At 72.0% G+C, this 56,245-nt stretch carries 54 protein-coding genes (1 of these 54 cut by a window edge); 32 read left to right on the top strand and 22 right to left on the bottom strand.

What is annotated here, in order from left to right; all coding sequences use genetic code 11:
• The 3 genes from IG54_RS0108405 to IG54_RS0108395 form a co-directional block, all read left to right on the top strand.
• Positions 1-87, top strand: partial view of a DUF4328 domain-containing protein gene (locus tag IG54_RS0108405; protein ID WP_234336063.1) — the 3' end only. Its footprint begins 756 nt before the window's first position; only the last 87 of its 843 coding nucleotides appear in the window; its start codon lies off the left edge, out of view; it ends in the stop codon at positions 85-87.
• A gap of 142 nt (positions 88-229) precedes the next feature.
• The gene (locus IG54_RS0108400; RefSeq protein WP_030779235.1) at positions 230-736 is read left to right on the top strand and encodes a hypothetical protein; all 507 of its coding nucleotides are present in this window, start codon (positions 230-232) and stop codon (positions 734-736) included.
• Between the two features lie 72 nt (positions 737-808).
• Positions 809-1,375 carry a hypothetical protein gene (locus IG54_RS0108395; protein WP_030779232.1) on the top strand — a complete coding sequence of 189 codons (567 nt, stop codon included), beginning with the start codon at positions 809-811 and terminating at the stop codon, positions 1,373-1,375.
• A gap of 91 nt (positions 1,376-1,466) precedes the next feature.
• On the opposite strand, the gene IG54_RS0108390 is transcribed toward IG54_RS0108395, so the two are convergent.
• A complete protein-coding gene (locus IG54_RS0108390; RefSeq protein ID WP_420712232.1) occupies positions 1,467-4,148 on the bottom strand; it encodes an FG-GAP-like repeat-containing protein in 2,682 nt (893 codons plus the stop codon).
• 205 nt (positions 4,149-4,353) lie between these two features.
• Between IG54_RS0108390 and IG54_RS0108385 the strand changes: the two genes are divergently transcribed.
• The 3 genes from IG54_RS0108385 to IG54_RS42480 all read left to right on the top strand — a co-directional run bounded on the left by IG54_RS0108385 (position 4,354) and on the right by IG54_RS42480 (position 6,784).
• Entirely contained in the window at positions 4,354-5,277 is a 924-nt protein-coding gene (locus tag IG54_RS0108385; RefSeq protein WP_158708839.1) for a hypothetical protein, read from the top strand.
• Positions 5,278-5,456: 179 nt separating this feature from the next.
• Positions 5,457-6,083 carry an RNA polymerase sigma factor gene (locus tag IG54_RS0108380; protein ID WP_030779223.1) on the top strand — a complete coding sequence of 209 codons (627 nt, stop codon included), beginning with the start codon at positions 5,457-5,459 and terminating at the stop codon, positions 6,081-6,083.
• Positions 6,080-6,784: a hypothetical protein gene (locus tag IG54_RS42480; protein ID WP_051819358.1), complete on the top strand. Its 705-nt coding sequence runs from the start codon at positions 6,080-6,082 to the stop codon at positions 6,782-6,784. Before IG54_RS0108380 ends, IG54_RS42480 begins: the two co-directional genes overlap by 4 nt.
• A gap of 3 nt (positions 6,785-6,787) precedes the next feature.
• Here IG54_RS42480 and IG54_RS0108370 read toward each other — a convergent pair whose 3' ends face one another.
• Positions 6,788-7,723 (bottom strand): LysR family transcriptional regulator, encoded by a 936-nt coding sequence (locus IG54_RS0108370; protein ID WP_030779217.1) that lies wholly within the window; start codon positions 7,721-7,723, stop codon positions 6,788-6,790.
• A 145-nt stretch (positions 7,724-7,868) separates the two neighbouring features.
• Between IG54_RS0108370 and IG54_RS0108365 the strand changes: the two genes are divergently transcribed.
• From IG54_RS0108365 to IG54_RS0108355, 3 genes are all read left to right on the top strand, one after another.
• The gene (locus IG54_RS0108365; protein WP_051819357.1) at positions 7,869-9,056 is read left to right on the top strand and encodes an FAD-dependent oxidoreductase; all 1,188 of its coding nucleotides are present in this window, start codon (positions 7,869-7,871) and stop codon (positions 9,054-9,056) included.
• 249 nt (positions 9,057-9,305) lie between these two features.
• Positions 9,306-9,971 (top strand): RNA polymerase sigma factor, encoded by a 666-nt coding sequence (locus IG54_RS0108360; protein WP_030779198.1) that lies wholly within the window; start codon positions 9,306-9,308, stop codon positions 9,969-9,971.
• Positions 9,971-11,050: a hypothetical protein gene (locus tag IG54_RS0108355; RefSeq protein WP_051819356.1), complete on the top strand. Its 1,080-nt coding sequence runs from the start codon at positions 9,971-9,973 to the stop codon at positions 11,048-11,050. The genes IG54_RS0108360 and IG54_RS0108355 overlap by 1 nt, the downstream gene beginning before the upstream one ends.
• Positions 11,051-11,262: 212 nt before the next feature.
• Here IG54_RS0108355 and IG54_RS0108350 read toward each other — a convergent pair whose 3' ends face one another.
• A complete protein-coding gene (locus IG54_RS0108350) occupies positions 11,263-12,117 on the bottom strand; it encodes a L,D-transpeptidase family protein (RefSeq protein WP_078593855.1) in 855 nt (284 codons plus the stop codon).
• A 90-nt stretch (positions 12,118-12,207) separates the two neighbouring features.
• Between IG54_RS0108350 and IG54_RS0108345 the strand changes: the two genes are divergently transcribed.
• Positions 12,208-13,788, top strand: coding sequence for an acyl-CoA mutase large subunit family protein (locus tag IG54_RS0108345; RefSeq protein WP_030779191.1), 1,581 nt, complete (start codon positions 12,208-12,210; stop codon positions 13,786-13,788).
• Positions 13,789-13,853: 65 nt separating this feature from the next.
• Here IG54_RS0108345 and IG54_RS0108340 read toward each other — a convergent pair whose 3' ends face one another.
• The 3 genes from IG54_RS0108340 to IG54_RS0108330 all read right to left on the bottom strand — a co-directional run bounded on the left by IG54_RS0108340 (position 13,854) and on the right by IG54_RS0108330 (position 16,781).
• Positions 13,854-14,324: a MarR family winged helix-turn-helix transcriptional regulator gene (locus IG54_RS0108340; protein ID WP_030779188.1), complete on the bottom strand. Its 471-nt coding sequence runs from the start codon at positions 14,322-14,324 to the stop codon at positions 13,854-13,856.
• 85 nt (positions 14,325-14,409) lie between these two features.
• Entirely contained in the window at positions 14,410-15,804 is a 1,395-nt protein-coding gene (locus IG54_RS0108335) for a polysialyltransferase family glycosyltransferase (RefSeq protein ID WP_051819355.1), read from the bottom strand.
• Positions 15,804-16,781: a glycosyltransferase family 2 protein gene (locus IG54_RS0108330; RefSeq protein WP_030779182.1), complete on the bottom strand. Its 978-nt coding sequence runs from the start codon at positions 16,779-16,781 to the stop codon at positions 15,804-15,806. The genes IG54_RS0108335 and IG54_RS0108330 overlap by 1 nt, the downstream gene beginning before the upstream one ends.
• A 198-nt stretch (positions 16,782-16,979) precedes the next feature.
• Between IG54_RS0108330 and IG54_RS0108325 the strand changes: the two genes are divergently transcribed.
• The 4 genes from IG54_RS0108325 to IG54_RS0108310 are packed head-to-tail and all read left to right on the top strand — an operon-like array spanning position 16,980 to position 21,795.
• Complete coding sequence (locus IG54_RS0108325; protein ID WP_030779179.1) at positions 16,980-18,332, top strand: DUF6716 putative glycosyltransferase; 1,353 nt, start codon at positions 16,980-16,982, stop codon at positions 18,330-18,332.
• A 32-nt stretch (positions 18,333-18,364) separates the two neighbouring features.
• Positions 18,365-19,669 carry an N-acylneuraminate cytidylyltransferase gene (locus tag IG54_RS0108320; protein WP_030779175.1) on the top strand — a complete coding sequence of 435 codons (1,305 nt, stop codon included), beginning with the start codon at positions 18,365-18,367 and terminating at the stop codon, positions 19,667-19,669.
• 14 nt (positions 19,670-19,683) lie between these two features.
• The gene (locus IG54_RS0108315; protein ID WP_030779172.1) at positions 19,684-20,634 is read left to right on the top strand and encodes an N-acetylneuraminate synthase family protein; all 951 of its coding nucleotides are present in this window, start codon (positions 19,684-19,686) and stop codon (positions 20,632-20,634) included.
• Between the two features lie 36 nt (positions 20,635-20,670).
• Positions 20,671-21,795, top strand: a complete 1,125-nt coding sequence (locus tag IG54_RS0108310) for a hypothetical protein (RefSeq protein ID WP_051819354.1) — start codon at positions 20,671-20,673, stop codon at positions 21,793-21,795.
• A gap of 9 nt (positions 21,796-21,804) precedes the next feature.
• On the opposite strand, the gene IG54_RS0108305 is transcribed toward IG54_RS0108310, so the two are convergent.
• Both IG54_RS0108305 and IG54_RS0108300 read right to left on the bottom strand, forming a co-directional pair.
• The gene (locus IG54_RS0108305) at positions 21,805-22,251 is read right to left on the bottom strand and encodes a protein-tyrosine phosphatase family protein (RefSeq protein WP_030779166.1); all 447 of its coding nucleotides are present in this window, start codon (positions 22,249-22,251) and stop codon (positions 21,805-21,807) included.
• Complete coding sequence (locus IG54_RS0108300; RefSeq protein ID WP_051819353.1) at positions 22,248-23,702, bottom strand: MFS transporter; 1,455 nt, start codon at positions 23,700-23,702, stop codon at positions 22,248-22,250. Before IG54_RS0108300 ends, IG54_RS0108305 begins: the two co-directional genes overlap by 4 nt.
• Before the next feature lie 138 nt (positions 23,703-23,840).
• On the opposite strand from IG54_RS0108300, the gene IG54_RS43440 reads away from it, so the two are divergent.
• From IG54_RS43440 to IG54_RS0108240, 12 genes are all read left to right on the top strand, one after another.
• A complete protein-coding gene (locus IG54_RS43440) occupies positions 23,841-24,731 on the top strand; it encodes a LysR family transcriptional regulator (RefSeq protein ID WP_267883633.1) in 891 nt (296 codons plus the stop codon).
• Between the two features lie 210 nt (positions 24,732-24,941).
• Positions 24,942-25,463 carry a hypothetical protein gene (locus IG54_RS0108290; protein ID WP_030779158.1) on the top strand — a complete coding sequence of 174 codons (522 nt, stop codon included), beginning with the start codon at positions 24,942-24,944 and terminating at the stop codon, positions 25,461-25,463.
• A 119-nt stretch (positions 25,464-25,582) separates the two neighbouring features.
• A complete protein-coding gene (locus tag IG54_RS0108285) occupies positions 25,583-26,848 on the top strand; it encodes a M20 family metallopeptidase (protein WP_420712231.1) in 1,266 nt (421 codons plus the stop codon).
• 151 nt (positions 26,849-26,999) lie between these two features.
• Positions 27,000-28,085, top strand: a complete 1,086-nt coding sequence (locus IG54_RS0108280) for a BMP family lipoprotein (protein ID WP_030779152.1) — start codon at positions 27,000-27,002, stop codon at positions 28,083-28,085.
• A 264-nt stretch (positions 28,086-28,349) separates the two neighbouring features.
• Positions 28,350-29,402, top strand: coding sequence for a BMP family lipoprotein (locus IG54_RS0108275; protein WP_030779149.1), 1,053 nt, complete (start codon positions 28,350-28,352; stop codon positions 29,400-29,402).
• Between the two features lie 204 nt (positions 29,403-29,606).
• Complete coding sequence (locus tag IG54_RS0108270; protein ID WP_420712234.1) at positions 29,607-31,196, top strand: ABC transporter ATP-binding protein; 1,590 nt, start codon at positions 29,607-29,609, stop codon at positions 31,194-31,196.
• Positions 31,193-32,341 (top strand): ABC transporter permease, encoded by a 1,149-nt coding sequence (locus IG54_RS0108265; protein WP_030779139.1) that lies wholly within the window; start codon positions 31,193-31,195, stop codon positions 32,339-32,341. The genes IG54_RS0108270 and IG54_RS0108265 overlap by 4 nt, the downstream gene beginning before the upstream one ends.
• Positions 32,338-33,600, top strand: a complete 1,263-nt coding sequence (locus tag IG54_RS0108260; RefSeq protein ID WP_030779137.1) for an ABC transporter permease — start codon at positions 32,338-32,340, stop codon at positions 33,598-33,600. Before IG54_RS0108265 ends, IG54_RS0108260 begins: the two co-directional genes overlap by 4 nt.
• A complete protein-coding gene (locus IG54_RS0108255; protein WP_030779135.1) occupies positions 33,597-33,998 on the top strand; it encodes a cytidine deaminase in 402 nt (133 codons plus the stop codon). Before IG54_RS0108260 ends, IG54_RS0108255 begins: the two co-directional genes overlap by 4 nt.
• A gap of 120 nt (positions 33,999-34,118) precedes the next feature.
• Positions 34,119-35,396, top strand: coding sequence for a thymidine phosphorylase (locus IG54_RS0108250; RefSeq protein WP_030779133.1), 1,278 nt, complete (start codon positions 34,119-34,121; stop codon positions 35,394-35,396).
• 163 nt (positions 35,397-35,559) lie between these two features.
• Positions 35,560-36,144 carry a Uma2 family endonuclease gene (locus IG54_RS0108245; RefSeq protein ID WP_030779131.1) on the top strand — a complete coding sequence of 195 codons (585 nt, stop codon included), beginning with the start codon at positions 35,560-35,562 and terminating at the stop codon, positions 36,142-36,144.
• Between the two features lie 66 nt (positions 36,145-36,210).
• The gene (locus IG54_RS0108240; protein ID WP_234336062.1) at positions 36,211-36,591 is read left to right on the top strand and encodes an STAS domain-containing protein; all 381 of its coding nucleotides are present in this window, start codon (positions 36,211-36,213) and stop codon (positions 36,589-36,591) included.
• Here the strand turns inward: IG54_RS0108240 and IG54_RS0108235 are convergent.
• Together IG54_RS0108235 and IG54_RS0108230 are read right to left on the bottom strand one after the other, a co-directional pair.
• The gene (locus IG54_RS0108235; RefSeq protein ID WP_030779127.1) at positions 36,502-37,485 is read right to left on the bottom strand and encodes a sigma-70 family RNA polymerase sigma factor; all 984 of its coding nucleotides are present in this window, start codon (positions 37,483-37,485) and stop codon (positions 36,502-36,504) included. The two genes, IG54_RS0108240 and IG54_RS0108235, sit on opposite strands and share 90 nt — an antisense overlap.
• Before the next feature lie 172 nt (positions 37,486-37,657).
• The gene (locus tag IG54_RS0108230) at positions 37,658-38,944 is read right to left on the bottom strand and encodes an MFS transporter (protein WP_030779125.1); all 1,287 of its coding nucleotides are present in this window, start codon (positions 38,942-38,944) and stop codon (positions 37,658-37,660) included.
• 62 nt (positions 38,945-39,006) lie between these two features.
• On the opposite strand from IG54_RS0108230, the gene IG54_RS0108225 reads away from it, so the two are divergent.
• A complete protein-coding gene (locus IG54_RS0108225; protein WP_030779122.1) occupies positions 39,007-39,984 on the top strand; it encodes a LysR family transcriptional regulator in 978 nt (325 codons plus the stop codon).
• 48 nt (positions 39,985-40,032) lie between these two features.
• Here IG54_RS0108225 and IG54_RS0108220 read toward each other — a convergent pair whose 3' ends face one another.
• Positions 40,033-40,797 carry an alpha/beta hydrolase gene (locus IG54_RS0108220; protein WP_030779119.1) on the bottom strand — a complete coding sequence of 255 codons (765 nt, stop codon included), beginning with the start codon at positions 40,795-40,797 and terminating at the stop codon, positions 40,033-40,035.
• 102 nt (positions 40,798-40,899) lie between these two features.
• Here IG54_RS0108220 and IG54_RS0108215 point away from each other — a divergent pair, with 102 nt between their 5' ends.
• Positions 40,900-42,069, top strand: coding sequence for an adenosine deaminase (locus IG54_RS0108215; protein WP_030779114.1), 1,170 nt, complete (start codon positions 40,900-40,902; stop codon positions 42,067-42,069).
• Positions 42,070-42,219: 150 nt separating this feature from the next.
• The gene (locus IG54_RS0108210; protein ID WP_030779111.1) at positions 42,220-42,627 is read left to right on the top strand and encodes a hypothetical protein; all 408 of its coding nucleotides are present in this window, start codon (positions 42,220-42,222) and stop codon (positions 42,625-42,627) included.
• Positions 42,628-42,685: 58 nt separating this feature from the next.
• Here IG54_RS0108210 and IG54_RS0108205 read toward each other — a convergent pair whose 3' ends face one another.
• The 5 genes from IG54_RS0108205 to afsQ1 form a co-directional block, all read right to left on the bottom strand.
• Positions 42,686-42,886, bottom strand: a complete 201-nt coding sequence (locus IG54_RS0108205) for a PspC domain-containing protein (RefSeq protein WP_030779108.1) — start codon at positions 42,884-42,886, stop codon at positions 42,686-42,688.
• A gap of 90 nt (positions 42,887-42,976) precedes the next feature.
• Complete coding sequence (locus IG54_RS0108200; RefSeq protein ID WP_030779106.1) at positions 42,977-43,525, bottom strand: VanZ family protein; 549 nt, start codon at positions 43,523-43,525, stop codon at positions 42,977-42,979.
• 54 nt (positions 43,526-43,579) lie between these two features.
• Positions 43,580-44,182 (bottom strand): hypothetical protein, encoded by a 603-nt coding sequence (locus tag IG54_RS0108195; protein WP_199809510.1) that lies wholly within the window; start codon positions 44,180-44,182, stop codon positions 43,580-43,582.
• Positions 44,179-45,768, bottom strand: a complete 1,590-nt coding sequence (locus IG54_RS0108190; RefSeq protein WP_030779100.1) for a sensor histidine kinase — start codon at positions 45,766-45,768, stop codon at positions 44,179-44,181. Before IG54_RS0108190 ends, IG54_RS0108195 begins: the two co-directional genes overlap by 4 nt.
• Positions 45,765-46,442: a two-component system response regulator AfsQ1 gene (gene afsQ1, locus IG54_RS0108185; protein WP_030779097.1), complete on the bottom strand. Its 678-nt coding sequence runs from the start codon at positions 46,440-46,442 to the stop codon at positions 45,765-45,767. Before afsQ1 ends, IG54_RS0108190 begins: the two co-directional genes overlap by 4 nt.
• A gap of 213 nt (positions 46,443-46,655) precedes the next feature.
• On the opposite strand from afsQ1, the gene IG54_RS0108180 reads away from it, so the two are divergent.
• Positions 46,656-47,396 (top strand): SigE family RNA polymerase sigma factor, encoded by a 741-nt coding sequence (locus IG54_RS0108180; RefSeq protein WP_078593851.1) that lies wholly within the window; start codon positions 46,656-46,658, stop codon positions 47,394-47,396.
• Between the two features lie 151 nt (positions 47,397-47,547).
• Here the strand turns inward: IG54_RS0108180 and IG54_RS0108175 are convergent, their stop codons facing one another.
• Complete coding sequence (locus IG54_RS0108175) at positions 47,548-48,177, bottom strand: uridine kinase family protein (RefSeq protein WP_030779091.1); 630 nt, start codon at positions 48,175-48,177, stop codon at positions 47,548-47,550.
• A gap of 140 nt (positions 48,178-48,317) precedes the next feature.
• On the opposite strand from IG54_RS0108175, the gene IG54_RS0108170 reads away from it, so the two are divergent.
• Positions 48,318-48,716: a hypothetical protein gene (locus IG54_RS0108170; protein ID WP_030779088.1), complete on the top strand. Its 399-nt coding sequence runs from the start codon at positions 48,318-48,320 to the stop codon at positions 48,714-48,716.
• Positions 48,717-48,788: 72 nt separating this feature from the next.
• Here IG54_RS0108170 and IG54_RS0108165 read toward each other — a convergent pair whose 3' ends face one another.
• The 3 genes from IG54_RS0108165 to deoC are packed head-to-tail and all read right to left on the bottom strand — an operon-like array spanning position 48,789 to position 52,045.
• Positions 48,789-49,673 (bottom strand): aldehyde dehydrogenase family protein, encoded by an 885-nt coding sequence (locus IG54_RS0108165; protein ID WP_030779085.1) that lies wholly within the window; start codon positions 49,671-49,673, stop codon positions 48,789-48,791.
• A complete protein-coding gene (locus IG54_RS0108160; RefSeq protein ID WP_030779083.1) occupies positions 49,666-51,102 on the bottom strand; it encodes an aldehyde dehydrogenase family protein in 1,437 nt (478 codons plus the stop codon). The genes IG54_RS0108165 and IG54_RS0108160 overlap by 8 nt, the downstream gene beginning before the upstream one ends.
• A 4-nt stretch (positions 51,103-51,106) precedes the next feature.
• Positions 51,107-52,045, bottom strand: coding sequence for a deoxyribose-phosphate aldolase (gene deoC, locus IG54_RS0108155; RefSeq protein WP_030779081.1), 939 nt, complete (start codon positions 52,043-52,045; stop codon positions 51,107-51,109).
• 112 nt (positions 52,046-52,157) lie between these two features.
• Here deoC and IG54_RS0108150 point away from each other — a divergent pair, with 112 nt between their 5' ends.
• Positions 52,158-52,814: a PH domain-containing protein gene (locus IG54_RS0108150; RefSeq protein WP_030779079.1), complete on the top strand. Its 657-nt coding sequence runs from the start codon at positions 52,158-52,160 to the stop codon at positions 52,812-52,814.
• A 15-nt stretch (positions 52,815-52,829) separates the two neighbouring features.
• Here IG54_RS0108150 and IG54_RS0108145 read toward each other — a convergent pair whose 3' ends face one another.
• Together IG54_RS0108145 and IG54_RS0108140 are read right to left on the bottom strand one after the other, a co-directional pair.
• Positions 52,830-54,020 (bottom strand): glycosyltransferase family 39 protein, encoded by a 1,191-nt coding sequence (locus IG54_RS0108145; protein WP_030779076.1) that lies wholly within the window; start codon positions 54,018-54,020, stop codon positions 52,830-52,832.
• A gap of 167 nt (positions 54,021-54,187) precedes the next feature.
• Positions 54,188-55,831, bottom strand: coding sequence for a phospho-sugar mutase (locus IG54_RS0108140; RefSeq protein ID WP_030779073.1), 1,644 nt, complete (start codon positions 55,829-55,831; stop codon positions 54,188-54,190).
• Positions 55,832-56,245 lie beyond the last annotated feature (414 nt).

Raw genomic sequence — 56,245 nt, 5'->3', positions numbered from 1 at the left:
CTCCGGATCACGCGCATGCAGGACCTCAAGGTCCGGTCCGGCCCGCCCCTGGCGCCGCCGGTGCCGGGGCCTGCCACCACCGCGTGATTTCGCCCTTCCTGTGGCCAACCCGCTCGACTCTGTGGTGTATTCGGCCGGGAGCGGGGAGAACCGCTGCCGGAACGGGCAGAACGGCTTGAACGTCGTACGGAGCACAGCGGTCGTACGGAGCACAGCGGGGGGACGCGCGATGGGGTACTGGGGCTATTACGTCGTCGGCAGGAGCGAGCGGCCGCTCGCGGAGTTCCCGGCGGTCGCGGGCGTGCGGGACGACCTTGCCCTCCTCGACCGGCGGGCCGACGGCTGGCAGGTGTGGGAGGTGCCGGGCGGCGAGGGCGCCCGGGACGTGGGGAACATGAACACGCTGGCCCTGGAGACGGGCGCGCCCGCCCTCTTCGGATACGTGATGGACAGCGACTGCGTGGTCATCGAGGCGGCGGCGCCCGAGAGCGGGGCGTGGACGACGTGCCTGGCGCGGCGCGCGATGGCCGCGTACCTCGGCGACGGCGGGCTGACCGTGGAGGACTACTTCCTGGAGCCGCGCGATGCCGCCGAACGCGCGGTCGCCTGGGCCGCCGAGTCGGACCGGACGGTACGGACGGCGCCGCTCCTCGACGTGCTGAAAGCCGAGGCCGAGCCCTCCGCGGAGCAGCTCTTCTTCCGTTTCCTCGACCGGCTCGGCGTCGTGCCGCAGTGACGGCAGTGACGTTCCCGGGGCGGCGCACGCAGTAAGGGTGAAGCGCAGGGTCCGGAACGGGAGACGTACAGCATGAGCCTGGTGGAGCTGATCGCACAGGCCGACGAGCGGGGCCTCGCGGCCAGCGGATTGGCCTGCCTCGACCGCTGTGTGCCGGTGCTCGGCGGCGACGACGACCTGCTGCGGCCCCTGTGGGCGCGGCTCGCGGAGGGCGGCGACTGGGGCGGGCCGCTGGCCGAGGCCCGGTCGGCGCTCGGGCCCGCGCCGGACGCCCCCGGAGCCTCGGACGAGGCCGCCGGCCTTGCCCGCCGCATGCTCGACGCCGTGCCCGCCGCGCACTCGGGCCCCGCGGTGCGCGAGTGGGCCGACGGCTGCTCCGTCGCGGCCCTCCAGGTCCACCGCCTCCTGGACGCGGCGCCGTGGGGCTCCGCCCGCCCGGTGGCCGCGCGCCGCGAGGGCCGCACGGACGGCATGTCACCCCTGGTCGCGGCCGAACTCCGCCGCCAGATCCGCATCCTGGAGCTGCTCTCCGCCAACGACACGGGTGCCGGCGGGCTGCGCCAGGCCCTGGACGTGTCCCTGGAGGGCCGCAGGGTGCTGCGCGCGGTGGTGTCACGGCGGGCGCGCGGGCGGCACTGACCGGCGCAGGGTAAGTGGGGCGGCCGCGCGTTCGCCCGGCGGCATGTGGGGCGCCGCTCCCCGGGGGGCGGGGAGCGGCGCCGCGTAGCCGTTACGGCGTCAGCGTCTGACCGAGGCGGGCGCCCGCCGGGGTCCCCAGCGTCGTACGCCCGTAGTAGACGCCGCCAGCCCCCGGGACGCCGCCCGAACCGTCGCTGTCCAGCTGGAGGATCGTGCCGTCGCCCGCGTCCTCGCCCTCCACGCCGATGGCCAGGTCCGCGTGGCCGGAACCGGACAGGTCGGCCAGGGTCACCGAGGAGCCGAGGCGGTCGCCGGTCTCCGTGGAGCCGGGCACGTCGGGCTCGTCCTGCGAGAAGGCCTTCGCGCCCGTGCCGGTGAGGCCGGCCGCGGAACCCTTCAGGAGCAGGGACGTCCCCGCGTCCTTGCGGCTGGTGCCGGAGCGGGTGATGTCCTCGCCGGGAGCGCCCGTGAGGACGTCGGCGTAACCGTCGCCGTTGTAGTCGCCCGCCGCGACCGACCAGCCCATCGCGTCGCCCGCCTCGGCCGCGCCGATGACACCGCTCGTCGCCTGGTGGACCGTCCGCATGCCGGTCGTGGTGAAGCCCGTCGACGTGCCGGGGACCACCGTCACCTGGCCGCCCGCGTGCGCGCCCGACTCGGCGGTGTACGGCTGGCCGATGACCAGGTCGTCGTAGCCGTTGCCGTCGACGTCGCCCGCCGCGACCGAGTGGCCGCCGGGGACGGAGAGGACACCGGCCCGGCTCAGGCCCGAGCGGCCGCCCCTGAACCAGGCGACCTTGGCCTTGCCCGCCTGGTCGCGGTAGGTGAGGGCGACGTCCGCGTACCCGTCGCGGTTGAAGTCGCCGGACGTGGCGTCCGCGTCCGCTATGGCCGTGTCGCCCGGGGTGAGGCTGCCGCCCGACTCGCGGTCCGCGTCGAGCCGCGCGGCCCAGGAGCCGCCCGTGCCGGTCGCCGCCGCGAAGACGTCCGCCTTGCCGTCGGCGTTGAAGTCGCCGGACGCCACCGCCGAACCGAACCTCGCCCTCGCGTAGTTGAAGTCGTCCGAGAGCTGCATGTCCGTGCCGGACGTGAAGGACGGGCCGTACAGCATGGTGACCGCGCCGCGGTCCGTGTGGCCCGAGCCGTCGTCCTCGCCCGGCGCACCGATGACGAGGTCCGCGTGGCCGTCGGCGTTCAGGTCGCCCCACGCGGTGGCGGCCGCCCACTCGTCGCCGGGCTCGGAGACGCCGGGGACGCCGGTGCTGGTCTGCGTCAGGGAGATCCTCGACCCGGCCACCGGCCCGTCGAGACCGCCGGGCACGACCGTCAGGCGGCCGCGACCGCCCGATGCCTTCGGGGTGCCCGCGACCAGGTCGGTGATGCCGTCGCCGTTGAAGTCACCGGTCGGGGCGGCGGAGTTCACACCGGGGCCGCTCGCGTAGCGGCGGATCTCGTCCAGTTCGGCGTAGAGGTTCTTGCCGGGGCTCGCGGTCGCGACGGCGTCGCGGTGACCGGAGATTGTGTGCAGCGAGGCCCGCTCGCCCTTCTTCCACATGCCCGTGTCGTCGGAGGCGGTCAGCGTGACCTTGCCGGTCGGGCCCGCGCCGTACTGGCCGAGCTTCCAGGCCGCCACCCGCGCCACCGCTTCCAGGGCGGCGCGGGAGGGCTTGCCCGCGGGCCTGCCCGTCGCCGGGTCGCCCTCGAAGTCGCCGAGGACCGCGATCCCCGCCGAGTCGCCGTCGAACCCGGCGGTGTGCGCGCCGCGCACGGGTACGTCGACACCGCCGCCGCGGCCCTCGAAGACACGGCCGCACTTGTCCACGAGGAAGTTGTCCCCGAGGTCGCCGCGGCCCTCGGTCCTCACCTGGTAGGCCAGCAGGCCGCGGATCAGGGCGGGGGACTGGGCGCAGCTGTAGTCGTTCGTGTCGGCCGCCTGGTGGACGAAGACCGCCTTGACCTTGTCGAGGTACCGCGGCGGGTCCTTGACCAGCGACTCGTCGGCGCCCCAGGCCGCGCGGCCGATGATGGGCGGCCGGGTGACGGTGGAGGGCGGGGGCGTCGGCGGCGCGGGCGGCTCGCCGTCGGCGCGGACCTGAGCGCGTGCGTGAGCGGCGGGGGCCATCGCCGTACCGTCCGTGCCAGCGCCCGCGCCAGCGCCTGTGCCGGCGTCCGCACTTGCGTTCGGGCCCCCGTCGAGCGAGGGGTTCGCGGCCTCCTTGCCCGTCACCCCCGGGTCCACGAGGCTGACCTCAAGCCCCTTGGGCAGTGCGCCACTCGCCGATCCGTCGGCCGCGACGACGCGGACCTCGACGCCGTCCGAGGGGCCGACCCACAGCGGCGCGGAGGCGGCCCGCGTGCCCGCCTCCGCCTTCTCCGGACGGCGTGACGCCAGGTCCAGCGCGCGCCAGGCGCTCCACTTACCGGACCCGAGGGCGCGCGTACGGACCTGAGCGCTGCCCTTCAGCTCCTCGGTGGCGCCGCTCCACACGACGCCGAGCAGGGAGAACTGCTCGGTCGAGGTGCGCGGCAGCTCCCGCTTCGCGGCGCCGCCGCCCTTGAGTGCGAGGTCGTGCACGCTCGCCGGCCGCTTGGCGCGAGGATCGGCGGGCTCGTCCTCGGAGTTCGGGCCGGCCGTCGCGTAGGTGACGGCGCCCGCACCTCCCAGCACGACGGCACCGATCGTCAGCCACGCCCTGCGCTTGAGACTCAGTGGTCGATACGCATGCGTGGAACGCGCCTTTTCACGCGGTTTGTGCGGGCTCAAGTGCCCCACTCCTTAGCGAATTTCAGGGGAACCAGCGAGTCCGTAGGACCCATACGGGGCGCAAAGGGTTGTGCCGGTGAGGGGAATCGGGTGCGTGATGTTTGCCGCACGCCCCAGGTGTGACGCGGGAGCCGGTGCGCGCGCTGGGCCATGTGACAGTTGTGCAGTGACGCAACGGGTGGGGACTCGGGTGGGGAAACAGGTGGCACCTCGCGTGAACGGCCGGATGGGGGCGCGCAGGCGGTGGATACGGGCGACGGCGCTCTCCCTCGCGATGGGAGCCGCGGTGGGCACGCTCGTGTCCTGCGGCTCGGACGGCCCGGTGACGTACGCCGGTGGCACGTTCGAGGAGGTGGACCGCGGGGAATCCACGGTGGACGGCGCGGGCTCCACGACGGACGGCGGCGCGGAGCCCGCGTCCGCCGACGAAGTGCGCGGCAGGAAGCTCGCCCTGGAGGGCATGGAACTGCTCAGCTCGGCCGACACGGTTCGTATCGGCATCGACATGGCGACCCCGAAAGGCCATCAGAAGGCCTCGCTGCACGTGGATCGCCGCAGCAATTGCACGGGCACCTTCGACGCGGGACCGGAGCGGCGGGGCGACCTGATCATGATCGCGGGCGGTGCGACGTACGTACGGTTCACCGATGCCTCGCTCGACGCGATCGTGGAGAGGGGGGCCAGGCGGGGCCCCGAGACGGCGGCCCGCGTGCGCGAGCGGACGGCGCTGGCGCGCGGAAAGTACCTGAAGCTTCCGGCGAGGACCGGCACCGGGGGGCCCGGGGCGCCGGTGGGGCAGTGCGACCTCGACGCGTTCACCGAGAAGGTCGGCACCCCGGAGCCGGACGAGGTCATCAAGACCCTTCCCGCCACCCGGCGGTACGGCAAGAACGTCACCCCGCTCGTCGAGAAGGACGACGGCGAGGAGACGACGGTGTACGTGGCGGCCTCCGGAGAGCCGTACATCCTGGGCGTCGAGGTCACGCGCAACGGTGGCGGACAGACCATGGAACTGCGTATGTCCGACTACGGCGAGCCGGTCGCCGCGGTGGCCCCGGCCCCGGGCCTGACGGTCGACATCTCGCGGATCGGCCCCGGGGGGCCGGGGAGTGCGGGCGGCGGGCTCTTCGAGGTCTGAGAACCCGTGCCGGGACTCCGGCACGGGCGCCGGGCGTGCGGGGCCGCCCGGGGCGCCGTCGGGCGCCGGAAGACGTAGCCGTACGCTCTCGCACTGTGACATTTCCGCGCCCGGCGACGCTGGTGACCGTGGGGGCATGGGCACGGTGGGCGTGCCGCGTTCGGCCGGATGGGAGAGCGTTGGGCCAGGGTGGGGAGCCGCGTCGCGCAAAGGCGCGCGACGAGGAGCTGGGCAGAGCCGTCGCGGCGGCCCAGGAAGGCGACGAGGCGGCCTTCGCGGTCGCGTACCGGCTCGTCCAGCCGGGACTCGTCGGATATCTGCGCGGGCTCGTCGGCACGGACGGCGAGGCCGCGGAGGACGTCGCGGCCGAGGCCTGGCTGGAGATCGCCAGGGACCTCGGGCGGTTCCGCGGGGACGGGGCGGGCTTCCGCGGCTGGACCGCGACGATCGCGCGGCATCGGGCCTTCGACCACCTGCGCCGCCAGAAGGCCAGGCCGCGCCCCACCACGCTGGAGCAGGACCTGCTCGAACTGCCCGGCCCGCACAGCACGTCGGCGGCGGCCCTGGAGGCGGTCTCGACCGAGCGGGTGCTCGCGCTGGTCGCGACCCTGCCGCGCGACCAGGCCGAGGCGGTGCTGCTGCGGGTGGTCGTCGGCCTCGACGGCCCGGCGGCGGCGCGGGTCCTCGGCAAGCGCCCCGGGGCGGTGCGGACGGCCGCGCACCGGGGGCTGAAGAAGCTGGGCGAGCGGCTGGGACTCGACGGTGTGACGGATGACGGGCCCGGCACGCTGGGGGAGTCGAGATGAACGCAGACGAGCCCTTGGGCCCTGAGGACAGTAAGGGCCACCCTTCCCGCTCTTCCCGCCCCTCCCTCCCCGAACTGCTCGCCGCGGCCCTGCTGCCCGGCGCGGACACCGCCGTGGACACGGAGGGGGAGCGCGCGGCGGTCGCGGCGTTCCGCGCGGCGCGCGACGCGGGCGCGCACCGGGCGCGCACCCGGCGTCGCGACGACTGGCGTGCCCGGGAGCCCCGCCGCGCCTGGTTCTCGCTGCGGGCCACCGGGGGCGTGGTGCTGGCCGGCGGCCTCCTCGGCGGAGTGGCGCTGGCGGCGGCGGGCACGGTGACCGACGACCCGCCCCCGAGGGAACGCCCCCGCGCCACGGTGTCGTCCCCGCAGACGCCCACGCTTACGCCCCCGCCCTCCACGGTCCCGGAGCGCACGGCGCCGCCGCCCGCGAAGACATCGTCGGCCCCCGACCCCGGCCCCAGCCCCACACCCGAGCCCGGTTCCACGTCCGACCCTCACTCCCAGTCCACGTCCAAGGACAAGAGCAAGCCGGACAAGGGAAACGGACACGGGCACGGGCACGGGCACGGAAACGGCAAGGGCAACGGCAAGGCAAAGGGAGAGCAGGGGAAGCCCCCCAAGTCCGAAAAGCCACATCCCAACGGCAAGGGCAACGGCAAGGCCAAGGGCAAGACCAAGCACGACGAAAAACGCCGCTGAACGTCACTCGGGGCGGGGGAGGGGACGAGCCGCTGCCGGGAACGCGTTCGCCGCGACCCGCTGGGCGGTCTCCCGGAGCCAGATGTGGGCCGCGTCGTGCGTATGCGCGGGGTGCCACCACAGGGCCTCCTGCACCGGTACGGCTTCGTAGGGGCACTCCATGACGCGTACCGGAGCCACGCCGCGCAGTCGGTCGGCGAGCAGTTCCTGGATGAGGGCGACGCGGCGCGTTCCGGCGACGAGCGAGGGCAGCGTGAGGAAGCCGTCGACGGAGATCTCCGTCCTGGCTTCGATGCCCAGCATGCCGAGCTGGCGGACCGCGGGCGCGTCGTACGTGCGCTGGTAGGTGACCCACGGCAAGCGGCGCAGGTCGTCGAGCGTGAGGCGGTCGCCCACGTCGGGATGGTCGGCCGAGACGAGGACGACCCAGCGGTCGCGGTACAGGTCGACCGAGGGGAAACCGCGGATGACGCCGTGCGGCAGGAGGACTCCGTCGACCGTGCTCAGCAGCGTCCCGGTGTTCTCGGTGACGTCCGCGGGCGGCTGCTGGAAGCGCAGCCGGATGCCCGGGGCCTCGGCGTGGAGCGTGCGGGCCAGTTCGGCGCCGAGGACGGCCACGGCGTAGTCGGAGGCGACGAGGGTGAACGTATGGGCTTCCCGGGCCGGGTCGAAGTCGGCCTGGCTGGTGAAGACGCGCTCCAGCACGTCGCAGGCGGTGGCGCTGCGGTCCAGGAGGAGCCGGCCCAGGGCGGTCAGTTCGTACCGGCTGCCCACGCGGGAGAGCAGGTCGTCGTCGAAGTGGCGGCGCAGCCGGGCCAGGGCGGCGCTCATGGCGGGCTGGCTGAGCCCGACGCGGAGCCCGGCGCGCGTCACGTTGCGCTCCTCCAACAGGGCTCGCAGAGCGGTGACGAGGTTCAGGTCCAGGCTGGCCAGGTTCATGGTGCGTCCCCAGACGCGATGACCGCGCGTCATTCACGGTATGGATGGAAGGCATCCAACGAATCGATTTCCCTTATCCGTTGGGCCCGGGCCAGATTAGACCTCTCATGATCGGGAGGACATCTTCGTGGAACCCGCAGCAGGCGTGACCGGCACCCCCACCCCCACCCGCGCCCGTACCTACAACCCCGCCCGCACCCATCCCCGTACCGTCCTGGTCGTCGGCGGAGGCACCTCCGGGAACGCGTTGGCCGTCCTGCTCAGGCGCGCCGGTGTCGCCGTCGACCTCGTCGAAGTCAAGGCCGACTGGAACGCCACGTCAGGCTCCGGCATCACCCTTCAGGGCAACGCCCTGCGCGTCCTGCGCGAGATCGGCGTCTGGGAACAGGTCAGCGCCCAGGGCTTCAGCGGCGACGGCGTCACCGTCGCCGCTCCCGACGGTACCGAGATCTTCACGCAGAAGGACACGCGCACCGGCGGCGACGACCTCCCGGCCATGGTCGGCATGCGGCGTCCCGCGCTCCAGGGGATCCTCATGCGGGCCGTACGGGCCTCGGGCACCCGGGTCCGGCTCGGCTGCACCATCGAGACGTTGGCGCAGGACGCCACGGGTGTCGACGTCTCCTTCACGGACGGCACGTCGAGCCGGTACGACCTGGTGGTGGCCGCCGACGGGCTCAACTCCCGCACGCGCCGCCTCATCGGTGTCACCGACGAGCCGGCCCCGACCGGCATGGCGATCTGGCGGGCCCCCGCGCCCCGGCCGGCCGGTGTCACCCGCGCCCACATCACCTACGGCGGCCCCGCCTGCATCGCCGGGATCTGCCCCACCGGCGACACCACCGTCTACGCCTTCCTCGTCGAACGCAACCGCGACCGGGCCTCCATCGACCCGGCGTCGTACGCCGCGCGGATGCGGCGCCTCGCCGAGGGCTACGGCGGCTTCTGGGACGAGATCCGGGCGTCCCTCACCGACCCGGCGCAGGTCAACTACGCCTGGTTCGACCGGCATCTGGTGGAAGGTGCCTGGCATCGCGGCCGGGTCGTGCTCGTCGGCGACGCCGCCCACGGCTGCCCGCCCACCCTCGCCCAGGGCGCGGCCATGTCACTGGAGGACGTGTCCGTGCTCGCCGAACTGCTCACCCCGGACGACGCCTGGGGCGACTCCCTGGAGAGCACGCTCACCGCCTACCGCGACCGGCGCATGCCGCGTGTGCGGATGGTCGTCGACGCCTCCGTGCAGATCGGCCGCTGGCAGCTCGACGGGGTCCGCGACGCGGACGTACCCGGTCTGATGGGCCGCACTCTTGAGGTGCTGAGGGAACGCCCGTGAACGACGTGTCCGACCCGCGGCACGACCGGGGCCGCCACCCCCCACAGGAGAGGCCCCGGCCGGCACACGGTACGAACCGTCGTGCGGTCCGTACTCCCTTCAGCGCCGCGCGTGCGTTTTCTGTCACACCGCGTTCTGTCACCCGCTAGTTGCACGTTGTACAAACATGGACGTAGGGCCTGACAAGGCCGTAGCGTGCTGGTTCGCGCCGGGGCCGGGCGCAGATCTCCGAGTGGCAGGATTGAGAGAGTGCTGGGGGACGACGCGGAGCTGACCGCCGCGGTGCTTGCGGCACAGGACGGGGACGAGAGCGCGTTCCGGACTGTGTACCGCGCCGTGCACCCGCGGCTGTTGGGATACGTACGCACGCTGGTCGCCGACCCGGACGCGGAGGACGTCGCCTCCGAGGCCTGGCTCCAGATAGCGCGTGACCTGGACCGGTTCAGCGGCGACGCGGACCGCTTCCGGGGCTGGGCCGCGCGCATCGCGCGCAACCGCGCCCTGGATCACATACGCATGCGGGGCCGCCGCCCGGCGATAGGCGGCGACGAGACCGAGCTGACCGGCAGGCCCGCCGACGCGGACACCGCGGGCGAGGCGATGGAGTCCCTGGCCACCGGCGACGCCCTGGCGCTGATAGCGAAGCTCCCGCAGGACCAGGCCGAGGCCGTGGTCCTCAGAGTCGTCGTGGGCCTGGACGCCAAGAGCGCGGCGCAGACCCTCGGCAAGCGTCCGGGAGCCGTCCGCACGGCGGCGCACCGCGGCCTGAAGCGGCTCGCCGAGCTGCTCGGCGCGGACCCCGCGGACCCCGCGCAAGCACTCGGCGCGGTGCCCCCTCAGCGAGAGCCGCGCGGCCGCGCGGTGACGTCCGCCGGTGTGACGCAATCGCGTACGCGGACGCAGAAGGACATGTGATGGCCGACGAGCAGGACAAGTGGCTGGACCGCGACGCGGCGGAGCGTCTGCTGCGCGGGGAGCCCCTCGAAGGCGTCGACCCTCACGTACGCGCGCGGGCCGACCGGCTCGCCCAGGCGCTCGGCGCGCTGGCCGCCACGGACGGGCCGACGGCGCCCGGCGATGCCGATGCCGGTGCCGGTGCCGGTGCCGCCGCGGGGGAACTCCCGGGCGAGGCCGCCGCGCTGGCCGCGTTCCGCGCCGCGCGGGCGGAGTCGGCACGGGAGGAGTCCGTACGGGCCGGCCACCGCTCGGCCGCGTACGCGACGTCCGCCCATGAGGCCGCCGCGGCCGAAACCGTACGTTTGAGCCGTGCCGCCGACCGGCCCCGGCCGAGCCGCTGGGGCAAGCCGGTGCGCTTCGGGCTCGCGGCCGCGCTCGCGGGCTGCATGATCGGCGGCGTCGCCGTCGCCGCGTCGTCGGGGGTGCTGCCCTCGCCGTTCGGCGGGCACGGCGGACACGGCGAGCCGGGCCCGGTCGCGTCCGCGTCGTCCGTCGCCACCCCCGAGGAGCCGCGCACCTCCCCGTCGAGCCGGACGCGGGAGCCCGCCGAGAACCTGGTCCCTGACGACACCACGCCCCCCGACGACGGACCCACCCGTGAGCCGGACTCCCGTACGCCCCCCGCGGCGGAGGCCGACGGCGGCCACTCCGACGGCGTCACGCGGCAGCCCGGCCCCGACGCGACCCTGCCGCGCACGGACGGCAAGGACTGGTACCGCACGGTGCTGACCTCCTGCCGGGCCTACCGCAGCGGCGAGCTGCGGGGCACCAAGCGGCGCCACCTCGAAGAGGCCGCCAGGGGATCGGCCCGGCTGGACGAGTTCTGCGGCCGCGTCCTAGGTGGCACGGGCGGCGGCCACGGCAATGGCGGCGGCCATGGCGGCTCCGGTGGTGGCGGCCACCACGACGAGGGCGACGGCCGTGGCCAGAACGGCTCGGGCGGCGACACCGACGGCGCCCCCGTCCCGCCCCCCGGCCTCCCCGGCCCGACCCCGACGGGTTCGTACAGCGCCCTGCCGACACTGCCCCACCACTAGGGTTCCGAAAAGATTCCGCCGCGAGGTGTGACGTTTTTTGAAGCCGCGGCGCAGTAAGAAATGAGCCGACTGGTCATCGGCCCACGCACGAGCCGGGGGTTCCCCCCGTACCTTCGGCTCCGTGCCCTCGGCGTGGGCGGGATACGTTCCCCCGATCCCGCCCACGCCGCTTTCTCGCAAGGCCCTGGGACCTGGGCCGGCGCCCGGGGTCCTCACTTGTAGATGACGACCCGGTCGCCCTTCCGCACCTGGGCGAAGAGATGCGCGATCTTCCTCTCGTCCCGCACGTTCACACAGCCGTGCGACCCGCCTGCGTAACCCCTGGCCGCGAAGTCCGCCGAGTAGTGCACCGCCTGGCCGCCGCTGAAGAACATCGCGTACGGCATGGGGGTGTCGTAGAGCGTCGAGACGTGGTGCCGGGACTTCCAGTACACGCGGAAGGTGCCCTCGCGCGTCGGCGTGTACTGCGAGCCGAAGCGCACGTCCATCGTCGATACGGCCTTGCCGTCGACCATCCACGTGAGCGTCCGGCTGCTCTTGGCGAGGCACAGGACCCGCCCGGTCAGGCACCGCTTGTCCGGCGCGGCCGGCGGCATCCCGCCGCCCGCGTACAGCTCGTCCCGCGTCGGCTCGCGCGTCATGGCCAGCAGCCGCTGCCAGGTGACGGTGTCCGTCCTGCCGGTGCGGGGCAGGCCGCGCTTGGCCTGGAACCCCTCGACCGCGCTGACCGTGGACGCGCCGTACGTCCCCGAGGGGTACTCGAAGAACCAGGCGATCTGCCGGAGCCTGGCCTGTAGCTCCCGTACCTGCCCGCCGCGCTCGCCCTCCCGCATGAGGGTCCTGGGCGCGGGCGCCGCGCCGGGCGCGGCGGGGGCGGGGGGCTTTCCGATTCCGTCCGCCGTCCCGCCCGCCGCGGTCCTGCCCGCCGCCCCCTCCTCACCCGGCCGGCCGCCCTCCGTGTCGACCGCCACCGCCTTGCACCCCGCGACCAGCGCGAGCACCGCCACGGCCCCCACCGACAGCGCGCCCCTGCCCGCCACACCCCTGGCCGCCACACTCCTGCCCATCACGCCCCCATGCCCCTGGACATCACTTCTGGAAGTGTTTCCCGGTTTGCCGCGCGTGACGCGTCCCGCGGGTGGGCGCAAGCTGGTGCCATGACACACGAGTCGGAGTCAGGACTGCCCATCGAACCGGTATACGGCCCCGAGGCACTGGAGGGCTGGGACCCCGGGCAGAAGCTCGGCGCCCCCGGCGCGTACCCGTACACGCGCGGTGTCTACCCGACGATGTACACCGGCCGCCCCTGGACGATGCGCCAGTACGCGGGCTTCGGCACCGCCGCGGAGTCCAACGCCCGCTACCGGCAGCTGATCGAGCACGGCACGGCCGGCCTGTCGGTCGCCTTCGACCTGCCGACCCAGATGGGCCACGACTCCGACGCCCCCCTCGCGCACGGCGAGGTCGGCAAGGTCGGGGTCGCCGTCGACTCGGTCGAGGACATGCGGGTGCTGTTCGACGGCATTCCGCTGGACAAGGTCTCGACGTCGATGACGATCAACGCCCCCGCCGCGCTGCTGCTCCTCATGTACCAACTGGTCGCCGAGGAGCAGGGGATCGACGCGAGCCTCCTCACCGGCACGATCCAGAACGACGTACTCAAGGAGTACATCGCGCGCGGCACGTACATCTTCCCGCCCCAGCCCTCCCTGCGCCTGATCGCGGACATCTTCCAGTACTGCAAGGCCGAGATCCCGCGGTGGAACACCATTTCGATCTCCGGCTACCACATGGCGGAGGCGGGCGCCTCGCCCGCGCAGGAGATCGCCTTCACCCTCGCCGACGGCATCGAGTACGTCCGTACGGCGGTCGCGGCGGGCATGGACGTGGACGACTTCGCGCCGCGCCTGTCCTTCTTCTTCGTGGCGCGTACGACCATCCTGGAAGAAGTCGCCAAGTTCCGTGCCGCCAGGCGCATCTGGGCCCGCGTCATGCGGGAGGAGTTCGGCGCGCGCGACCCGAAGTCGCTGATGCTGCGCTTCCACACGCAGACGGCGGGCGTCCAGCTCACCGCCCAGCAGCCCGAGGTGAACCTGGTCAGGGTCGCTGTCCAGGGCCTCGGCGCGGTCCTCGGCGGTACCCAGTCGCTGCACACCAACTCCTTCGACGAGGCGATCGCGCTCCCCACCGACAAGTCGGCCCGCCTCGCCCTGCGCACCCAGCAGGTCCTCGCGTACGAGACGGACGTGACCGCGACCGTGGACCCCTTCGCCGGGTCGTACGTCGTGGAGAGCATGACGGACGACGTGGAGGCGGCGGCGCTGCGGCTGATGGAGCGCGTCGAGGACCTGGGCGGGGCGGTGCGCGCCATCGAGCGGGGCTTCCAGAAGGGCGAGATCGAGCGCAACGCCTACCGCATCGCGCGGGAGACGGACAGCGGCGAGCGGGTCGTCGTCGGCGTCAACCGTTTCCGGCTCGACGAGGAGGAGCCGTACGAGCCGCTGCGCGTGGACCCGGCCATCGAGGCCGGGCAGGCCGCCCGCCTCGCCCGGCTGCGCGCGGACCGCGACCAGCGGGCGGTGGACACGGCCCTCGCGGCCCTGAAGGAGGCGGCGAAGGGGGACGCGAACGTCCTCTACCCGATGAAGGACGCCCTGCGGGCGCGGGCGACGGTGGGCGAGGTGTGCGGGGCGCTGCGGGAGGTGTGGGGCGCGTATGTCCCGGTCGACGCGTTCTGACCCCTGTACAGGACACGCCGACCGGGGAGCCCGGCCCGCCCGGCCACCCGGGCCGGCCGGGCGGCTCAGTGGTGCCAGGCGGTGCCGCCCACGTTGTGGATCATCCGCTGGAGGACCTTCAGCGTCCGGACGTACTCCTCGTCCGTGACGCCCTCGCGGATCTCCGCGAGGATCGACCGCTGTCGCTCGGCGACGCGGTCCCGCAGCTCACGCCCCGCGTCGGTGAGGGCGATGCGGCCCGCGGCGTCCTCGGTGACCAGGCCGCGGTCGTGCAGGGCGGTGATGTTGTGCAGCAGGGCACCCTCGCCGGTTTCGAGATACCCCTTGAGGACCGCCACGACCTCGTCGCGGGCGCGGCCCTCCGGTGGCGTGTCCAGGAGCTGGTTGAGGATCCACCACTGGGGCTGGGTGAGGCCGAGTTCGGCGAGGGCGGTGCGGATGTGGTTGACCACGGCGGCGCCCGCGGCCGAACTCCAGTATCCGATGGGCTGGTTGAGCAGGTCGGCGTCGCTGTGCGAGTACGCGAAAGTCGTCATGCAGGCGAAGGTAGAACTTCAAGTCGACTTGAGGTCAAGCGCCGCCCCTGCTACGCCCTCGGGGTGCCGAGCCCCTTGCGAGCGGTCATCCGAGGGCGGTCCGCTTGATGGAGCGCTGCACCGAACGGGCCCGGCGCGCGACACGCCGCACCGCCGCGTTGCGCGGGATGAACGCCAGCTGCGAGGGCAGCGCCCCGGGCAGGGCGAGCGCGGTGAGGCGGCGCCGCTTGAAGTAGCGCCAGGTGTCCGGGCCGAGGTTCCGCGCGAGATAGCGCTCGGCGTCGGGGCGCAGGCCGGGGTAGATCTGCGGCTGCATCGCGAAGCCGACGGCCTTGAGGAGGTTCGTCAGCTCGCCGGTGCCCAGGGCCGCCCGCCGCTCGGTGACCGCCGCGGGGTCGGTCAGCTCGGGCAGCAGCGCGTCGACGATGGTGACGGGGACGCGGTTGCTGTTCTGGTAGGGCGCGAGGCGCTCCAGGAGGAGGTCCGTGCCGGTGCGGGCGACGGGCAGGCCGTAGAGCGCGGACGCCGTGAGCAGCGCCGTGGAGAAGCAGCCGATCACGAGCGCGGGGCGCATCCGCTGGTAGAGCACCTCGGCGAGGACGGGGGAGTCGAGCACCGTCAGCTCGACCCCGATCGTCCGCGCCTCCTTCTCCAGGGTGCGCGACCAGCGGGCGGGCGCGGTGGGGTGGGGCTTGAACACCACCTTTGTGTGGCCCAGTTCGGCGGCGCCGCGCACCATGCGGACGTGCAGCTCCTCCTCTTCCTCGGGGGTGAGGATGTTCAGGGCGGAGAGGTACTGGCCGAGGACGAGGGCGGGCGCGTCGAGGGCGAGCAGGTCGTCCGGCAGCTGGGTCTCGCCGTCCGCGAGTTCGGCCAGCACCTTCACGAACGCCTCGGTCGGCACGATCTCCGGTTCGACGCCGAACTCGGTGAGCAGGAGCGGGGTGAGGCCCGGCACCAGGTCCAGGTGGAGCAGGCGCCGCACGCGCGTGCCGACCAGGGGGGCGATCTTGTTGCGGGTGGGGCCGTAGCTCATCAGGCCGTCGGCGTAGACGTCCACGGGGGCGCCGGTGAAGATCTGCGTGAGGGCGAGCGCCGGGTTCACCTGGATCGACTCGACGGCCAGCTCTACCCGATCGTCGCCGAGGTCCCAGAGCAGCCGCACGTACCGCTCCCACAGCACGACGTCGTCGCCGCGCGGCGCCCAACCACCCGGGTGGAAGGGGGAGATGGCCTCGTTCCAGGAGCGTACGTCGTCGAAGCGGCCGCGCAGCCGGGCGAACCCCGGCATCTCGTCGAGCGGGGGCGTGGTCTCCGGGATCGCCGCGTTGTTGCTGACCAGCAGGATGCGGCGGTCGGCGGGGCCGAAGCGGTCCGCGTCGAGGGCGGCGGCGAGCGTCGCGGCCCCGTACAGCGTGGAGGCGAGGAAGATCTGCGTCGTACGCCGGGCCGTACGGGGAAGCGTCTGCGAGCCTTCCATTACGCGGCCACCTCCGCGGAGACGGGTCGGCGCCGCAGCCTGCGCAGCCGGGTCGCCCGCTGGAGGTCCATGGAGTCGAGGGCCTCGTCAAGAACGCCCTGCGGCATCCGCTTCAGCGCGGCCGCACTCATTGACTTCAATTTGCGCGCCACGGATGGCTCGAACCTTTCGATGGATCCCAAATGGTGGGAGATGATCGCGCAATAAGTGCGCACGGCCTTCGGCAGGAGTTTGTCGGCGTCCCGGTCCGCCGCGGTCTCCCGTATCACCTGGTCAAATGCCTTGATGAAATCGAGTTGGCGCACGTCGCCGATCTGGGTGAGCGACGAGGCGACCCCGCGCCGGTAGAAAACCCCGAGCAGGCCGACGGCGGCGAAGGATTCCGCCTCCCGGTGCAGCCGCCAGATCCAGGGCCGGTCCTCCGCGGTGCGCAGGCCGTCGGTGAAGTGCAGCAGGCCCGCGTCGGCGAGCCTGCGGTGGTAGATGCCGGCCCAGGCGAAGGCGTAGTCGACGGACGTCGACCGGTCGGCGGGGAGTATCACCTCGCGCGGGCTCATCACGACGCCGCGCCTGCCGTGCGGGACACGGTGGACCGAACGGGCCCGCGCGGTGCACTGCACATGGTCGGTGCGCACGAAGTCGCACCCCAACTCCTCGATGGAGGCGAGCAGTTGCTCGTAGTAGCCGGGGGCGAGCCAGTCGTCGCCGTCCAGGAAGGTGAGGTACTCGCCGCGCGCCGCGTCGAGGCCCGTGTTGCGGGCGGTCGCGAGCCCGCCGTTCCTCTCATGTCTGAGGTGGACGGCGCCCGGCAGCTCGCGCGCCGCCCGCTCCAGGATGTCCGGAGTCCCGTCGCGCGAACAGTCGTCGACGAGAATGAATTCGAAGTCGTCGCGCGTGTTCGCGCGCAGACTCCTCAGGGTGTCGGGCGCGTATTGCTGCACGTTGTAGAACGGCACGATGACGGAGAGCTTAACCACGTGGGTGACGTTAGGTGTCGGCCCGTCATTCGTGTCGACCCGCAGTGGGATGCCAGGTGAACGACGCGTGGCGGAATGGTTAACCAGGCTGCCCCGGCGCCCATTCCCGGACTGATTCGCCATTCGTCGGCGTGCTGTTAACCGTTTGTTGCACCTGAGTTGGGCCGCGAATCGAAATGGCTTCCTAGCGTCTGGGACGTGCCAGCAAGTAACCGAAACCCGCTGCGGGTGGCCGTACTCGCCGATTCCGATACGCGATGGAAATGGGGCGCTCTCACCGCGAACCGTATCGCAACGGACAGTCGGCCCGAGTCCGACGGCCACCGGCTCAGCGGGTTCCTGCTCCGCGGCCGGGCCACCCCGACGCCCCGGCAGCTCGAAGAGGTGGGGGTGCGCGCGGACAGCCTGCGCGAGGTCACCGCCGTCGAGTTCCTGCGCGAGATGGAGCGGGACGCGCCCGACGTGATCGTGCTCGCCCTGGTGGGCGGGGCGGTCCAGGCGGTGCTGCACGGACTCGCCCGCGTCACCGAGGACGCCCGCCTCACCGGAGCCGCGAAGAAGCGGCCCGTCGTCGTCACCGGCTATGTCGGCGTCGTCTACGAGAAGCTCGCCGACGGTCTCCTCCTGCGGCACGGCGCCGATGTCGTCCTCGCCAACTCCCGCCAGGACGCCGAGCGTTTTCGCGCGGTGTACGAAGGAGTGGGCGCCGACGCCTCCTCGGTCACGGAGGCCGCGCTGCCCTTCCTCGGCGGCGCGCCCTACGCCGGGCACGACCCGTACACGGTCGTCTTCGCCGCCCAGCCCTCCGTCCCGGACAGCCCCGCACACCGCACCTACCTGCTGCGCCGCCTCGCCGACCACGCCCGGCTGCACCCCGACCGCGAGGTCCTGCTCAAACTGCGCAGCAAGCCCGGCGAGCACACCACGCACATCGAGGAGCTGCCCTACCAGAAGCTGGCGCAGCGGCTGGAGGGCGGCCTGCCCGCCAACTGCCGCCTCGTCTACGGCCACATGGGCGAGGTCCTCGACCGCACCGACCTGCTGGTCACCGTCAGCTCCACGGCCGCACTGGAGTCGCTGCACCGCCGCATCCCCACCGCGGTCCTCACCGACCTCGGGGTGCGCGAGGCGCTCGGCAACCACCACTTCACCGGCTCCGGGTGCCTCGCCTCCTGGGACCAGCTGGACGCGGGCCACCTGCCCGTGCCCGACGCGCGCTGGCTGGCCCGGCAGGGCGTCGCCGCCGACGGGGCGTACGAGCGGGCCTTCGACGCGGCGCGGGAGAAGGTCACCGGCCTCCTCGCCGACGCCGCGGCCGGCCTCATCCCGCCCCTGAAGCCCTACTACAGCCTCACCACCGCCCGCGGCTATCTGCCCGGCATCCTCGCCCGCCACCACCTCGCCCCCGACGGCTCCCCGCTGCCGGGCGCCCCGGCGGCCGACCGGGACCCGGGCCCCGTACGGCAGATCGTGCGCCGCGCCGCCCGCGGGGCCTACCGCCACGGGGTGCAGCGCGTGGCCCCCGTCATCAGGCGGATGGGCGAGCTGTGAACTCCCACGACCTCCCACCCTCAGGAGCCCCCATGTCCCACCCCGGCCCAGCGAGTGCGCAGGCCCGCCGCGTCCTCGCCGTCATCCCCGCCCGCGGCGGCTCCAAGGGTGTGCCCGCCAAGAACCTCGCCCCGGTCGGCGGCGTGCCGCTGGTGGGCCGCGCCATCCGCGCGTGCCTGGCCGCACGGCTCGTCACGGACGTCGTGGTCTCCACCGACGACCACGTGATCGCCGAGGGCGCCCGCGCGGCCGGCGCCGAGGTGGTGCTGCGCCCCGCCGCCATCGCCGGGGACACCGCGACCAGCGAGGCCGCCGTCCTGCACGCGATGGACGCCCACGAGGCCCTGCACGGCACCCGCGTCGACGTCGTCCTGCTCGTGCAGTGCACCAGCCCCTTCCTGACCCGCGAGGACATCGACGGGGTGGCCGCCGCCGTGGTCGAGAACGGCGCCGACACCGCCGTGACCGTCGCCCCCTTCCACGGCTTCATCTGGCGCGACGCGGCCGACGACGCCGACGGCCCCGCCGACGTGCCCGCCCAGCGCACCGACTCCCTGGGCGGTACGGCGACCCTCGCCAACTCCATCCGCACCCGCGGCGGTTACGGCGTCAACCACGACAAGTCCTTCCGCCCGCGCCGACAGGACCGTCCCCAGGACCTCCTGGAGACCGGCGCCGCCTACGCCATGGACGCGGCGGGCTTCCGTGACCACAAGCACCGCTTCTTCGGCCACACCGAGCCGGTCCGCACCGACCCGGCCCGCGTCCTGGAGGTCGACGACCCGCACGACCTCGCCCGCGCCCGCGCACTGGCCCCGCTCTTCGACGCGGACCACGCGCAGGCGCTTCCGACCGCCGCCGACATCGACGCGGTCGTCCTCGACTTCGACGGCACCCAGACCGACGACAGGGTGCTGATCGACTCCGAAGGACGGGAATTCGTCTCCGTACACCGCGGCGACGGCCTCGGCATCGCGGCCCTGCGCAAGAGCGGCCTGCGCATGCTGATCCTGTCCACGGAACAGAACCCGGTCGTCGCCGCGCGCGCCAGGAAGCTCAAGCTTCCGGTCCTGCACGGCATCGACCGGAAAGACCTCGCACTGAAGCAGTGGTGCGAGGAGCAGGGCATCGCTCCCGAGCGCGTGCTCTACGTCGGCAACGACGTCAACGACCTCCCGTGCTTCGCCCTCGTGGGCTGGCCCGTGGCGGTCGGCAGCGCCCACGACGTCGTGCGCGGCGCGGCCCGCGCGGTCACCACCGTCCCCGGCGGTGAAGGCGCGATCCGAGAGATCGCCAGCTGGATCCTCGGCCCCTCTCTCGACTCCCTCCCCAACTAAGGACTGTTCCCAGCATGAGCAACATCACCTCCATCGGCGCCAACTCCCGTCTGCGTCAGTTCGGTTCGAAGACGGCGGGGCCCGGCCGGCCCGTCTACATCACCGGCGAGATCGGCATCAACCACAACGGTGACCTGGAGAACGCGTTCAAGCTGATCGACGTGGCCGCCGACGCCGGGTGCGACGCGGTCAAGTTCCAAAAGCGCACCCCGGAGATCTGCACGCCGCGCGACCAGTGGGACATCGAGCGCGACACCCCCTGGGGCCGCATGACGTACATCGACTACCGCCACCGCGTGGAGTTCGGCGAGTCCGAGTACCAGGCGATCAGCGAGCACTGCGCCAAGCGCGGCATCGACTGGTTCGCCTCCCCGTGGGACACCGAGGCCGTCGCCTTCCTGGAGAAGTTCGACCTGCCCGCCCACAAGGTCGCCTCCGCCTCCCTCACGGACGACGAGCTGCTGCGCGCCCTGCGCGCCACCGGCCGCACGATCATCCTCTCCACCGGCATGTCGACGCCGAAGCAGATCCGCCACGCCGTCGAGGTCCTCGGCTCCGACAACATCCTGCTCTGCCACGCCACGTCCACGTACCCGGCCAAGGCCGAGGAGCTGAACCTGCGCGTGATCAACACCCTCCAGCAGGAGTACCCGAACGTCCCGATCGGCTACTCCGGCCACGAGACGGGCCTCCAGACGACGCTGGCCGCCGTCGCCCTCGGCGCCACGTTCGTCGAGCGCCACATCACCCTCGACCGCGCCATGTGGGGCTCCGACCAGGCCGCCTCCGTGGAGCCGCAGGGCCTGACCCGCCTGGTCCGCGACATCCGCACCATCGAGGCCTCGCTCGGCGACGGCGTCAAGAAGGTGTACGAGTCCGAGCTGGGCCCGATGAAGAAGCTGCGCCGCGTCGCGGGCGTCGTGGCGGAGTCGGAGACCACCGGCGCCGAGCCGGTCGCGGTCTGAGCGCCCACCGGTTACCGGGATACGGACGAGACGACGATGAGCCCCCGAGCCACCGGCGCCACCTGCACCACCGCCCCCTCCACGCTCGCCTTCGTGGAGAGCCCTGTTCAGCTGCTGAACGTACTGGAATGGGCGCACGCGGCGGCCGCGACCGGCCCGGCCGGGGGGCTCACCGTCGTCGTCCTCTCGCCCAACGACCCCATGACCCGGGGCCAGTTGCGCCGCATGGCGCAGCTCGCCCGCGACGAGGGCGTCGAGGTCCGCTGGGAGGAGGCGCGCGGCGGTGCGACGGCCCCCTTCCAGACGATCGGCGGCCTGGCGGGCGCGCTGCGCAAGGCGGACCGGGTCGTCATAGGAGACCCGTTCTCCCGCTACGTACAGCTCCTGCTGACCATCACCCGCGCCCGCTCCCTGGTGGTGGTCGACGACGGCACGGCGACGATGGAGTTCGTCTCCCAGCTGGCCCGCGGTGAGCGTCTGGTGCGCTGGCACCGCAAGGGCGGCCGCCCCGGCCCCCGCGACCTGGTCTTCGCGCCGGTCTCGGCCTCGGCCCGGCGGCGCCTCACCCCCGGCGGGGCGCGCACGGTGGAGGTCTTCTCCTCCATGCCGATCGACCAGGCGCCGCCCGGCGTCACCGTCACCGTCAACGCCTTCGCCTGGACCAGGGAGCGCTTCGGACCGCCCCGCATCACGCGCGGCGCCGACCTGGTCGGCACGTCCCTCGTCGAGACGGGCGTGGTGGACCTCGACCGCTATGTGGAAGCGGTCCGCGCCCTCTCCCTGACCCACGGGGCCACGCGCTACTTCGCCCACCGCCGCGAGAGTTCCGACAAGCTGCACCGGCTCGCGGTGGAGACGGGCCTCCAGGTGGTACGCCCCGACCTCCCCCTGGAGCTGATCGCCCGCCGCGGCCCCATCGGCCGTACGATCCTCAGCTTCCCCTCCACGGTCGTCCACACCCTGCCCCTGGCCCTTGCGGGCACGGACGTGAAGGTGGCGGTCTGCGACATCGACCCGGCGTGGCTCACGGAGAACGCCTCGCCGCGCGCGCAGGGCTTCCTGTCCGGAGTGACGGGGACGGCACGGGACGTGCACCGGCTGACGTCCGTCATCACCTCGGCGGGCGGCCCGCGGGGCATGGGGTCACCGGCGCCGGGATGAGAAGAGGCCTCAGGCGCTGAACCGTGCCACGTACCGCCGCTGCCAGGGCGTCTCCACCGCGTGCCGGTCGTAGTGCGCGCGCACGAAGGCGACGGCCTCCCCGGCGGGTACCCCGTCCAGCACGGCGACGCAGGCGAGGGCGGTCCCGGTCCGCCCGCGCCCGCCCCCGCAGGCCACCTCCACCCGCTCCCCGGCCGCCCGCTCCCACACCTCCCGCAGCAGCTCCCGCGCCCGCGCCCGATCGCTCGGCAGCCTGAAATCGGGCCAGCGCAACCATTGCGCCTCCCAGGGGACTTCGGGTGGTTGCTTGCCGAGGAGATAGACGCCGAGATCGGGTACGTCCCCATCCGGCAGGGGATGCCGGAGCCCCCGGCCCCGGACGAGCCGTCCGGAGGGCAGCCGCAGGACTCCGGTGCCGTCGGCCTGCCACGTGCCTGTGCTCTCGCTGGCGGTCATGCCCGCAGACTAGGCGCCGCCACCGGCCGGGGCAGCGCGTTTCGCTTCGTCCGCAGCCCGAACGCACTGATCACCGCGGCCAGCAGGGCGGCCGCCAGCGGCACCCACAGGGCCGCCCGGTAGCCGTCGAGCAGGTCCGTCGGCGAATTGGACGCCGTGGCCGCGACGTTGACGGCCGTGACCGCCGAGAGGCCGAGCGCGGCGCCGAACTGGAAGGACGTGTAGAGCAGCGCGCCGGCCAGGCCCTGCTCCTCCTCGGCGATCCCCTCGGTGGCGACGATGGTGAGCGGGCCGTAGGCCAGCGAGAACGCCAGGGCGACGACGATCATGCTCGGGAGCATCATCGCGTACGTCCAGTCGGCGGTGACCGGCAGGAACAGGGCGTAGGCGAGCGCGGCGAGGAGCAGTCCGCCGAAGATCACCCGGGTGTTGCCGAAGCGGTTCACCAGCCGGGGGGTCACGACGGGGGAGAGGAACGCGTCGAGGCCCATGACGAGCATCGCGAGGCTGGTCTGGAGCGTCGACCAGTTCCGCAGCTCCTGGAGGTAGAGGACCACCAGGAACTGGAAGCCGAAGAAGCCCGCGGCGAAGAGCAGCGCGGAGAGATTGGCGCGCACGAGGCTACCGCCGCGCAGGATGCCGAGGCGGACCAGCGGGGCCGCCGAGCGCCGCTCGACCGCGACGAACGCGGCGAGGAGCAGGAGACCGGCGCCGATCGTGGCCGCCGTCCAGGCTGCCGGGGCGTGCGCGGCGCGCTCCACGCCGAGGACGAGCAGCACGATGGCGGAGGTGATGGTCAGGCCGCCCGCCAGATCGAACCCCTGCCCGGCCACCCGCTCGGGACGCGCCGACTTCGGTACGAAGGCGAGGGCCGCCAGGAGGATCACCGCGGAGAGTACGACCGGCGCGAAGAACACCCAGCGCCAGCCGACCGAGGTCAGCAGCCCGCCGACGACGAGCCCGACCGAGAAGCCGCCCGCGGAGGTACCGGAGTAGAAGAGCAGGGCCTTGTTGCGCTGCGGCCCCTCCGCGAACCCGGTGGTGATGATCGAGAGCCCGGCGGGCGTCATGAAGGCGGCGGCGACCCCGGTGACGAAGCGCGCCGCGATCAGCGTCCAGCCCTCGGTGGCGAATCCGCCGAGCCCGGAGAAGACGAGGAAGACGGAGAGCCAGAACACGAACATCCGGCGGCGCCCGAAGAGGTCGGCGGCCCGCCCGCCGAGCAGCATGAAGCCGCCGTACCCGAGGACGTACGCGCTCATCACCCACTGCAAGGAGCCCGTGGACAGGCCGAGGTCGGCGCGGATGGAGGGGAGGGCGACATTGAGCATCGCGATGTCGATGCCCTCCAGGAAGATCGCCCCGCACAGGACGAGGAGGACGCCCCATTGGCGGCGGGTCCAGACGGTGGTCGGCCGTTCTTCGGTGGCCCTCGGGGCACTGGCACTCATGACGTCTCAACTCTCCCGCTACTGGCAGCTGTTGTTGTCTGCTCAATCACCCTTGGCCAGGCGGGGAGGAGGAACAACGGCGAAGATCGCAACGTTCGTTCAAGCAGGCTGAACGATCCGACCGACCCGGGGGCCCCGATGCCGATCGAGCGTGACGAACTGGAGTGCTTCCTCCTCCTCTCCGAGGAGCTGCACTTCGGCCGCACCGCCGAGCGGATGAGGCTCTCCAAGGCCCGCGTGAGCCAGCTGGTCCAGCGGCTCGAACGCCGCGTGGGCGCCCCGCTGTTCACCCGCACCAGCCGCCGCGTCGCCCTCACCTCGATCGGCCGGCGGCTGCGCGCCGACCTGGCACCCCACCACCGCGGCATCGAGGAGGCCCTGGAGCGGGCGGCGGCCACCGCGCGCGGCATCGAGGCCGTGCTGCACGTCGGCTTCTCCAACCCGCTCACCGGCGAGATCGTGATGAAGGCGACGGAGGCGCTGCGCGTCAGCCACCCCGGTCTCGCCGTGGAGGTGTGCGAGGTGCCGCTCGGCGATCCGTACGGGCAGCTGCGCAGAGGCGAGTTCGACGTGCAGCTCACCGAGCTTCCCGTACGGGAGGAGGATCTCGGCATCGGGCCGCAGCTGCTCGCCGAGGACCGCGTCCTCGCCCTGCCCGCCACCCACCCGCTGGCCGCCCGGGCCACGGTGACCCTGGAGGACCTCGCCGCCGTCCCCCTCCTCACCCTCGCGGGCGAGGTCCCCGACTACTGGCTGGAGCACCACGTCCCCGCCCGCACCCCGAGCGGCCGCCCGATCGAGCGCGGCCCCGGGGTGGTCAACATGCAGGAGGGCCTGATCCTGGTGGCGGCGGGCAAGGGCGCGTTCCTCGCCCCCGCCCACACGGCCACGTACTACGCCCGGCCGGGGGTCACGTACGTCCCCTTCGCGGACGCGGAGCCGACGGGCTACGGCCTGGTGTGGCGGCTCGGCCACGACACGGGGGTGGTCGCGGCCTTCGCACGGACGGCACGGGAGGTCACCGGCTGAGGTGCGCCCCGGTAGGGGCGCGGGGAACTGCGCGACCAGCCACGACGCACCCGCACCTGCATCCGGAGGCACGCCGAGGACGCCGAGGACGGCGAGGACGGCGCGGAGGGCGAGGAGGAGTGCTCCCTCCCCCGTCCGGCGGAGCCCGCCCCCACCGGATGCGCCCCCACGACGACGCGCCCCCCACCGCCGCCGCGCCAGCATCACCCCATGCTGAGAATCACCGCACTCCCCGACGTCCCCCGCTGGGCCGCCCTCGCCGCCCACGCCGTGCCGTGGATCACCCTGCCCTCGGGGCTGTGGCGGGTCGCCCTGGTGGCCGGGCTCCCCGTCGCCGCGCGGGAGCAGCACGGTGCGGGAGAGGCCGTGTACGTCCTGGGACTCAGCGTCATATCGGAGGTGCTCGCGTTCCTCACGCTCGGTCTGGTGCGCGCGTGGGGTGAGACCGTGCCCGCGTGGGTACCCGTGCTCGGCGGCCGGCAGGTGCGGCCGCTCGCCGCCGTCGTACCGGCCCTGCTGGGCGCCGGAGGGCTCTTCGGGCTCATGGGCTGGGCCTTCTACGCACAGATCGCCGGATTGGGGGCCGAAGCGGGTGTGACGGACAGTACAGCGCAAACCGCCCTGCTCGTGATTTGCTATGTACCGCTGATCGCCTGGCCGCCCCTGCTGACAGCGGTCGCCCTCGCCTACTACAGGCGCCGGACGGCTTACGCATCCCCCGTGGCGGCGTGAATGTTTACCCATCCCGATCAGCGGCCATGCGCCACGAGGCCACTGTTTCTTCCCCTAACGGGCTGAACTTTTGTTGATCGTGGGTCAGTTGGCCGTTGCATCGCCCTACCCTTCAAAGGGTGAACCAACTGATGTCCTGTGCGACCGAAGAGGTGTCCGACGGCTTGTCCGCAACGGAGTACGCACTCACGCAGACGCTTCCCGGTGCGCTGCCCGAAGCGCTGCGCACCGAACTCGTCGCCTTCCGCCGTGACGTGCACATGCACCCGGAGCTCGGTAACCAGGAGTTCCGCACCACCGCCGCCATCAAGACCCGGCTGGAGGAGGCGGGCCTCGCCCCCCGGGTGCTCAAGGCCGGCACAGGGCTCGTCTGCGACGTGGGGGAGTGGGACGGCGTGCGCCCCATGCTGGCCCTGCGCGCCGACATCGACGCGCTGCCCATCCCCGACACCAAGCTCGGCGTGCCCTACCGCTCCACCGTGCCCGACCGCGCCCACGCCTGCGGGCACGACGTGCACACCACCGTCGTCCTCGGCGCCGGCCTGGTCCTCGCGGACCTGGCGCGCAAGGGGCAGCTGCCCTTCGCGGTGCGGCTGATCTTCCAGCCCGCCGAGGAGGTCCTGCCGGGCGGCGCCGCCGACGCCATCAAGGAGGGCGTCCTCGACGGCGTAGGGAAGATCATCGCCGTGCACTGCGACCCCCGTGTCGACGCGGGCCGCATCGGCCTGCGGCACGGACCCATCACCTCCGCCTGCGACCGCCTGGAGGTCGCACTCGACGGACCCGGCGGACACACCGCGCGGCCGCATCTCACCACCGACCTCGTCACCGCCGCCGCCAAGGTCGCTACCGAGGTCCCGGCCGTCGTCGCCCGCCGCGCCGACGCCCGCTCGGGCCTCTCGGTGACCTGGGGCCGCATCGAGTCCGGCCACGCTCCGAACGTGATCCCGCAGCACGCCGAGCTGTCCGGGACCGTGCGCTGCCTGGACCTCAAGGCCTGGCGGGAGGCGCCCGACCTGGTGCACGGCGCGATCCAGGAGATCGCCGACCTCTACCGCGCCAAGTCGGAGGTCACCTACGTCCGTGGCGTCCCGCCCGTCGTCAACGACCCCGGCGTCGCCGACCTGCTGCGCGACGCCATGGCCGAACGGCGCGGCCCGCTCTCGATCGAGGACACCGAACAGAGCCTGGGTGGCGAGGACTTCTCCTGGTATCTGGAGCACGTGCCCGGCGCCATGGCCCGGCTCGGCGTGCGCAGGCCGGGCGAGCGCACCGTCCGCGACCTCCACCAGGGCGACTTCGACGCGGACGAGTCGGCCATCGCGGTCGGCGTTGAACTCTTCACCGCGACCGCGCTGCTGGACGCGGCGCGCACCGAGGCGTAACGGCTTCGGGGCGTGACCGACGCCCGGCGCGAACCCGGCACGAATAGGTAACGGCCGCGCGGAAAACCGTTCCCTCCCTTTCCACGCTCGTTACTGTGCGCCGAAATCAGCGCCGTCAGCGGTGCGTTGGGGAACGTGAGGAGTACGTCCTATGCGTCGTGTATCGAGACTTTCCCAAGTGGCCGTGGCGGTGGCGTCGCTCGCCCTCGCCGCTTCGGCGTGCGGCAAGACCAGTACCGAGGCTTCGCAGGAGGAGGGCGGCAAGGAGCAGGGCTCCGGCGCCTCGTCCTCGTACAAGGGCAAGGGCATCGGTCTGGCCTACGACATCGGCGGGCAGGGCGACCAGTCCTTCAACGACGCCGCCTACGCGGGCTACACCAAGGCCCGCAAGGAGTTCAAGATCGGTGGCGTGGACATGGAGCCGGGCGACGGCGAGTCCAGCGCCGACAAGGTCCAGCGCCTCGAACAGCTCGCCAACCAGGGTTACAACCCCGTCATCGGCGTCGGCTTCGCCTACGCGCCCGCGGTGGAGGCGGCCGCGAAGAAGTTCCCGAAGACCACCTTCGGGATCATCGACGACAACACCGTGAAGGCCGACAACGTCGCCGGCATCGTGTTCCACGACGAACAGGGCTCCTATCTGGCCGGTGTCGCCGCGGCCAAGGCGAGCAAGGCCAAGCACGTCGGATTCGTGGGCGGTGTGGACATTCCGCTGATCCATAAATTCGAGGCCGGATTCGTGCAGGGCGTGAAGTCCGTCGATCCCAAGATCGAAATTGAGAAGCGGTATCTGACGGAGAAACCGGAGGAGGGCGGATTTTCCAGCCCCGACAAGGGGCAGAACGCGGCCGGCGGCCAGATCGAGGCCGGCGCGGACGTGATCTACCACGCGGCGGGGCTCTCCGGGCAGGGCGTCATCCAGGAGGCCGGCTCACAGAAGAAGTGGGTGATCGGCGTCGACTCCGACCAGTACAAGCACAAGGCCCTCGCCAAGTACAAGCAGTACATCCTCGGCTCGGCGCTCAAGGACATCGGCGGTGCCGTGTACGACCTGACGAAGTCGGTCGTCGAGGGCGACCCGAGGACGGGCGAGCGGCGGTACGACCTCAAGTCCGGCCGCCTCGGCTTCTCCGACTCCAACCCGAGGTACCGGGCGATGAAGGACGTCGTCGCCGCCGTCGAGAAGGCCAAGCAGGACGTCATCAGCGGCAAGGTGAAGGTCAGGACGGCGCCGTAGCGCGCCGCGAGGACGTTGTACGTAGCACCTCGCGCGCGCACCTCGCGCCGTTTTACGTAGTACGTCCTGCGGCGCCTGGGCGCCCCCCACGAAGGGGGCGCCCACCGCGTGTTCGCCCCCCGGATGCCTCGTGGCCACAGGTCGATAACGGACCGGACAGAAGGGTTCTTATGTCAGGTCTACGCGCGTTACGCTGCGGCGAAATCAGCGCCGGGTGAGGCGCTCGTACCGCTTGTGCTTGCTTGACTCAAGGAGTTCGTCTCTATGCGCCGGGTGTCTCGAATTGCTGTCGCGGGCGCCGCGACCGCAGCCCTCGCCGTCTCCGTCTCCGCCTGTGGTGGCACGTCCAGCGACGCCGCCGCGAGCAAGGACGACAAGAACAAGGGCGTCGCCATCGCCTACGACGTCGGCGGTGCCGGCGACCAGTCCTTCAACGACGCCGCGACCGAGGGCATGAAGAAGGCCGCCAAGGACTTCAAGACCGGCGAGAAGGCCGTCGAGCCGGTCGACGGCGAGTCGGACGCCGACAAGACGCAGCGCCTGACGCAGCTCGCCAAGCAGGGCTACAACCCCGTCATCGGGGTCGGCTACGCCTACGCCCCGGCGATCAAGGAGGTCTCGGCGAAGTTCCCGAAGGTCACCTTCGGCATCGTCGACGACGAGACCGTCAAGGCCGACAACGTCGCCGACCTCGTCTTCAGCGAGCAGGAGGCGTCCTACCTCGCGGGCGTCGCCGCTGCCAAGACCACCAAGACCAAGACCGTCGGCTTCGTCGGCGGCGTGGACGTCCCCCTCATCCACAAGTTCGAGGCGGGCTACGCCCAGGGCGTCAAGGACACCAACCCCAAGGTCAAGGTCGTCAAGCAGTACCTGACGGAGAAGGCCGAGGACGGCGGCTTCACCAGCCCCGACAAGGGCAAGACCGCCGCCCAGGGCCAGATCGAGAAGGGCGCCGACGTGGTCTACCACGCGGCCGGCCTCTCCGGTCAGGGCGTCATCGAGGCCGCCGCCGCCAAGAAGGTCTGGGCGATCGGCGTCGACTCCGACCAGTACAAGCAGGACGCGCTCGCCAAGTACAAGAAGTACATCCTGACCTCGGCGACCAAGGACGTCGCGGCCTCGGTGTACAACCTGGCGAAGGCCGTCGAGGACGGCAACGCCAAGGGCGGAGTCGTCCGCGCCGACCTCAAGTCGGGTGGTGTCGCGCTCGCCAAGTCCAACCCCGAGTTCATGAAGATGAAGGACGTCCAGGCCGCGCTGACGAAGGCCGAGGCCGGCATCAAGGACGGCAAGATCAAGGTCAAGACCACGCCGTAAGGCGGTAGTTGACCTACGCTCGCCGTCAGAACCTGTGTCAGGCTCTGACGGCAGCGTGCTGCTCGTGGGGCGGGGTGCGGGGGACGCGGGTCCACCCGCGCCCCGTTCGCGCGAGCCACTTTTCACCAGCAGGGGCACTGCGCGCGTAGGCGGCCCCTTTCCTTCAGGCCCTTCAGGCCCTTTGGCCCCAGAGGAGAGTGCGCCATCGACGCGTCCACCAACCCTCCGCCCATCGCCGTCGAACTCGCCGGCATCACCAAGCGCTTCCCCGGAGTCGTCGCCAACCACGACATCCACCTCACCGTCCGCAAGGGCACCGTGCACGCCCTCGTCGGCGAGAACGGCGCCGGCAAGTCGACGCTGATGAAGATCCTCTACGGCATGCAGAAGCCGGACGAGGGCACCATCACCGTCGACGGTGAGCAGGTCGCCTTCTCCAGCCCCGCCGACGCCATCGCGCGCGGCATCGGCATGGTCCACCAGCACTTCATGCTCGCCGACCAGCTGACCGTCCTGGAGAACATCGTCCTCGGCAGCGAGAAGCTGCACGGCATCGGCGCCGCCGCCCGCCGCACCATCCTCGACCTCTCCGACCGCTACGGCCTCGGAGTGCGCCCCGACGCCTACGTCGAGGACCTCGGCGTCGCCGACCGGCAGCGCGTGGAGATCCTCAAGGTCCTCTACCGCGGTGCCACCACGCTGATCCTCGACGAGCCGACGGCCGTGCTCGTGCCGCAGGAGGTCGACGCGCTCTTCGACAACCTCCGCGAACTCAAGTCCGAGGGCCTGTCCGTCATCTTCATCTCGCACAAGCTGGGCGAGGTCCTCTCCGTGGCCGACGACATCACCGTCATCCGGCGCGGCACGACGGTCGGCACGGCGATCCCCTCCGAGACGACCCCGCGCCAGCTCGCCGAGCTGATGGTGGGCAGCGAACTGCCGACCCCCGAGACGGCGGAGTCCACGGTCACCGACCGCCCGATGATCCAGGTGGAGGGCCTCAAGCTGCTCGCCGCCGGCGAGTCGGGCCGCGCCCTGCTCGACGACATCTCCTTCACGATCCACGAGGGAGAGGTCCTCGGTATCGCGGGCGTCGAGGGCAACGGCCAGACCGAGCTGATCGACGCGCTGATCGGCCTCAAGCACGCCGACTCCGGCGTCATCCGCATGGCGGGCGAGGACATCACCGGCACGGCGACCCGCAAGCGGCGCGAGGACGGCATCGGGTACATCCCCGAGGACCGCCACCGCCACGGCCTCCTCCTGGAGTCCCCGCTGTGGGAGAACCGCATCCTCGGCCACGTCACGGAGAAGCCGAACGCGCGCGGCTTCTGGCTGGACCCCAAGGGCGCCCAGGCCGACACCCGCCGCATCGTCGAGGAGTACGACGTCCGTACGCCCGGCATCGACGTGACGGCCGCCTCGCTGTCCGGCGGCAACCAGCAGAAGCTGATCGTCGGCCGCGAGATGAGCCACAAGCCGCGCTTCCTGATCGCCGCCCACCCCACCCGCGGTGTGGACGTCGGCGCGCAGGCGCAGATCTGGGACCAGATCCGCGAGGCACGCCGCGAGGGCCTCGCCGTCCTGCTGATCTCCGCCGACCTGGACGAGCTGATCGGCCTCTCCGACACCCTCCGCGTGATCTACCGCGGACGGCTCGTGGCGGACGCCGACCCGGCCACCATCACGCCGGAGGAGCTGGGCTCGGCGATGACGGGTGCCGCCTCCGGACACCTGGAACACGTCGAGTCCGGTGACGGCTCCGAGGCGTCCGAGGAGGACGAGACCCGATGAAGAAGTTCGACAAGGAGCGTGTGCTCCTCGCGGTGGCCGCCCCGGTCATCGCGCTGTTCGTGGCCGTGGCGCTGACCTCGGTCGTGCTGCTCGCCTCGGGCAAGAGCCCGATCGAGCCGTACACCCTGATGCTGGAGCAGATCTCCTACTCCGACGTCCAGGTGCTGACCATCAACCAGGCAGGCATGTACTACCTGGCGGCGCTCGCGGTGGCCATCGGCTTCCGCATGAACCTGTTCAACATCGGCGTGGACGGCCAGTACCGCCTCGCCGCGATGGTCACCGCCGTCGTCGGCGCGCATGTCGCGCTCCCGGCCGCGCTCCAGATCCCGCTGCTGATCGTGGTCGCCATGCTCACCGGCGCCTTCTGGGCGGGCATCGCGGGTCTCCTCAAGACCACCCGCGGCGTCAGCGAGGTCGTCGCCACGATCATGCTCAACGCCATCGCGACGAGCGTCATCGGCTACCTCACCCTCACCGAGAACTTCGGTGTGCCGGTCGGCAACAACCAGACCACCGGCGTGATGAAGGAGTCCGGCTGGTTCCCCGGCATCAAGCTGGCGGGCGGCGAGGTCTACGGCTTCGTCTTCGTCGCCGTCCTCGCGGGCGTCCTGTACTGGCTGGTCCTCAACCGCACCCGGTTCGGCTTCGACCTGCGCGCCACCGGCGCCTCCGAGTCGGCCGCCGCGGCCTCCGGCGTCAACGCCAAGCGCATGGTGCTCACCGCCATGCTGATCTCCGGTGCGATGGCGGGCCTCGCGGGTCTGCCGATCCTGCTCGGCGACACCCACACCTACAGCCTCAGCTTCCCCGCGGGCCTCGGCTTCACCGCCATCGGCATCGCGCTCCTCGGCCGCAACAACCCGGTCGGCATCGCGCTGGCCGCGCTGCTGTGGGCCTTCCTCGACAAGGCATCGCCCGCCCTCGACTACGCGACCCCGGTCGCGTACGACAAGGAGATCGCGGTGATCATGCAGGGCCTCATCGTGATCGCGGTCGTCGTCTCCTCGGAGACGGTGCGCCGCTGGGGCCTGCGCCGCCAGCAGCGCCGCGTCGGTGAGGAACTGGCCGCCGCCGCACGGGCGAACGGCAACAACGGCAACAACGGCAACAACGACTCCGCGAAGGAGGTGGCTGCCCGATGAGCACGGCATCCGTGGCCAAGCCCCCGGCCAAGCAGCCCGCCGCGGGCCGCCGCCGCATCCCGCTCCCCGTCCTCCTGCTCTCCATCGCCGGCGTCCTGGTGCTGATCTCGCTGGTCCGCGTCATCACCGGCGCCGACGGCATCACCTCCACCGGCCAGATGTCCACGGCGCTCAAGCTCGCCGTGCCGATCGGCCTCGCGGGCCTCGGCGGCCTGTGGGCCGAGCGCGCGGGCGTCGTCAACATCGGCCTCGAAGGCATGCTCATCCTCGGCACCTGGTTCGGTGCCTGGGCGGGCTTCCAGTGGGGCCCCTGGGTGGGTGTCCTCTTCGGCGTCCTCGGCGGCGCGCTCGGCGGTCTGCTGCACGCGATCGTGACGGTCACCTTCAACGTCAACCACATCGTCTCCGGTGTGGCCCTGAACATCCTCGCCCTGGGCGTCACCCGCTACCTCGCGACGTTCGCCTTCGAGGGCGAGGAGGGCGGTACGTCGAAGCAGTCACCGCCCGTCGAGTCCCTGGGCGACTTCTCGGTCCCCGGCCTCTCCGACTGGCTCATGGACCTCAACGGCAAGCACTGGTTCCTGGTCTCCGACCTCGCGGGCCTGATCGGCGGCCTGGTCACCGGCCTGTCGCCGCTCACCGTGGTGGCCGTCGCGATGGTGCCGCTGAGCTGGTGGGTGCTGTGGCGCACGTCGTTCGGGCTGCGGCTGCGCTCCTGCGGCGAGAACCCCGTCGCCGCCGAGTCCCTCGGCGTCAACGTCTACAAGTACAAGTACCTCGCCGTGATCATCTCGGGCGGCTTCGCCGGTCTCGGCGGCGCCTTCCTCTCGCTGGTCGCCTCCAACATCTACCTGGAGGGCCAGACCGGCGGCCGCGGTTACATCGGCCTCGCCGCGATGATCTTCGGTAACTGGATGCCGGGCGGACTCGCGCTCGGCGCGGGCCTGTTCGGCTACACCGACAGCCTCAAGCTCCGTGGCGGCGGTACGAACGTCCACGCGCTGCTGCTGCTCCTCGCGATCCTGCTGGTCATCGGCGCGATCTACCTCGCCTGGCGCAAGCGCTACGTGCCCGCGGCGATCACCGCGGCCGTCTCCGTGCTGATGTTCCTGTGGTACGGCTTGACGGACGAGGTGCCCAACCAGGTCGTCACCGCCACCCCGTACGTGGTGACCCTGCTGGTCCTCTCGCTCTCCGCCCAGCGGCTGCGGATGCCGAAGGCGGACGGAATGCCGTACCGAAGGGGACAAGGAAAGTGACGACAGCCGCCCAGGACACCGACTGGGACGCCCTGCGGGAAGCCGCGCGCGAGGCCATGTCCCGCGCGTACGCGCCCTACTCGGGGTTCCCGGTCGGCGCCGCGGCGCTGGTGGACGACGGCAGGACGGTCTCCGGCTGCAACGTCGAGAACGCCTCCTACGGCCTCGGCCTGTGCGCCGAGTGCGGCCTGGTCTCGCAGCTCCAGCTGACCGGCGGCGGCCGCCTCACCCACTTCACGTGCGTGGACGGCAAGGGCGAGATCCTGATGCCCTGCGGCCGCTGCCGCCAGCTGCTCTACGAGTTCGGGGGCCCGGAGCTGCTCCTGGAGACGGCCTCGGGCGTGCGCACGCTCGCGGACATGCTCCCCGACGCGTTCGGCCCGCAGCACCTCAACTGACGGCAGGCCCCGCCCCCTTGGAGATCTTGGGCGCGGGGCCACCTTCATCTCGGGGCTCTATGCGCGTAGAGTCGCCTCGTATCTACGTACGTACGTCGCTGTACTGCTGGAAGGACCGCCATGGACGTCATCTCCGTCATCCGCACCAAGCGCGACCGGGGCGAGCTGACCGATGAGCAGATCGACTGGGTCATCGACGCCTACACGCGCGGCGCGGTCGCCGACGAGCAGATGTCGGCCCTCGCGATGGCGATCCTGCTCAACGGCATGAACCGCAAGGAGATCGCCCGCTGGACCGCCGCGATGATCGCGTCGGGCGAGCGCATGGACTTCTCCTCGCTCTCCCGCCCCACCGCCGACAAGCACTCCACTGGCGGCGTCGGCGACAAGATCACGCTGCCGCTCGCCCCGCTGGTCGCCGCGTGCGGCGCGGCCGTCCCGCAGCTGTCGGGCCGCGGTCTCGGCCACACCGGCGGCACCCTGGACAAGCTGGAGGCCATCCCCGGCTGGCGCGCGCTGCTCTCCAACGAGGAGATGCTGAGCGTCCTGGACGGCGTCGGCTCGGTGATCTGCGCGGCGGGCGACGGCCTGGCCCCCGCCGACAAGAAGCTGTACGCCCTGCGTGACGTCACCGGCACGGTGGAGGCCATCCCCCTGATCGCCTCGTCCATCATGTCCAAGAAGATCGCCGAGGGCACGGGCTCGCTGGTCCTGGACGTGAAGGTCGGCACCGGCGCGTTCATGAAGAACATCGAGGACGCGCGTGAACTGGCTTCCACGATGGTGGAGCTGGGCACGGACAGCGGCGTCCGCACGGTGGCCCTGCTCACCGACATGTCGACCCCGCTCGGCCTGACGGCGGGCAACGCCCTCGAAGTCCGCGAGTCGGTCGAGGTCCTCGCGGGCGGCGGCCCGGCGGACGTCGTCGAACTGACCCTGGCGCTGGCCCGCGAAATGCTGGACGCGGCGGGCCTGAAGGACGCGGACCCGGCGAAGGCGCTGGCGGACGGCTCGGCGATGGACGTATGGCGTCGCATGATCGCGGCCCAGGGCGGCGACCCGGACGCGAAGCTGCCGGTGGCCCGGGAGCGGCACGTCGTCACGGCGCCGTCCTCCGGCGTCCTGACCCGCCTCGACGCGTACGACATCGGCGTCGCCGCCTGGCGCCTCGGCGCGGGCCGCGCGCGCAAGGAGGACGTGGTCCAGGCGGGCGCGGGCGTCGAACTCCACGCCAAGCCGGGCGACTCCGTCGAGGCGGGCGCGCCCCTGATGACCCTGCACACGGACACGCCGGAGCGGTTCGCGTACGCGCTGGAGTCGGTGGAGGGTTCGTACGACATCGCTGCCGCGGGGGCGGACTTCTCGCCGGGGGCGATTGTGCTGGACCGGATCGGCTGATCCGTCGGCCGCGGGCGCGTGTGGGCTGGCCGCGCAGTTCCCCGCGTCCCTTCGGGGCCCTCTGTGACCAGCGCTTACTCGTACGGGTGAACGGGATCGGTGGACCGCCGCCGGTCCCGTTCGGCATGCTGGGATCGGTGACGTACCGAAAGAGGAGACCGCCATGAGCGCACTCACCGTGGACCACGACCCCGGCCGGGACTGGGACGACCTCGTCCGGCTCCGGGAGGAGATGGAGTGGCCCGAGGGCAGCAAGGTGGAGATCATCGAAGGGGTCATCACCGTGTCGCCCGGTCCTGCCAATCGCCACAATCTCGTCGCACAGAAGGTGCACCGCCTTCTGTACTCCGTCCTTCCAGATGACTGGGGCGTCTTCCAGACGCTGTCCGTCGCTGTGCCGTCGAAGCTCGGAATGCTCATCCCCGACCTCGTCGTGATCCCACTGGCAGACGTCGAACCTACACAGACGCACGTTCCGGCCGGCGCCGCCGAGCTCGTCGTCGAGGTGACTTCGCCCTCCAACGCCCGACACGACCGCATCAGCAAGCCCGCCGCCTATGCCACCGCAGGCATCCCCCTCTACCTCCTCATCGACCGCTGGGCCCCCGGCGGTCCCACCATCACCCTCTACGGCGAACCCCGAGGCGACGTCTACCGCGTCCTGAGCGCCTGCAAGTTCGGTGAGCCCGTCAAGCTCCCCGAACCCTTCGATGTGGAGATCGATACCAGCGAGTTCCCCACGGACTGACGCGGGCAGGCCTCATCGCGGGCGCGATCACCGATGAGTTCCGCCCGCCGCTCCGGTCCACCCTGCGTGGCCGATTCCCGAGAGCACCTCATCCGCATCGCCGGCCCCCTGCGCGCCGCCGACATCCCGCGCCTGTGCGAGCAGGTCGCCGCCGCCCGGCACGGGCCCGGCGACGGCGCGAGGGGCGACGTGATCTGCGATGTCTCCGCCGTCACCACCGCCGACCTCACCACCGTCGACGCCATCGCCCGCCTGCACCTCGCCGCCCGAAGAGCCGGGGGCCGGATCCGGCTCAGGAATCCCGCCCCCGCCCTGCTGGCGCTGCTGGGCCTCGTCGGCCTTGTCGAACTGCTCGGGCTAGTCGTCGAGATGGAGGGGCACCCCGAACAGCGGGAACCACCGCTCGGTGTCCAGGAAGCAGTGGAAGCCGGCGATGCGTCCCTCTGAGATCTCGATGACCTGGATCGACCAGGGCATGAAGCCGCCGTTGTCGGGGTCGGGCTTGTACTGCGCGAAGCCCGGCGTGCCGTTCACATCCACCGGCAGCAGGCGGCCGTTGGCACAGGCGGCGCCCATCGTGGACATGAAGCCGGTGATGTCCGCCGTGCCGCGCAGCCACAGGTCGAACGGCGGCATCGTCATGACGGCGTCCTCGGCGAGCAGCGCGGTCAGCGCCGCCATGTCGTACCCCTCGAAGGCGGCGACATAGCGCTCCAGAAGCTTCTGCTGCTCCTCGTCCAGCGGATCGGAGACGGCCGTGTCGTCCTCCGGCCGCTCGGCGAGGGTGGCGCGGGCCCGCTGGAGCGCGCTGTTCACCGAGGCGACGGAGGTGTCGATCAGCTCGGCGACCTCGCTGGCCTTCCAGGCGAGGACCTCGCGCAGGATCAGCACCGCCCGCTGCTTGGGCGGCAGGTTCTGGAGGGCCGCGACGAAGGCCAGGCGCACCGACTCCTTGGCGACGGCCGCCTCGGCGGGGTCACCGGGCGTCGGCAGGATGCGGGCGTCGGGCATCGGCTCCAGCCAGGTGTTGTCCGGACGCGGGGTGAGCGCCGCCTGCGCCAGCGGGGCGGCGGCGGTCAGGTCCATGGGGCGGGCGCGGCGGTTGCCCGCGTTCAGCATGTCCAGGCAGACGTTCGTCGCGATTCTGTACAGCCAGGAGCGGACGCTGGAGCGGCCCTCGAACTTCTCGAAGCTGCGCCAGGCGCGCACCATCGTGTCCTGCACGGCGTCCTCGGCCTCGAAGGCCGAGCCCAGCATCCGATAGCAGTATCCGGTCAGCTCGACCCGGTACTTCTCCAGCGTGACGTCCAGATCGGTCGTCGTCCCTGCGATGTCGCTCATCCCACCCACCCCTGCGGCTTCCGAGAAGGGCCCGACAGTGAGGCCCGACACACCGGAAGCTACCGCAGCCCACTGACAACGGCCGCCGGAGTGGGAAAACCCGCAGGTGAAATCGGCGTGAGCCCGAATGCGGCAGAGGGCGAAGGCCTCAGCCGCGGCCGGGCGGAAGCCCTCAGCAGGAGCGGGCCACCAGCCCCCGGCGCCGCTCCACCCGCGCCACGTGCGAGCCCCACACGGTCACCGAGACCACACCGGTCACCGCGAGCAGGCCGAGCGCCACGGTCCCGCCCCAGCCGCCCGCGTGGAAGGCGACGGCGCCGAGCGTGCCGCCCGCGCTGGAGCCCAGGTAGTACGCGGACTGGTAGAGCGCCGACGCCTGAGCCCGCCCGGTCGTCGCCGTACGGCTCACCGACGAGGACGCGACCGCGTGCCCCGCGAAGAACCCGGCGGTGATCAGCACAAGACCCAGCAGCACCAGGACCAGCGACGCCGAGAGGGACAGCAGCAGCCCGCCCGCCGTCGTGCCCACCGCCAGGTACAGCGCCCCGCGCCGCCCGAGCCGTGCCACGAGCTTGCCCGCCGCGGCCGACGAGACCGTACCGACGAGGTAGACCAGGAAGATCGAGCCGATGACGCCCTGGGGGAGCGAGAACGGCGCCTCGGTGAGCCGGTATCCGATCACCGTGTAGACCGCGCCGAAGACGGTCATGAACAGCGCGCCGATCGCGTACAGCCTGCACAGAAGCGGGTCGGACAGATGCGTACGCACCGTGCGCGCGAGCGACTTGGGGCTGAGCGAGCCCGGCGTGAAGTGCCGCGGCGCGGGCAGCAGCGTGCGGAAGGCGACCGCGCACAGCACCGCGAGGACGCCGACGACGGCGAGCGCCGCGCGCCATCCCCAGGCCTGCGCGGCCCAGCCCGTGACGATGCGCCCGCTCATGCCGCCGATGGAGTTGCCCGCCACGAACATGCCGATCGCCCCGACCAGCGCCTTGGGCCGCACCTCCTCGGCGAGGAACGCCATCGCGGACGCCGGGAGCCCGGCGAGGGCCGCGCCCTGCACGGCGCGCAGCGCGATGAGCACCTCGACCGACGGGGCGAAGGGGACGAGGAGCCCGACCGCCACCGCGACGGTCAGGGACGCGGTCATCACCGCGCGCCGCCCGAAGCGCTCGCTGAGCGCGCTCAGCGGCAGGACGAGAAGAGCCAGTGCGCCCGTGGCCGCCGAGACCGTCCAGCTCGCCGTGCTCGCGCTCGCGCCGAAGTCGGCGGAGAGCAGCGGCAGCAGGGCCTGCGTGGAGTAGAGGAGGGCGAAGGTCGCGACGCCCGCGAGGAAGAGCGCGAAGCTCATCCGGCGGTAGCCGGGACCGCCCGGTGTCAGACGGGAATCGGCGGCGGGGGACGGCGAAGGAAGGGCGACCGCATGGGTGGCGGACGCCCCGCTACTGGCAGGAGGCATGCCACGAACGTACGACGCTCTTTTTGATGCGTCCAATGCATGGAAACGCCATAATCGTTCCCATGCCGCATCAGCAGAGGTCACAGCCGCGCCTGTCACACAACAGTGACGTGGAGGACATCGTGACGCTGCTTGCGCCACGCCTCGCGTACTTCGCCGGCGTCGCCCGCACCGAGCACGTCACGCGCGCCGCGCAGGAGATGCAGATCCCCCAGTCGACGCTCTCCCGCGCACTCGTACGTCTCGAACAGGACCTCGGCGTCGACCTGTTCGCCCGCCGCGGCCGCACCGTCTCGCTCACCCCGTCCGGCCGCACCTTCCTCGCCTCGGTCGAGCGGGCGCTCGGCGAGGTGGAGCGCGCGGCCGAGTCGGTGCGCGCCGACGCCGACCCGGCCTCGGGAAAGGTCGCCTTCGGATTCCTGCACACCATGGGCTCGGAGACCGTGCCCGGCCTCATCCGCGCCTTCCGCGCCGACCACCCCCGGGTGCGCTTCAGCCTCGTGCAGAACTACGGCGAGGCGATGCTGGAGCGCCTGCGCGCGGGCGAGCTGGACCTCTGCCTCACCTCTCCCGTGCCCGACGCCCCCGACCTGGTCGCCCGCCGCCTCGACGAGCAACGCCTGCGCCTGGTCGTGCCCGACGACCACCGCCTCGCCGCGCGTAAGCGGATCCGCCTCGCCGAGGCCGCCGACGAGGCCTTCGTGACCCTGGAGCCCGGCTACGGCCTGCGCCGCATCACGGACGACCTCTGCCAGGAGGCGGGCTTCAAGCCCCGCGTGGCCTTCGAGGGGGAGGAGGCGGAGACCCTGCGCGGCCTGGTGGCGGCGGGCCTGGGAGTGGCCCTGCTGCCCCCGCCCGCCGTACCCCGCCCGGGAGTCGTCGAACTGACGGTGACGGGCCAGCGGGCGGTACGGGAGATCGGCGTGGCCTGGCTGGGCGGCCACCCGGACACCCCGCCGGTGGCGGCGTTCAAGGAGTTCCTGCTGAGCAGAAAGGGAAAACTCCTGCCGGAAGTTGGTCATAGCCCGTCCGGCGATTGAGGACGAACTCGGCGAAGCCGGTGATCGACCGCGCCTCAAACACGGGGCTCACCGCCGAAGCGACCGCCCGAACCCAGAGGCGAGCGGCATCCGCAACCCCAAGGGTGGCGGAGCGGCCAGCGCGTCCTCCAACGGCCGGGCGAAATCCGTACCGAAGAGCGTCCCGCGTACGAAGTCCGAGGCCAGCGCCAGGACTTCACTCTGATGCTGATGGAGCCGGTGCCCATCGGAGTGCACCTCGAACCGGCACACATCACGGTTCGTCTTCTTCGCCCGCTCCGCCAGCCGGAACGACAGCTCGGGATCGGTCCGCTCGTCGTTCGTGCCGTGCACGATCAGGACCCGCCGCCCCGCGAGCTGCTTCACCGGCTCGGGCGGCGCCGCCATGTCGTCCTCGGGCAGCCAAGGGGCGATGGCCAGCACGGAGTTGACCGCGCGGTGCCCGGCCGCGCGCAGCGCCGCCCGGCCGCCCATGTCCACCCCGGCCAGGCAGACGGGGACATCGCCGTAGAGACGTACGACCTCGTCCGCCGCCCACGCCGTGTCCTCGGCGAGCCGCGCCTGCGCGCCGTTCCAGCCCCGGCAGCGGTAGCGCACGACATGCGCGGCGAGGCCGTCCGCGCGCCCGTCGTGGGCCAGCCTGCGCCCCAGCGCGCGCACCGCGCCGGCCGCCAGCGGCGAGGGTCTGCGCGTGGAGGTCTCGGCGCCGCCGGGCAGCAGAAGGGCCACGCCGCTCACCGCCGAAGGGGCCGCTTTGATCACTCGCCCGAGCCTCGGCGTGCCCGCGGGCCCCGCCGTCCCTTGCTGTGCCATGACAGAACAGTGTCAGAAGGCATGGTGTACGCCACCCGTCCGCCGGGTCACTGTTACGTATCGACCAGTGAGTTCTACGCGCGTAGGCGCTAGAGTGCCGAAATGACGAGCCAGACACACACGACCGGTCACACGGACCGTGAAACGCCCAGCGCCGAACAGATCCGCCGCGCCCCCAAGGTGCTCCTCCACGACCACCTCGACGGCGGCCTGCGCCCCGGCACGATCGTCGACCTCGCCCGCGACTGCGGCTACGAGGGACTGCCCGAGACCGACCCCGACAAGCTCGGGATCTGGTTCCGCGAGGCGGCCGACTCCGGTTCCCTGGAGCGCTATCTGGAGACCTTCGCCCACACCTGCGCGGTGATGCAGACGAAGGACGCCCTCAAGCGGGTGGCCGCCGAGTGCGCCGTGGACCTCGCCGAGGACGGTGTGGTCTACGCCGAGATCCGCTACGCCCCCGAGCAGCACCTGGAGAACGGCCTCACGCTCGAAGAGGTCGTCGAGGCGGTCAACGAAGGCTTCCGCGAGGGCGAGCGCCGCGCGAAGGCGAACGGCCACCGCATCCGCGTCGGCGCGCTGCTCACCGCCATGCGGCACGCCGCCCGCGCGCTGGAGATCGCCGAGCTGGCCAACCGCTACCGCGATCTGGGCGTCGTCGGATTCGACATCGCGGGCGCCGAGGCGGGCTTCCCTCCCACCCGCCACCTCGACGCCTTCGAGTTCCTCAAGCGCGAGAACAACCACTTCACGATCCACGCGGGTGAGGCCTTCGGCCTGCCGTCGATCTGGCAGGCCCTCCAGTGGTGCGGCGCCGACCGCCTCGGCCACGGCGTGCGCATCATCGACGACATCGAGATCGCCGACGACGGCACCGTCAAGCTCGGCCGCCTCGCGTCGTACGTACGGGACAAGCGCATCCCGCTGGAGATGTGCCCCAGCTCCAACCTCCAGACGGGCGCCGCCACCTCCTACGCCGAGCACCCCATCGGCCTCCTGCGCAAGCTGCACTTCCGTGCCACGGTGAACACCGACAACCGTCTGATGTCGGGCACCAGCATGAGCCGCGAATTCGAGCACCTGGTCGGCACGTTCGGCTACACGCTCGATGACATGCAATGGTTCACAGTCAATGCGATGAAATCAGCGTTCATTCCTTTCGATGAACGGCTGGCCATGATCAGTGATGTGATCAAGCCCGGCTATGCCGAGCTGAAGTCCGAATGGCTGTTCCGCCAGACGGTCTCGACCAGCGCGTCTGCCGGGAGCTAGCGGGTCGTATCGCGTCCTTGCGCGATGCTTCGGCGGCCGGGTTCTTCGTCACCCGGCCGCTTTTCGCTGCCCGCGAGCCGTGATCGGCGGTGTTTACGGTCGTTGAACCGCGCAGATCCCCGTCATCGAATTCGCAAGGACGCATTGAAGATGAAGCAGTCTGCTGCCAAGACCCTCGGTGTCGCCGCTCTCGGTGCCGCCTTCGCCGCCGCCGGTGCCGGCGCCGCGAACGCCGCCGCCGGTCTCCCTGACGTGACCTCGGCCCTGGGCCCGGTCAGCTCGATCCTCCCCCTGGACCAGGCTGCCAAGACGCTGCCCGCCGGCGCCCCCCAGTCGCTCGCCGCCGCGCAGGGCGCCCTGGCCGGTGGTCTCACCGCCGTGCAGCCCACCCTCGAAAAGGTGACCTCCTCCGCCACGCCGCCCGCGGCCAAGGGCGCCGCGGCCCCCGCCACCGCCGCCCCCGTCCCCGCCTCTCCGGTCGGCGAGCTGCTCGGCGGCGTGCCCCTGGGTGGCGTGCCCATGGGCGGCAGCGCCATCAACGGCCTGCCGCTCGGCTGATCCCGCCGCGCACACCGATGGGGCGCCCCTCCTTGTGGAGGGGCGCCCCATCGCGTCGTCACCAGGCGTTACGGGTCTTGCTCTCGTCCGGCAGCAGGAACCACAGGGCGAGGTAGAGCAGGAACTGCGGGCCGGGGAGCAGGCAGGACGCCACGAAGATCACGCGCATCGTGGTCGCGGACGTGCCGAAGCGCTTGGCCAGGGAGGCGCACACTCCGCCGATCATCCGGCCGTGGGTGGGGCGGGTAAGGGCGGTCATGTCGGGCTCCTTAACGAACCGTAGGGACGAGGCTCTGGGGTGTGCCTCGATGCTTTAAAGCTACGGGTACCCCATAGGAGAAACCTCGCTCTAAGGGGCGATCCCGACCCTGGGAATCGTCGGGGTCGACCCCTGAGGGGCCTCCTCCCGCAGAAGGGCCGTGACGTGCTCCGGATCCACCCGGCGACGCAGTCTGGCGCGTACCGCGGGCACCACGGCCACATGGGCGAGGGCGACCCCGAGGGTGTTCAGGAGCAGCGAGTCGATGTCGACGACCTGCCCGGGCACCCCGGTCTGGAGCAGCTCGATGCCGAGCGAGAGCAGCGCGCCGGCGGCGACCGTACGCACCAGGGAACCCCACGGCGAGACGAGGAGCCGTCCGCCGGCCAGCGGGAGCAGCACGCCGAGCGGGGCGAGCAGCAGCAGGGCCTCGCCGATCCGGCGGGTCGCCTGGAGGCCGCCGAGCGCCAGATCCGCCTTGATCCCGGCGAGCGGCCGCAGATTCGCGGCGCTCACCCAGGGAACGTCCAGCGGACGCAGCGTGATCCATCCGACGAGCAGAAGGTGCGCGACGAGGAGGAATCCTCCCGCCGCGCGGAAGCGGATGGCGGCAGTACGGCCGCCCGAGCCTTGACGCACGCCCCCCAAGACGCCAGAGGCGGCAGGATCGGTTCCGCGTCCCGCCGCGGGCCCCTACTCCACCGTCCTGGTGGGCAGCGCCACCGTGCCGGGGCGGGAGCGGACCTCGGGCGTGCAGGAGTAGCGCCGCAGCGGATCGCCCCCCGGGCCGCCCATGATCACTGTCTGGTCCTCGGCGGCCGCGGCGCTGTCGGCCAGCGTGCACACGATCTGCGCGAGCGCGAACGCCGACAGGTCCTCGGGCGGCGTACTGAACCGCAGCGTGTCCTCCGGGTCGCCGCCGGCGGGACCGGAGACCCGTACGCCACCGCGTACGTCCGTGGCGAGGCCCGCCTGCTTCTCGGACTCCGAGGGCGGTGCGGCCAGCTCGTCGAGGAGGGCCTGGGCGATGCGCACCCGGTCGGTGGCCGCCTTGTCCTCGTCGACCCGCACGGTACGGTCGACGGCCACCAGCTGGGCCGCGCACACCAGGAAGACCTCGACGGGCACCCCGCTGCCCGACTGCGAGGCGATGGCGGAGCCCGACATCACGCACGGCACCCGCGACGGCGCGGGCCCGAAGTCGGTGGGCACCTCCGTCGACCTGATCCCGCACCCGGCGAGCGCGGCGGCGAGCACCGCGGTGGCCGCCGCGGCCCGGATCCGACGCCCCTTCACGCCTGGCCCCCCTCGACACGGTCCTCGCTACCGTCCTCGTCACCGCCCGCGTCCCGCGCGCAGTCCTCCCCGTCGCTCTCGCTGTCGCACGGCAGCCACAGCGTGAAGACGGCGCCGCCCTTGGGGCAGTTGGCCGCGGAGATGTCACCGCCGTGGATGTGCGCGTTCTCCAGGGCGATGGAAAGCCCCAGGCCGCTGCCCTCGGACCGCGGCCGGGACGCGCTCGCCTTGTAGAAGCGGTCGAAGACGTGCGGCAGGACGTCCTCGGGGATGCCGGGGCCGTGATCGCGTACGGAGATGACGAGCTTCGCGTCCTCCAGCCGCACCGAGACCTTCACCGGGGAGCCGCCGTGCTTGAGGGCGTTGCCGATGAGGTTGGCCAGGATGACGTCCAGGCGGCGCGGGTCGAGCCGGGCGGTGATGCCGCGCTCGGCGTCCAGCTCCACCGCGTCCAGCCAGGCGCGCGCGTCGATGCAGGCGGTGATCTGGTCGGCGATGTCGACGTCGTCCAGGACGAGCCGCGCGGTGCCCGCGTCGAAGCGGGTGACCTCCATGAGGTTCTCCACGAGATCGCCCAGGCGGCGCGTCTCGCTCACCACGAGCCGTACGGCGGGCTCGATCATCGGGTCGACGGAACCGGTCTCCGCGTCCAGCTCCTCCTCCAGGACCTCGGTCACCGCGGTGATCGCCGTCAACGGCGTACGCAGCTCGTGCGACATATCGGCGACGAACCGCCGGGACGCCTCCTCGCGGGCGCTCATGTCGGCGACCTTCTTCTCCAGGTTCTCGGCGGTCCTGTTGAACGTCCGCGAGAGATCGGCGAGTTCGTCGGTGCCGGACACCCGCAGGCGCGTGTCGAGCTTGCCCTCGCCGAGCCTGCGCGCGGCGACGCCGAGGCGGTGCACGGGTTTGAGTACGGTCGTCGCGGCGGCCTGCGCGAGCAGCGCGGAGCCGATCAGCGCCAGACCGGTGGCGATGGCGAGGGACCAGCCCAGCGAACTGAGGTCCTTGGCCTCCGGTTCGAGGGACTTGAGCATGTAGCCCGTCGGGCCGCCGCCGATCACCGTGGCGCCGCCGACCAGGTACGGGGTCCCGTGGTCGACGGTCCGCTGCCAGAACAGGTGGTAGGGGCTGTCGTTGCCGGAGTTGAGCTGCTGCTTCTCGGTGACGGCTTTTTGCAGCGAGCCCGGCACCTTGGCGAAGGTGAACGCGTCCAGGTCGGAGTAGCCGACGATCCGGCCGCCGCCCTCCTTCTCGGCGACCAGGAGCACGCTGTAGCCCTGGCTGCTGTTGGCCATCTGCCCGGCGGCCGACTGGAGTTCCTCCTGCGTCGGGTTGGCGCGCAGCGCGCCCGCGCGGGTCTGCATCTGCTGCCGGAAGTCCTTGAGCGCCGCGTCCTGGGCGCGCGTCAGCACGGCCTCGCGGTTGAGCCAGTACGCGATGCCGGACGCCGAGACGGCGGCGGTGAGCGCCACGAGGGCGAAGACCAGTACGAGCCTCAGACGCAGGCTCGTGAAGCGCAGTCCCGCCAGAAGGGCCTTGCGTGCCGCGGGCAGGCCGCGGAGCTTGTCCTGCGCTTTGGTCACTGAGGAGTGTCCAGCCGGTAGCCGACCCCGCGCACCGTGCGGATCAGCGTGGGCGACGAGGGGACGTCCTCGACCTTGGCGCGCAGCCGCTGCACACAGGCGTCGACGAGCCGCGAGTCGCCGAGGTAGTCGTGCTCCCAGACGAGCCGCAGCAACTGCTGCCGGGACAGGGCCTGTCCGGGCCTGCGGCTCAGCTCCAGGAGCAGCCGCAGCTCGGTCGGTGTGAGCTGGAGGTCCTCGCCGTTCTTCGTCACGGTCATCGCGGCCCGGTCGATGACGAGCGAACCGAACGTCGCCGCGTCGTTGGCCTCCCGCTCGCCGCGCCGCAGCACGGCCCTGATCCGGGCGTCGAGCACGCGCCCCTGCACGGGTTTGACCACATAGTCGTCGGCGCCGGACTCCAGGCCCACCACCACGTCGATGTCGTCGCTGCGCGCGGTCAGCAAAATGATGGGCAGTTGGTCGGTGCGCCGGATGCGACGGCACACCTCGAACCCGTCGATGCCCGGCAGCATCACGTCCAGCACGATCAGGTCGGGCCGCTGCTCACCGAGCAGTTTCAGACCGTCCTCGCCGGTGGCAGCAGTGGCCACCCGGTGCCCCTGGCGCGTCAGCGAAAGCTCCAGGGCCGTCCGGATGGCGTCGTCGTCCTCGATCAGCAACAGGGAAGGCACGGAGGTCATTCTGTCCCATGCCAGGCCGCACTTCGACTGCTGGAGCGCTCCCACACCGCACCCTCACGCACGGAAGGGGCGCGGGGCCCCTGTGACAGGCCTGTGACAGTCGGCGGACACCGCCATGAAGTGGCTCGGGCAGAGTTCTGGTCACACGCAAGAAGCACGGAAGCAAGACGGAACAGGCCGGACTCCACCGACGGGGGGCGCGAGATGAATACGCTGCACAGCACCAGCTCAAGCGCAGTTGTCACGCGTCTCCACGACGTCGGGCGGGGATCTGAGAGGTCCGGTGCCGTGAGCGGGCGGGGGTGCGCTCGCGGCACCGGGCGTCAGCACACCACGTACATGACGGTGGTTGACGCGCCGCACGGGGGAAGCGCGTACGGGGAGGGCTCGGGGGAGCGGAAGTCCCTGCCGGAGGCGGTGAACGCCGAAGCGGCGTTCACCGCCTACGTCCAGGAACGCCGCGCCTCTCTGTACGCGACGGCATACCACCTGACCGGCGACCGCTTCGAGGCGGAGGACCTGCTCCAGAGCGCCCTCTTCTCGACGTACCGCGCCTGGGACAGGATCAGCGACAAGGCCGCGGTGGGGGGCTACCTCCGCCGCACCATGACGAACCTGCACATCAGCGCGTGGCGCCGCCGCAAGCTGAACGAGTACCCGACCGAGGAACTGCCGGAGACGGTGGGCGACACGGACGCGATGCGCGGCACGGAGCTGCGCGCCGTCCTGTGGCAGGCCCTGGCCCGGCTGCCCGAACTCCAGCGCACGATGCTGGTCCTTCGCTACTACGAGGGCCGCACCGACCCGGAGATCGCGGACATCCTCGACATCAGCGTGGGCACGGTGAAGTCCAGCATCTGGCGCTCGCTGCGCCGGCTGCGCGAGGACGACGTCCTCAGCTTCGGCCGTGACCAGGAGGAGTCCTTCGGCGAGTTGGTCGCCTGAGGATCGGGGGGGGGAAACACGGGGGCCGCCGCTCCGGGGGGACGCGGCGGAAGCACGGGGGAAAGCACGGGGGAAAAGCAGCGGGACCGGTAGGCCGGGGGGGCCTGTCCGGTCCTTCTGTTTGTTCGGCAGGGGTCGGCGCGCGTCGGCGTCAGCGCGCAGCCGCGACACGCCGCCCGGCCGCGGCGGAGGCCACCCGCCCCAACGCCTCCTCGGCCCCGCAGGGATGCGCCCCGAGCCCGGCCTGCCGCGCCACGATGGCACGCTCCGCACGCATGAGCCGCCACCCCCTCCGCAGGAGGAACGGCACGGACTTGCGCCCCTCCCGCAGATCCCGGAGCAGCCGCCGCCGGAAGGTGGTGGAAGGCCGCCCCCGCAGACAGATCGCGTCGGCGAGCACGCCGATCTCCCGGCACCGCTCCACGATGTCCGCCGCGAAGATGCCCTCCGCGATGAACACGGGTGTCCGCTCGATGTCCAGGGCCGTCCGCCCCACACGCGCGCTGGTCGCGATGTCGTACACCGGGACGCTCGTACGCCCGGTGCGGCACAGTTCCTCGATCGCGGCGACCGCCACTTCCGCGTCCCAGGACGCGGGCGAGTCCCAGTCGATGTCCGAACTGCCCGGGACCAGCGGCAACGTAGGGTCGCCTGCTTCTTTGTAGAAGTCGTCCAGGCACAGTACGGGCAGCCCGGACCGGGCGGCGAAGGACGACTTGCCCGAGCCTGAGGGGCCGCAGAGCAGCACGACGCGGGCGGGTATCGGGGGATGGGGGCTCACGAGAGAACAGTGTGCGGCATCGCGCCGCGCGGACACCCCCCGCGGGTCGGCTTTGGTGGCCACGTCACACGTCAACTACGCTACGTGCTCGCTCGATTACGCACGATGCACACCATGACGCACGGATATGGGCGGTACTCATGACACGACACACGGCCTCCAGGTCACCCCGTCCCGGCTCCCGCGCACTGCTGCGCGCCGGTCTCGCCCTCACCGTGGCGGGCGCCGCGCTCGGCGCGGGCAGCACGAGCGCGGCGGCGGTCCCCACGCCGCTCGGCGACGTCGACGGGGCCTCCGCGGTGCAGGCGCTCGCGGGCGCGGCGCGCAGCGCGACGGCGGGCGGACTCAACCCCGCCAGGACCCTTCAGCTGGACCCCCTGGCGAACACCAGCGTGGACCCGCTCAACAACTCGCTCGGCACGCAGGTGGCGGACTTCAAGCCGCTCACCACGGCCGTGGCCACCGGACCGCTCGCCCGGGGGGCCTCCCTGGACGACCTGCCGGTGGTGGGCCCGGCGACGGGCCTGCTGGCGGGCTAGACGAAGCCCCGGCCTCCTGGACGGCGGAGGCCGGGGCTTCGTCGGGGAGATGGCCGGGGGGACTCGCGCCCGCTAGTAGGCCGAGCCCGAGGCGCCGAGCGAGCCCGTGGGGTGCCAGACCGTCTTGGTCTCCAGGAAGGCCGTCAGGCGGTGCGTGCCGGGGTCGGCGGAGAAATCCACAGGCTGTGGACGCAGTACGCGCTTGAGGTTGTCCGCGGCGGCGATCTCCAGGTCGCGGGCGAGGTCCGCGTCCGCGCCCGTCAGGTCGATCGCGTTGACGTCCTGGTGCGCGGCGAGCGGGGCGGCGATCTCGGCGGTCCTGCCGGTGAGGAGGTTGACCACACCGCCGGGGACGTCCGAGGTCGCCAGGACCTCGCCCAGCGAGAGCGCCGGGAGCGGGGCCTTCTCGGAGGCGATCACGACGGCCGTGTTGCCCGTCGCGATCACCGGGGCGAGCACGGAGACCAGGCCGAGGAACGACGACTCCTGCGGCGCGAGCACCGCGACGACGCCCGTCGGCTCCGGGGTCGAGAGGTTGAAGTACGGTCCGGCGACCGGGTTCGCACCGCCCACGACCTGGGCGATCTTGTCCGTCCAGCCCGCGTACCAGACCCAGCGGTCGATGGCCGCGTCCACGACCGCGGCGGCCTTGGACTTCGAGAGGCCCTCGGCGTCGGCGACCTCGCGCACGAACTGGTCGCGGCGGCCCTCCAGCATCTCGGCGATGCGGTAGAGGATCTGCCCGCGGTTGTACGCGGTCGCGCCCGACCAGCCGCCGAACGCCTTGCGGGCCGCCACGACCGCGTCACGCGCGTCCTTGCGGGACGAGAGGGGGGCGTTCGCCAGCCACCTGCCCTTTGCGTCGGTCACTTCGTACACCCGGCCGCTCTCGGAACGCGGGAACTTCCCGCCGACGTACAGCTTGTAGGTCTTGAAGACAGTGAGTCGCTCAGACATCGAGGTACGCCTCCAGGCCGTGGCGGCCGCCCTCGCGGCCGAAGCCCGACTCCTTGTAACCGCCGAACGGCGAGGTCGGATCGAACTTGTTGAATGTGTTGGCCCAGACGACACCGGCCCGGAGCTTGTTCGCGACCGCGAGGATGCGCGAGCCCTTCTCCGTCCAGATGCCGGCGGAGAGGCCGTACTGGGTGTTGTTGGCCTTGGCGACGGCTTCGTCCGGCGTACGGAAGCTGAGCACGGACAGGACCGGGCCGAAGATCTCGTCGCGGGCGACGGTGTGCGCCTGCGTGACGTTCGTGAAGAGCGTCGGCGCGAACCAGTAGCCCGACGTGGGCAGTTCGCACGGGGCCGACCAGCGCTCGGCGCCCTCGGCCTCACCCGTCTCGGCGAGCGCGGTGATGCGGGCCAGCTGCTCGGCGGAGTTGATCGCGCCGATGTCCGTGTTCTTGTCGAGCGGGTCGCCGAGGCGCAGCGTCGACAGTCGGCGCTTGAGCGAGTCGAGCAGCTCGTCCTGGATCGACTCCTGAACGAGCAGGCGCGAACCGGCGCAGCAGACCTGGCCCTGGTTGAAGAAGATGCCCGTGACGATGCCCTCGACGGCCTGGTCGATGGGGGCGTCGTCGAAGACGATGTTCGCGCCCTTGCCGCCCAGTTCGAGCGTGACCTTCTTGTCCGTGCCCGCGACCTGGCGGGCGATGGCCTTGCCGACGGCCGTGGAGCCGGTGAAGGCGACCTTGTTCACGTCCGGGTGGGCGGTCAGGGCCGCGCCCGCGTCGCCGTAGCCGGGAAGGATGTTGACGACGCCCTTGGGCAGGCCCGCCTGGCGGCAGATGTCCGCGAAGAAGAGGGCGGACAGCGGGGTCGTCTCGGCGGGCTTCAGGACGACCGTGTTGCCGGTCGCGAGCGCCGGGGCGATCTTCCAGGCCAGCATCAGGAGCGGGAAGTTCCAGGGGATGACCTGGCCCGCGACACCGAGGGGGGCGGGGTTCGGGCCGTACCCGGCGTGGTCGAGCTTGTCGGCCCAGCCCGCGTAGTAGAAGAAGTGCGCGGCGACCAGGGGGAGGTCCGCGTCGCGGGTCTCCTTGATCGGCTTGCCGTTGTCCAGGGTCTCCAGGACGGCCAGCTCGCGGCTGCGCTCCTGGATGATCCGGGCGATGCGGAAGAGGTACTTGGCGCGCTCGGCGCCCGGCAGCGCCGACCACTTCTCGAAGGCCTTGCGGGCGGCCTTCACCGCGCGGTCGACGTCCTCGGAGGAGGCCTGCGCGACCTCGGAGAGGACCTCCTCGGTGGACGGGGAGACCGTCTTGAAGACCTTGCCGTCGGCGGCCTCGGTGAACTCGCCGTCGATGAACAGGCCGTAGCTCGGCGCGATGTCGACGACGGAGCGGGACTCGGGCGCCGGCGCGTACTCGAAGGGGGAAGTCATCGGATCAGTCCACCGTCACGTAGTCGGGGCCGGAGTAGCGGCCGGTGGCCAGCTTCTGGCGCTGCATCAGCAGGTCGTTGAGGAGGGACGAGGCGCCGAAGCGGAACCAGTGGTTGTCCAGCCAGTCGGGGCCCGCCGTCTCGTTCACCAGGACGAGGAACTTCACCGCGTCCTTCGTCGAGCGGATGCCGCCCGCGGGCTTCACGCCGATCTGCACGCCGGTCTGCGCGCGGAAGTCGCGGACGGCCTCCAGCATCAGCAGGGTGTTGGACGGGGTGGCGTTGACGCCGACCTTGCCGGTCGAGGTCTTGATGAAGTCGGCGCCGGCGATCATGCCGATCCAGCTGGCGCGCTTGATGTTGTCGTACGTGGACAGCTCGCCCGTCTCGAAGATGACCTTCAGGCGGGCGGTGCCGCAGGCCTCCTTCACGGCGCGGATCTGCTCGTACACCGTCATGTAGTCCCCGGAGAGGAAGGCTCCCCGGTCGATGACCATGTCGATCTCGTCGGCGCCGGCGGCCACGGCCTCGCGCACGTCGCCGAGCTTCACCTCGATCGCGGCGCGGCCCGCGGGGAAGGCGGTCGCGACGGAGGCGACCTTCACGCCGCTGCCCGCGACGGCCTCCTTGGCGGTGGCGACCATGTCCGGATAGACGCAGACGGCCGCGGTACGCGGCGCGCCTCGGTCCGTGGGGTCCGGGTTGACGGCCTTCGCGCCGAGCGCCCGGACCTTGCCCGGGGTGTCGGCGCCCTCCAGCGTCGTCAGGTCGATCATCGAGATGGCCAGGTCGATGGCGTACGCCTTCGCCGTGGTCTTGATCGAACGGGTACCGAGCGAGGCGGCACGCGCCTCCAGGCCGACCGCGTCGACGCCGGGCAGTCCGTGAAGGAAGCGGCGGAGCGTGCTGTCGGACGCTGTCACGTCAGCGAATGCAGTGGACATGGTCACGAGGGGAGCATATCTACGCGCGTAGCTGCTGTACAGGGGTGGGGGCAGGGGTGGGGGCAGGGGTGGGGGCCGGGGCCCCGCGCGGGGCTTCAGGCAGAATCAGGGTATGAGCGACCCTCAGAAGCACCGGGGTACGAGCGAGCCCCTCGCGGCGGAGCCCGCGTACAAGGACCGCACCTTCCGGTCCCCCGCCGGTATCGCCGGTGGCGTCCTGCTGCTCGCCCTGGGCGCCTGGCTCGGCATCGACGCCGTCATCCGGGGCGAGGGCCGCACCCCGTGGATCGCGCTCGCCGGGCTGCTCGTCGCGGTGCCGCTGGTCGTCGCGTTCACCGTGCGGCCCGCCGTCTACGCCAACGACGACCGGCTGCGGATCCGCAACCCCTTCCGGACCATCACCCTGCCGTGGGCGTCCGTCGCGACCCTGCGCTCCGGCTACTCGAACGAGGCCCTCACCCGGACCGGCGCCAAGTACCAGCTCTGGGCCATCCCCGTCTCCCTGCGCGGCCGCAAGAAGGCGGCGCGCAGGCAGTCGCAGGCCGCCGCCTCCGGTGACCCGACGGGCGGCCGCCCCTTCCTCGACCCCCACGCCCCGCCCCCGCGCTCCACCGGCGACCAGTCCATGGACGAACTGCGCGACCTCGCCGAGCAGCACGCCACCGCCGAGTCCGCGCAGGGCGAGGCCGTGGTGCGGTGGGCCTACGAGATCATCGCGCCCTGCGCCGCGGGGGCCGTGCTCCTCGCGGTGTTGCTCGCGGTGACGTGACCTGACGGCCCCGCTCTACGGAGGGCCGTGCCACCCCAGCAGCATGTGCCCGCCGAACGCGGCCGAGCCGAGCGCCGCCGCCGTCAGCACCGTCACCAGCACCGGCGTCCTCGCCCGCGCCAGCGCCACGGCGAGCGGCAGCAGCAGGGGAAAGCCGGGCAGCAGGAAACGGGCCCGGGGGAAGTAGACGCCGCTGCTGCCGAGCACGATCAGCAGGAGCAGTCCGGTGAAGACCAGCAGGGGGAGCGGCTGGCGGTCGATTGCCGAAAGCACGTAGAGGACGACCGAGCCCAGCAGGACTGCCGTCACCATCGCGTAGAACAGCGCGGGCCGCTCGGTCATGAACAGCGCCTGCATGCGCCGGACCGTCTCGACACCGCCGTCCCACTTGTTGTGCCACAGCTTCTGTACGGCGAAATAGCCGTCCCAGCGGCCGAGGCGCAGGCCGACCCAGGCGACGTACGCCAGCCAGCCGAGGGGCGCGATGAGGGCGCCCAGGAGCGGACGCGGGGCGTAGGACCGCCGTAGGGAGAGCAGCGCCGTCAGGGACACGGCCGCGGCGAGCGCCACCCCCGTGGGCCGGGTGAGCCCCGCCAGCGCGGCCAGCGAGCCCGCCCACAGCCAGCGGCCGCTCAGCACCGCGTACAGCGACCATGCGCAGAGCGCCGTGAACAGGGACTCCGTGTAGCCCATCCACTGCACCAGGGCCACCGGCAGGCTGCCCCACAGGACCGCGAGGACGACCCCGGCGCGGCGCCCGTACAGCCGATCGCCCACCGCGAAGATCCCCCATGCCGCGAGCAGCGAGGCGGCCACCGAGACCGACAGGCCCGCCGCGCCGCGCGGCAGCCAGGGCAGCAGGGCGTCGCCCGCCCTGATGAGCAGCGGGTACAGCGGGAAGAAGGCGAGATTGTTCCCGTCGATCCGGGTGCCCAGCTCGTGGGCGTAACCGTTTTGGGCGATCCGTAGGTACCAGTCGCAGTCCCAGGACGCCATGAGCAGATGCCGGACGCCGCGGCGCTCGCCGTGCGCCCAGGGGACGAAGACCAGCAGGCCGAGCGTGCGTACGGCCGCGTACGCGAGCACGGCCGGGGAGGCGTGCCGCAGGGCACGGGCCGCGCGGTGGCGCAGGCCGGGGGAGGGTCGGGCCGCGGTGGGAGGACGCCGGGACGCGGGGACCCTGGACGGGGCGGCGGTCGGGGGAATTGGTCCGTACGGCACTGCGGCGGCTCCCGGAACGTACGTGATCGTGCGCTACCGGTCGAACCTTCCTGGGGGACCGGCAGCACACCGTGCCGCTGCGGCAGCCGCAGGAGTGGAATCACTCGGACGGGTGGCCCTTTGGCAGGGCCACCCGTCCGAGGGGACAGGAGTCAGATGCCCGCGGCCGCCGACAGGTCGCGCTTGATCGTGGCGAGCATGTCGGTGGCCTTGGCGCGCGCCGCGGGGAGGTCCGCCTTGGACGACACCGGGACCACCACCTCCAGGTAGCACTTGAGCTTCGGCTCCGTGCCGCTCGGGCGCACGATGACGCGGGCGCCGTCGAGCGTGTAGCGCAGGCCGTCCGTGGGCGGCAGCCTGTCCGTGCCCCGCGTCAGGTCCTCCGCCCGCGTCACGGGCAGGCCCGCGAGTTGGGCCGGGGGCTGCTCGCGCAGGCGGCGCATGGCGTCCGCGATCAGGGACAGGTCCTCCACGCGGACCGACAGCTGGTCGGTGGCGTGCAGGCCGTGCTCCAGGGCGAGGTCGTCCAGGAGGTCGAGGAAGGTGCGGCCCTGCTCCTTCAGCTCGGAGGCCAGCTCCGTGAGGACGAGCGCGGCGGTGATGCCGTCCTTGTCGCGTACGCCCTCGGGGTCCACGCAGTAGCCGAGCGCCTCCTCGTAGCCGTAGCGCAGGCCGTCGACGCGGGCGATCCACTTGAAGCCCGTCAGCGTCTCCTCGTACGGAAGACCCGCCTTCTCGGCGATCCGGCCGAGGAGGGAGGAGGAGACGATCGACTCGGCGAAGGTGCCCTGTGCTCCGCGCCTGACGAGGTGCGTGGCGAGCAGCGCCCCCACCTCGTCGCCCCGGAGCATCCGCCAGTCGGCGCCGTCCTTGACCGCGGCGGCGCAGCGGTCCGCGTCCGGGTCGTTGGCGATGATCAGGTCGGGGGCGGGGCTGGTGCGGGCCGCGGTCGCGAAGGCCAGGTCCATCGCGCCCGGCTCCTCCGGGTTCGGGAACGCGACCGTCGGGAAGTCCGGGTCCGGCTCGGCCTGCTCGGCGACGAGGATGGGGGCGGGGAAGCCGGCGCGCTCGAAGGCCGCGAGGAGGGTGTCCTTGCCGACGCCGTGCATGGCCGTGTAGACGGCGCGGGCGGTGCGGGGGGACTCCGGGGCCAGGACGGCGTCCGTGCGGGCCAGGTAGGCCTCCAGGACGTCGTCACCGAGGATCTCCCAGCCGCTCTCGGGGCGGGGCACGTCGTGCAGGCTCGCGATCGCGTCGATCTCGGCGGCGATCTCCGCGTCGGCGGGCGGCACGATCTGGGAGCCGTCGCCGAGGTAGACCTTGTAGCCGTTGTCGCGCGGCGGGTTGTGGCTCGCCGTGACCTCCACGCCCGCCACCGCGCCGAGGTGCCGTATGGCGAAGGCGAGGACGGGGGTCGGCAGGGGGCGGGGGAGCACGGCCGCGCGGAGCCCGGCGCCGGTCATCACGGCCGCGGTGTCGCGGGCGAAGTCGGCGGACTTGTGGCGGGCGTCGTAACCGATGACGACGAGGCCGTCGGTCCGGCCCTTGCCCTTGAGGTACGCGGCGAGTCCGGCGGCGGCGCGGATGACCACGGAGCGGTTCATGCGCATGGGGCCCGCGCCCAGCTCGCCGCGGAGTCCGGCGGTGCCGAACTGGAGCGTGCCGGCGAAACGGGCGGTCAGCTCGGCGGTGTCCTCGGCGTCGACGAGCTTGGCCAGCTCTTCGCGGGTCTCGGGGTCCGGGTCCTCGGCCAGCCAGGCCTGGGCTCGCGCGATGAGTTCGGAGTTGTCCTGCACGGGGTCGTCAGCCTCTCGTTGCGGCGTCGCTTGAGCGGGGTCTGGAGTGGTTGTACCCCGGGTATGTCTACCCGGGTCGTTTTTGGGAGTGCGGGACGAGGGTGGGGTGGAGCCGGGCGGCTGTGCCCCCGGGGTGCCTACCCGGTTTGTTTTGGGGCGGGGCCGCGCCGGTATGTCCGTCCTCGCCATCTCGGTGCGGGCGCTCATCTGCTGTTGCCCGGGGCGGCAGGCAACGTGCTCCGGGCGGACATACCGGCACGTCCCCTCGCGTTTCGATCCGGGGTGCGGGTGCGTGGGGGGGCCACCCCACCCCTCGGTGCGAGGTAATCGGGCCTCGCCCCGGCCTCCTACCCCGCCCACCCGGTACGGGGTAAACGGACCCCGCCCCGGCCCCCTACCCCGCCCACCCGGTAC

The organism is Streptomyces sp. NRRL S-920 (assembly GCF_000717945.1).
GTDB classification, from domain to species: Bacteria; Actinomycetota; Actinomycetes; order Streptomycetales; family Streptomycetaceae; genus Streptomyces; species Streptomyces alboniger.
Note: the sequence above shows the minus strand (reverse complement) of the source record. Positions and strands in the feature narration are given on the sequence as shown.

Excerpts from the sequence above, each read along its gene's own strand:
- IG54_RS0108220 (WP_030779119.1), bottom strand. The coding sequence starts at position 40,797 with ATGGCACAGCAAGGGACGGCGGGGCCCGCGGGCACGCCGAGGCTCGGG.
- IG54_RS0108260 (WP_030779137.1), top strand. The coding sequence starts at position 32,338 with ATGAGCACGGCATCCGTGGCCAAGCCCCCGGCCAAGCAGCCCGCCGCG.
- IG54_RS42480 (WP_051819358.1), top strand. The coding sequence starts at position 6,080 with ATGAACGCAGACGAGCCCTTGGGCCCTGAGGACAGTAAGGGCCACCCT.
- IG54_RS0108335 (WP_051819355.1), bottom strand. The coding sequence starts at position 15,804 with ATGGAAGGCTCGCAGACGCTTCCCCGTACGGCCCGGCGTACGACGCAG.
- IG54_RS0108210 (WP_030779111.1), top strand. The coding sequence starts at position 42,220 with ATGAAGCAGTCTGCTGCCAAGACCCTCGGTGTCGCCGCTCTCGGTGCC.
- IG54_RS0108215 (WP_030779114.1), top strand. The coding sequence starts at position 40,900 with ATGACGAGCCAGACACACACGACCGGTCACACGGACCGTGAAACGCCC.
- IG54_RS0108395 (WP_030779232.1), top strand. The coding sequence starts at position 809 with ATGAGCCTGGTGGAGCTGATCGCACAGGCCGACGAGCGGGGCCTCGCG.
- IG54_RS0108250 (WP_030779133.1), top strand. The coding sequence starts at position 34,119 with ATGGACGTCATCTCCGTCATCCGCACCAAGCGCGACCGGGGCGAGCTG.
- IG54_RS0108280 (WP_030779152.1), top strand. The coding sequence starts at position 27,000 with ATGCGTCGTGTATCGAGACTTTCCCAAGTGGCCGTGGCGGTGGCGTCG.
- IG54_RS0108305 (WP_030779166.1), bottom strand. The coding sequence starts at position 22,251 with ATGACCGCCAGCGAGAGCACAGGCACGTGGCAGGCCGACGGCACCGGA.
- IG54_RS0108300 (WP_051819353.1), bottom strand. The coding sequence starts at position 23,702 with ATGAGTGCCAGTGCCCCGAGGGCCACCGAAGAACGGCCGACCACCGTC.
- IG54_RS43440 (WP_267883633.1), top strand. The coding sequence starts at position 23,841 with ATGCCGATCGAGCGTGACGAACTGGAGTGCTTCCTCCTCCTCTCCGAG.
- deoC (WP_030779081.1), bottom strand. The coding sequence starts at position 52,045 with ATGTCCACTGCATTCGCTGACGTGACAGCGTCCGACAGCACGCTCCGC.
- IG54_RS0108205 (WP_030779108.1), bottom strand. The coding sequence starts at position 42,886 with ATGACCGCCCTTACCCGCCCCACCCACGGCCGGATGATCGGCGGAGTG.
- IG54_RS0108275 (WP_030779149.1), top strand. The coding sequence starts at position 28,350 with ATGCGCCGGGTGTCTCGAATTGCTGTCGCGGGCGCCGCGACCGCAGCC.
- IG54_RS0108225 (WP_030779122.1), top strand. The coding sequence starts at position 39,007 with ATGCCGCATCAGCAGAGGTCACAGCCGCGCCTGTCACACAACAGTGAC.
- IG54_RS0108350 (WP_078593855.1), bottom strand. The coding sequence starts at position 12,117 with ATGGGCAGGAGTGTGGCGGCCAGGGGTGTGGCGGGCAGGGGCGCGCTG.
- IG54_RS0108320 (WP_030779175.1), top strand. The coding sequence starts at position 18,365 with ATGTCCCACCCCGGCCCAGCGAGTGCGCAGGCCCGCCGCGTCCTCGCC.
- IG54_RS0108340 (WP_030779188.1), bottom strand. The coding sequence starts at position 14,324 with ATGACGACTTTCGCGTACTCGCACAGCGACGCCGACCTGCTCAACCAG.
- IG54_RS0108170 (WP_030779088.1), top strand. The coding sequence starts at position 48,318 with ATGACACGACACACGGCCTCCAGGTCACCCCGTCCCGGCTCCCGCGCA.
- IG54_RS0108355 (WP_051819356.1), top strand. The coding sequence starts at position 9,971 with ATGGCCGACGAGCAGGACAAGTGGCTGGACCGCGACGCGGCGGAGCGT.
- IG54_RS0108310 (WP_051819354.1), top strand. The coding sequence starts at position 20,671 with ATGAGCCCCCGAGCCACCGGCGCCACCTGCACCACCGCCCCCTCCACG.
- IG54_RS0108180 (WP_078593851.1), top strand. The coding sequence starts at position 46,656 with ATGAATACGCTGCACAGCACCAGCTCAAGCGCAGTTGTCACGCGTCTC.
- IG54_RS0108230 (WP_030779125.1), bottom strand. The coding sequence starts at position 38,944 with ATGCCTCCTGCCAGTAGCGGGGCGTCCGCCACCCATGCGGTCGCCCTT.
- IG54_RS0108160 (WP_030779083.1), bottom strand. The coding sequence starts at position 51,102 with ATGACTTCCCCCTTCGAGTACGCGCCGGCGCCCGAGTCCCGCTCCGTC.
- IG54_RS0108265 (WP_030779139.1), top strand. The coding sequence starts at position 31,193 with ATGAAGAAGTTCGACAAGGAGCGTGTGCTCCTCGCGGTGGCCGCCCCG.
- IG54_RS0108165 (WP_030779085.1), bottom strand. The coding sequence starts at position 49,673 with ATGTCTGAGCGACTCACTGTCTTCAAGACCTACAAGCTGTACGTCGGC.
- IG54_RS0108150 (WP_030779079.1), top strand. The coding sequence starts at position 52,158 with ATGAGCGACCCTCAGAAGCACCGGGGTACGAGCGAGCCCCTCGCGGCG.
- IG54_RS0108315 (WP_030779172.1), top strand. The coding sequence starts at position 19,684 with ATGAGCAACATCACCTCCATCGGCGCCAACTCCCGTCTGCGTCAGTTC.
- IG54_RS0108400 (WP_030779235.1), top strand. The coding sequence starts at position 230 with ATGGGGTACTGGGGCTATTACGTCGTCGGCAGGAGCGAGCGGCCGCTC.
- IG54_RS0108235 (WP_030779127.1), bottom strand. The coding sequence starts at position 37,485 with ATGAGCGACATCGCAGGGACGACGACCGATCTGGACGTCACGCTGGAG.
- IG54_RS0108290 (WP_030779158.1), top strand. The coding sequence starts at position 24,942 with ATGCTGAGAATCACCGCACTCCCCGACGTCCCCCGCTGGGCCGCCCTC.
- IG54_RS0108245 (WP_030779131.1), top strand. The coding sequence starts at position 35,560 with ATGAGCGCACTCACCGTGGACCACGACCCCGGCCGGGACTGGGACGAC.
- IG54_RS0108370 (WP_030779217.1), bottom strand. The coding sequence starts at position 7,723 with ATGAACCTGGCCAGCCTGGACCTGAACCTCGTCACCGCTCTGCGAGCC.
- IG54_RS0108345 (WP_030779191.1), top strand. The coding sequence starts at position 12,208 with ATGACACACGAGTCGGAGTCAGGACTGCCCATCGAACCGGTATACGGC.